The 57,065-nt window shown below is 59.0% G+C and carries 56 protein-coding genes and 1 tRNA gene (2 of these 57 running past the window's edge); 29 read left to right on the top strand and 28 right to left on the bottom strand.

Going from position 1 to position 57,065, the window contains the following annotated elements:
• Positions 1-136 carry the 3' portion of a YceH family protein gene (locus tag AC5S27_RS01140; protein WP_493932746.1) on the top strand. The gene continues 554 nt to the left of window position 1, outside the view, so 136 of the gene's 690 nt are visible here — the last part of the coding sequence; the start codon falls outside the window, past its left edge; the stop codon is at positions 134-136.
• Between the two features lie 190 nt (positions 137-326).
• Here AC5S27_RS01140 and miaA read toward each other — a convergent pair whose 3' ends face one another.
• Both miaA and AC5S27_RS01130 read right to left on the bottom strand, forming a co-directional pair.
• Positions 327-1,295, bottom strand: coding sequence for a tRNA (adenosine(37)-N6)-dimethylallyltransferase MiaA (gene miaA, locus AC5S27_RS01135; protein WP_493932745.1), 969 nt, complete (start codon positions 1,293-1,295; stop codon positions 327-329).
• On the bottom strand, positions 1,280-1,468 hold the full coding sequence (locus tag AC5S27_RS01130) for a hypothetical protein (protein ID WP_493932744.1): 189 nt from the start codon (positions 1,466-1,468) through the stop codon (positions 1,280-1,282). Before AC5S27_RS01130 ends, miaA begins: the two co-directional genes overlap by 16 nt.
• 125 nt (positions 1,469-1,593) lie before the next feature.
• Between AC5S27_RS01130 and purD the strand changes: the two genes are divergently transcribed.
• A complete protein-coding gene (purD, locus tag AC5S27_RS01125; protein ID WP_493932743.1) occupies positions 1,594-2,904 on the top strand; it encodes a phosphoribosylamine--glycine ligase in 1,311 nt (436 codons plus the stop codon).
• A gap of 4 nt (positions 2,905-2,908) precedes the next feature.
• On the opposite strand, the gene AC5S27_RS01120 is transcribed toward purD, so the two are convergent.
• The 6 genes from AC5S27_RS01120 to AC5S27_RS01095 all read right to left on the bottom strand — a co-directional run bounded on the left by AC5S27_RS01120 (position 2,909) and on the right by AC5S27_RS01095 (position 6,469).
• Positions 2,909-3,091: a hypothetical protein gene (locus tag AC5S27_RS01120; protein ID WP_493932742.1), complete on the bottom strand. Its 183-nt coding sequence runs from the start codon at positions 3,089-3,091 to the stop codon at positions 2,909-2,911.
• Between the two features lie 24 nt (positions 3,092-3,115).
• Positions 3,116-3,970 carry a LytR/AlgR family response regulator transcription factor gene (locus tag AC5S27_RS01115; protein WP_493937252.1) on the bottom strand — a complete coding sequence of 285 codons (855 nt, stop codon included), beginning with the start codon at positions 3,968-3,970 and terminating at the stop codon, positions 3,116-3,118.
• A gap of 129 nt (positions 3,971-4,099) precedes the next feature.
• Positions 4,100-4,627: a zinc ribbon domain-containing protein gene (locus AC5S27_RS01110; protein WP_493932741.1), complete on the bottom strand. Its 528-nt coding sequence runs from the start codon at positions 4,625-4,627 to the stop codon at positions 4,100-4,102.
• 148 nt (positions 4,628-4,775) lie between these two features.
• Positions 4,776-5,189 carry a hypothetical protein gene (locus AC5S27_RS01105; protein ID WP_493932740.1) on the bottom strand — a complete coding sequence of 138 codons (414 nt, stop codon included), beginning with the start codon at positions 5,187-5,189 and terminating at the stop codon, positions 4,776-4,778.
• 102 nt (positions 5,190-5,291) lie between these two features.
• Positions 5,292-5,936 carry an RNA polymerase sigma factor gene (locus AC5S27_RS01100; protein WP_493932739.1) on the bottom strand — a complete coding sequence of 215 codons (645 nt, stop codon included), beginning with the start codon at positions 5,934-5,936 and terminating at the stop codon, positions 5,292-5,294.
• A gap of 110 nt (positions 5,937-6,046) precedes the next feature.
• Positions 6,047-6,469, bottom strand: coding sequence for a VOC family protein (locus AC5S27_RS01095; protein ID WP_493932738.1), 423 nt, complete (start codon positions 6,467-6,469; stop codon positions 6,047-6,049).
• Between AC5S27_RS01095 and rlmB the strand changes: the two genes are divergently transcribed.
• Complete coding sequence (gene rlmB / locus AC5S27_RS01090; protein WP_493932737.1) at positions 6,464-7,270, top strand: 23S rRNA (guanosine(2251)-2'-O)-methyltransferase RlmB; 807 nt, start codon at positions 6,464-6,466, stop codon at positions 7,268-7,270. The genes AC5S27_RS01095 and rlmB overlap by 6 nt on opposite strands.
• A gap of 167 nt (positions 7,271-7,437) precedes the next feature.
• On the top strand, positions 7,438-9,399 hold the full coding sequence (locus tag AC5S27_RS01085) for a M1 aminopeptidase family protein (protein WP_493932736.1): 1,962 nt from the start codon (positions 7,438-7,440) through the stop codon (positions 9,397-9,399).
• Between the two features lie 85 nt (positions 9,400-9,484).
• On the opposite strand, the gene AC5S27_RS01080 is transcribed toward AC5S27_RS01085, so the two are convergent.
• The 4 genes from AC5S27_RS01080 to AC5S27_RS01065 form a co-directional block, all read right to left on the bottom strand.
• Complete coding sequence (locus tag AC5S27_RS01080) at positions 9,485-10,312, bottom strand: SGNH/GDSL hydrolase family protein (protein ID WP_493932735.1); 828 nt, start codon at positions 10,310-10,312, stop codon at positions 9,485-9,487.
• Between the two features lie 81 nt (positions 10,313-10,393).
• Positions 10,394-11,254, bottom strand: a complete 861-nt coding sequence (locus AC5S27_RS01075) for a ferredoxin--NADP reductase (protein ID WP_493932734.1) — start codon at positions 11,252-11,254, stop codon at positions 10,394-10,396.
• 203 nt (positions 11,255-11,457) lie between these two features.
• The gene (locus tag AC5S27_RS01070; protein WP_493932733.1) at positions 11,458-11,973 is read right to left on the bottom strand and encodes a Dps family protein; all 516 of its coding nucleotides are present in this window, start codon (positions 11,971-11,973) and stop codon (positions 11,458-11,460) included.
• A gap of 88 nt (positions 11,974-12,061) precedes the next feature.
• Positions 12,062-13,732, bottom strand: coding sequence for a M28 family metallopeptidase (locus tag AC5S27_RS01065; protein ID WP_493932732.1), 1,671 nt, complete (start codon positions 13,730-13,732; stop codon positions 12,062-12,064).
• Between the two features lie 156 nt (positions 13,733-13,888).
• On the opposite strand from AC5S27_RS01065, the gene lpdA reads away from it, so the two are divergent.
• On the top strand, positions 13,889-15,325 hold the full coding sequence (gene lpdA, locus AC5S27_RS01060) for a dihydrolipoyl dehydrogenase (RefSeq protein WP_493932731.1): 1,437 nt from the start codon (positions 13,889-13,891) through the stop codon (positions 15,323-15,325).
• A gap of 33 nt (positions 15,326-15,358) precedes the next feature.
• On the opposite strand, the gene AC5S27_RS01055 is transcribed toward lpdA, so the two are convergent.
• The 3 genes from AC5S27_RS01055 to AC5S27_RS01045 are packed head-to-tail and all read right to left on the bottom strand — an operon-like array spanning position 15,359 to position 17,078.
• Complete coding sequence (locus AC5S27_RS01055) at positions 15,359-15,784, bottom strand: putative toxin-antitoxin system toxin component, PIN family (RefSeq protein ID WP_493932730.1); 426 nt, start codon at positions 15,782-15,784, stop codon at positions 15,359-15,361.
• The gene (locus tag AC5S27_RS01050) at positions 15,781-16,071 is read right to left on the bottom strand and encodes a prevent-host-death protein (protein WP_493932729.1); all 291 of its coding nucleotides are present in this window, start codon (positions 16,069-16,071) and stop codon (positions 15,781-15,783) included. Before AC5S27_RS01050 ends, AC5S27_RS01055 begins: the two co-directional genes overlap by 4 nt.
• Before the next feature lie 50 nt (positions 16,072-16,121).
• Positions 16,122-17,078, bottom strand: a complete 957-nt coding sequence (locus tag AC5S27_RS01045) for a hypothetical protein (RefSeq protein ID WP_493932728.1) — start codon at positions 17,076-17,078, stop codon at positions 16,122-16,124.
• Between the two features lie 330 nt (positions 17,079-17,408).
• Here AC5S27_RS01045 and AC5S27_RS01040 point away from each other — a divergent pair, with 330 nt between their 5' ends.
• The 3 genes from AC5S27_RS01040 (at position 17,409) to AC5S27_RS01030 (ending at position 22,553) form a co-directional block, all read left to right on the top strand.
• Positions 17,409-19,511, top strand: a complete 2,103-nt coding sequence (locus AC5S27_RS01040; protein ID WP_493932727.1) for a sensor histidine kinase — start codon at positions 17,409-17,411, stop codon at positions 19,509-19,511.
• 203 nt (positions 19,512-19,714) lie between these two features.
• Entirely contained in the window at positions 19,715-21,985 is a 2,271-nt protein-coding gene (locus AC5S27_RS01035) for a dipeptidyl-peptidase 5 (RefSeq protein ID WP_493932726.1), read from the top strand.
• 1 nt (position 21,986) lies between these two features.
• Positions 21,987-22,553 carry a regulatory protein RecX gene (locus tag AC5S27_RS01030; protein WP_493932725.1) on the top strand — a complete coding sequence of 189 codons (567 nt, stop codon included), beginning with the start codon at positions 21,987-21,989 and terminating at the stop codon, positions 22,551-22,553.
• A gap of 3 nt (positions 22,554-22,556) precedes the next feature.
• Here the strand turns inward: AC5S27_RS01030 and AC5S27_RS01025 are convergent, their stop codons facing one another.
• The 3 genes from AC5S27_RS01025 to AC5S27_RS01015 form a co-directional block, all read right to left on the bottom strand.
• Positions 22,557-22,949, bottom strand: a complete 393-nt coding sequence (locus AC5S27_RS01025) for a type II toxin-antitoxin system VapC family toxin (RefSeq protein ID WP_493932724.1) — start codon at positions 22,947-22,949, stop codon at positions 22,557-22,559.
• An 11-nt stretch (positions 22,950-22,960) separates the two neighbouring features.
• Complete coding sequence (locus AC5S27_RS01020) at positions 22,961-23,242, bottom strand: hypothetical protein (protein WP_493932723.1); 282 nt, start codon at positions 23,240-23,242, stop codon at positions 22,961-22,963.
• Positions 23,243-23,304: 62 nt separating this feature from the next.
• Positions 23,305-23,883, bottom strand: a complete 579-nt coding sequence (locus AC5S27_RS01015) for a peroxiredoxin family protein (protein WP_493932722.1) — start codon at positions 23,881-23,883, stop codon at positions 23,305-23,307.
• Positions 23,884-23,997: 114 nt separating this feature from the next.
• Here AC5S27_RS01015 and alaS point away from each other — a divergent pair, with 114 nt between their 5' ends.
• The 3 genes from alaS to AC5S27_RS01000 all read left to right on the top strand — a co-directional run bounded on the left by alaS (position 23,998) and on the right by AC5S27_RS01000 (position 30,063).
• Positions 23,998-27,072 carry an alanine--tRNA ligase gene (gene alaS, locus AC5S27_RS01010; RefSeq protein ID WP_493932721.1) on the top strand — a complete coding sequence of 1,025 codons (3,075 nt, stop codon included), beginning with the start codon at positions 23,998-24,000 and terminating at the stop codon, positions 27,070-27,072.
• Positions 27,073-27,281: 209 nt separating this feature from the next.
• Entirely contained in the window at positions 27,282-27,815 is a 534-nt protein-coding gene (locus tag AC5S27_RS01005) for a DUF4142 domain-containing protein (RefSeq protein WP_493932720.1), read from the top strand.
• A gap of 115 nt (positions 27,816-27,930) precedes the next feature.
• Positions 27,931-30,063, top strand: a complete 2,133-nt coding sequence (locus AC5S27_RS01000; protein WP_493932719.1) for an N-acetylmuramoyl-L-alanine amidase — start codon at positions 27,931-27,933, stop codon at positions 30,061-30,063.
• 155 nt (positions 30,064-30,218) lie between these two features.
• On the opposite strand, the gene glgP is transcribed toward AC5S27_RS01000, so the two are convergent.
• The 5 genes from glgP to AC5S27_RS00975 all read right to left on the bottom strand — a co-directional run bounded on the left by glgP (position 30,219) and on the right by AC5S27_RS00975 (position 37,337).
• The gene (gene glgP / locus AC5S27_RS00995) at positions 30,219-31,988 is read right to left on the bottom strand and encodes an alpha-glucan family phosphorylase (protein ID WP_493932718.1); all 1,770 of its coding nucleotides are present in this window, start codon (positions 31,986-31,988) and stop codon (positions 30,219-30,221) included.
• A gap of 446 nt (positions 31,989-32,434) precedes the next feature.
• A complete protein-coding gene (galK, locus tag AC5S27_RS00990) occupies positions 32,435-33,589 on the bottom strand; it encodes a galactokinase (protein ID WP_493932717.1) in 1,155 nt (384 codons plus the stop codon).
• A 119-nt stretch (positions 33,590-33,708) separates the two neighbouring features.
• Positions 33,709-34,665 carry a hypothetical protein gene (locus tag AC5S27_RS00985; RefSeq protein WP_493932716.1) on the bottom strand — a complete coding sequence of 319 codons (957 nt, stop codon included), beginning with the start codon at positions 34,663-34,665 and terminating at the stop codon, positions 33,709-33,711.
• A gap of 51 nt (positions 34,666-34,716) precedes the next feature.
• Positions 34,717-36,102, bottom strand: coding sequence for a pyridoxal phosphate-dependent decarboxylase family protein (locus AC5S27_RS00980; protein WP_493932715.1), 1,386 nt, complete (start codon positions 36,100-36,102; stop codon positions 34,717-34,719).
• A gap of 344 nt (positions 36,103-36,446) precedes the next feature.
• Positions 36,447-37,337 carry an aldo/keto reductase family oxidoreductase gene (locus AC5S27_RS00975; protein ID WP_493932714.1) on the bottom strand — a complete coding sequence of 297 codons (891 nt, stop codon included), beginning with the start codon at positions 37,335-37,337 and terminating at the stop codon, positions 36,447-36,449.
• A 114-nt stretch (positions 37,338-37,451) separates the two neighbouring features.
• On the opposite strand from AC5S27_RS00975, the gene AC5S27_RS00970 reads away from it, so the two are divergent.
• Positions 37,452-38,042, top strand: coding sequence for a TetR/AcrR family transcriptional regulator (locus tag AC5S27_RS00970; RefSeq protein ID WP_493932713.1), 591 nt, complete (start codon positions 37,452-37,454; stop codon positions 38,040-38,042).
• A gap of 235 nt (positions 38,043-38,277) precedes the next feature.
• A complete protein-coding gene (locus AC5S27_RS00965; RefSeq protein WP_117300112.1) occupies positions 38,278-38,478 on the top strand; it encodes a cold-shock protein in 201 nt (66 codons plus the stop codon).
• Positions 38,479-38,734: 256 nt separating this feature from the next.
• Here AC5S27_RS00965 and AC5S27_RS00960 read toward each other — a convergent pair whose 3' ends face one another.
• From AC5S27_RS00960 to AC5S27_RS00950, 3 genes are all read right to left on the bottom strand, one after another.
• Positions 38,735-40,021, bottom strand: a complete 1,287-nt coding sequence (locus tag AC5S27_RS00960; RefSeq protein ID WP_493932712.1) for a glycosyltransferase — start codon at positions 40,019-40,021, stop codon at positions 38,735-38,737.
• 54 nt (positions 40,022-40,075) lie between these two features.
• The gene (locus AC5S27_RS00955) at positions 40,076-41,653 is read right to left on the bottom strand and encodes an adenosine deaminase family protein (protein ID WP_493932711.1); all 1,578 of its coding nucleotides are present in this window, start codon (positions 41,651-41,653) and stop codon (positions 40,076-40,078) included.
• A 69-nt stretch (positions 41,654-41,722) separates the two neighbouring features.
• Positions 41,723-42,658 carry a hypothetical protein gene (locus tag AC5S27_RS00950; RefSeq protein WP_493932710.1) on the bottom strand — a complete coding sequence of 312 codons (936 nt, stop codon included), beginning with the start codon at positions 42,656-42,658 and terminating at the stop codon, positions 41,723-41,725.
• A gap of 247 nt (positions 42,659-42,905) precedes the next feature.
• Between AC5S27_RS00950 and AC5S27_RS00945 the strand changes: the two genes are divergently transcribed.
• Positions 42,906-42,980, top strand: a tRNA-Phe gene (locus AC5S27_RS00945).
• A 70-nt stretch (positions 42,981-43,050) separates the two neighbouring features.
• On the opposite strand, the gene AC5S27_RS00940 is transcribed toward AC5S27_RS00945, so the two are convergent.
• The gene (locus AC5S27_RS00940; RefSeq protein ID WP_493932709.1) at positions 43,051-44,169 is read right to left on the bottom strand and encodes a tyrosine-type recombinase/integrase; all 1,119 of its coding nucleotides are present in this window, start codon (positions 44,167-44,169) and stop codon (positions 43,051-43,053) included.
• An 11-nt stretch (positions 44,170-44,180) separates the two neighbouring features.
• Positions 44,181-44,408 carry a helix-turn-helix domain-containing protein gene (locus tag AC5S27_RS00935; protein ID WP_493932708.1) on the bottom strand — a complete coding sequence of 76 codons (228 nt, stop codon included), beginning with the start codon at positions 44,406-44,408 and terminating at the stop codon, positions 44,181-44,183.
• 325 nt (positions 44,409-44,733) lie between these two features.
• Here AC5S27_RS00935 and AC5S27_RS00930 point away from each other — a divergent pair, with 325 nt between their 5' ends.
• From AC5S27_RS00930 to AC5S27_RS00860, 15 genes are all read left to right on the top strand, one after another.
• Complete coding sequence (locus AC5S27_RS00930) at positions 44,734-45,684, top strand: LysR family transcriptional regulator (RefSeq protein ID WP_493932707.1); 951 nt, start codon at positions 44,734-44,736, stop codon at positions 45,682-45,684.
• A 119-nt stretch (positions 45,685-45,803) separates the two neighbouring features.
• Complete coding sequence (locus tag AC5S27_RS00925; protein ID WP_114205617.1) at positions 45,804-46,148, top strand: hypothetical protein; 345 nt, start codon at positions 45,804-45,806, stop codon at positions 46,146-46,148.
• 15 nt (positions 46,149-46,163) lie between these two features.
• Positions 46,164-46,427: a VirB3 family type IV secretion system protein gene (locus AC5S27_RS00920; RefSeq protein ID WP_058188582.1), complete on the top strand. Its 264-nt coding sequence runs from the start codon at positions 46,164-46,166 to the stop codon at positions 46,425-46,427.
• Positions 46,408-48,777, top strand: coding sequence for a VirB4 family type IV secretion system protein (locus AC5S27_RS00915; protein WP_493932706.1), 2,370 nt, complete (start codon positions 46,408-46,410; stop codon positions 48,775-48,777). The genes AC5S27_RS00920 and AC5S27_RS00915 overlap by 20 nt, the downstream gene beginning before the upstream one ends.
• A 28-nt stretch (positions 48,778-48,805) precedes the next feature.
• Positions 48,806-49,636 (top strand): TrbG/VirB9 family P-type conjugative transfer protein, encoded by an 831-nt coding sequence (locus tag AC5S27_RS00910; RefSeq protein ID WP_493932705.1) that lies wholly within the window; start codon positions 48,806-48,808, stop codon positions 49,634-49,636.
• Between the two features lie 2 nt (positions 49,637-49,638).
• Positions 49,639-50,958, top strand: coding sequence for a TraB/TrbI/VirB10 family type IV secretion system protein (locus tag AC5S27_RS00905; protein ID WP_493932704.1), 1,320 nt, complete (start codon positions 49,639-49,641; stop codon positions 50,956-50,958).
• Between the two features lie 21 nt (positions 50,959-50,979).
• Positions 50,980-51,222, top strand: coding sequence for a hypothetical protein (locus tag AC5S27_RS00900; protein ID WP_493932703.1), 243 nt, complete (start codon positions 50,980-50,982; stop codon positions 51,220-51,222).
• 4 nt (positions 51,223-51,226) lie between these two features.
• Positions 51,227-51,433, top strand: coding sequence for a hypothetical protein (locus AC5S27_RS00895; protein WP_493932702.1), 207 nt, complete (start codon positions 51,227-51,229; stop codon positions 51,431-51,433).
• Positions 51,434-51,457: 24 nt separating this feature from the next.
• Complete coding sequence (locus AC5S27_RS00890) at positions 51,458-52,246, top strand: hypothetical protein (RefSeq protein ID WP_493932701.1); 789 nt, start codon at positions 51,458-51,460, stop codon at positions 52,244-52,246.
• A 12-nt stretch (positions 52,247-52,258) separates the two neighbouring features.
• Positions 52,259-52,528 (top strand): hypothetical protein, encoded by a 270-nt coding sequence (locus AC5S27_RS00885; protein WP_493932700.1) that lies wholly within the window; start codon positions 52,259-52,261, stop codon positions 52,526-52,528.
• 22 nt (positions 52,529-52,550) lie between these two features.
• Positions 52,551-53,471: a type IV secretion system protein gene (locus tag AC5S27_RS00880; RefSeq protein ID WP_493932699.1), complete on the top strand. Its 921-nt coding sequence runs from the start codon at positions 52,551-52,553 to the stop codon at positions 53,469-53,471.
• Positions 53,472-53,639: 168 nt separating this feature from the next.
• The gene (locus AC5S27_RS00875) at positions 53,640-54,446 is read left to right on the top strand and encodes a VirB8/TrbF family protein (protein ID WP_493932698.1); all 807 of its coding nucleotides are present in this window, start codon (positions 53,640-53,642) and stop codon (positions 54,444-54,446) included.
• Positions 54,443-55,411 carry a TadA family conjugal transfer-associated ATPase gene (locus AC5S27_RS00870; protein WP_493932697.1) on the top strand — a complete coding sequence of 323 codons (969 nt, stop codon included), beginning with the start codon at positions 54,443-54,445 and terminating at the stop codon, positions 55,409-55,411. Before AC5S27_RS00875 ends, AC5S27_RS00870 begins: the two co-directional genes overlap by 4 nt.
• Positions 55,412-55,943: 532 nt before the next feature.
• A complete protein-coding gene (locus AC5S27_RS00865) occupies positions 55,944-56,318 on the top strand; it encodes a single-stranded DNA-binding protein (protein ID WP_493932696.1) in 375 nt (124 codons plus the stop codon).
• A 104-nt stretch (positions 56,319-56,422) separates the two neighbouring features.
• Positions 56,423-57,065 carry the 5' portion of a DNA-primase RepB domain-containing protein gene (locus tag AC5S27_RS00860; protein ID WP_493932695.1) on the top strand. 302 nt of this gene lie beyond the right edge of the window, so the window shows 643 of its 945 coding nt (coding positions 1-643); it begins with the start codon at positions 56,423-56,425; its stop codon lies off the right edge, out of view.

The raw sequence follows: 57,065 nt of genomic DNA, 5'->3' as shown, positions 1-57,065 counted from the left end.
TAGCGCCACCAGCTCAGCCGACGACGAAGAGCTCAAAGAACGCATGGCCCAGCTCGAAGCCGAAGTAGCCATCCTAACCCGCGAACTCGGCGAACTCCGCGAAGAATTCAGCCGCCTCTCCAAACTCCTCGAGTAATCCACTTGCCGCAATGCCGTTACTCGAGCGTCGAACGATGAACTCGCTTCTCGCCGGCGTTGAATTTGCTTCTAAGGTAGGCCGGGGATTCATCCCCGGCACAAAACAGGAAATCTAGGGTGGCCTTTAGCCCCCGAGGTAAGTCTTTCGCTTCTCTGGCCGCACGTAATCGAATCGAATCTCACTCAACTCAGCCAACCTGCCGTTGAATCAGCGCCACACTAGCCGCCAACGTCCCGGGCGCATCCCCAAAGTCCTCGATCCACTCAACCTCAGGCTCCCGCCGAAACCAGGTCAACTGCCGCTTCGCATAATTCCGATGCCCCTGCTGCGCCTGCGCTACCGCGTCCTCAAGCGTCAGCAACCCATCCACCACCGCAACAGCCTGCCGGTACCCAAGAGCATCCAGCGCCTGCACCCGCCCGAAGCGCTCCACCAAACTACGCGCCTCCTCCACCAGCCCAGCCGCAAACATCCCCGCGGCCCGCGCATTCAAGCGCCCATAGAGATCAGCTCGAGCCGGATTCAGCCCAATCCGCAGCAACCGGAAGCCCGTAAGCGGATCACGCCCTGGAGTGGCCCCGGCCGCAAACGCCTCAGAAATCGGCAGCTTCCCTGCCAGGCAAACCTCTATCGCCCGGATCAGCTTCGGCACATCGTTGGCATGAATCCGCCCCGCCGCCACCGGGTCGAGCCGCCTAAGAATCCGGTGCAGCCATCCGACCCCGTGTTTCTCATGACTGGCATTCAGCCGAGCCCGCAGTTCATCCTGCCGCGCCGGCCCGGCAAACAAACCTTCCGTAAGCGCGCGCAGATACAGTCCCGTCCCGCCCGTAACAATCGGCAACCGACCACGCCTGGCAATCTCCCGCAGCGCCGCCCGCGCCAGCCTGCTGTATTCCCCGGCAGTCATCCGCTCATCCGGATCAACCACGTCAATCAAATGATGCCGCGCCCGCGCCTGTTCCTCGCACGTAGGCTTGGCCGACCCCAGGTCCATCCCGCGATAGACGGCCACAGAATCGCAGCTGATAATCTCCCCGCCAAATCGCTCCGCCAGCGCTAGCGAAAGCGCCGTCTTCCCGCTGCCCGTAGGCCCCAGAATCAAAACCGCCAGCGGATCAGACAAATCTGTACCAGCAACTACCAAAGCCGCCACCACCCCGCCGGAAACAGCGTCCCGGCCGACATCACGACCAGCCGGTATACAAGCACCCCTAGCGCCACCACCAGCAGCCCGATCGCCTGATTCCGCCCAAACAGCCGCTGCTGCCCCTCGCGCCGAGCGTCACGGTCCCGCCGAACTTCCAGCCTTTGAACTCGATTCTCCACTCGGACCTCCCTCGCTCAGCCCTCCGAAAGTATAGCGGAGCCTTCGATTGGCACTTCCTCCCCAGACTCAGCTAACCTGTAAGAAAGCTGCAACTCACTTGCAACGGCCCAGGCAGGGATAAACGATGAAAGTCTTGATTTTTGGTTCAGGCGGACGCGAGCATGCACTCGCCTGGGCAGTAGCAAAGAGCCCCAAGGTCACAGAAGTCGTCTGCGCCCCCGGTAACGGCGGTATGGCCTCCGTCGGCTCGTCGCAATGCAAGTCTCGCCTCGTCCCCGTGTCCCTCTCCGACCTCGACGCCATGGTGAAAGTAGCCATCCAGGAGCAGCCCGGCCTCACCATCGTCGGCCCGGAACTCCCGTTATCCCTCGGCCTCGTCGACGAGCTTCAGCTCCGCGGCCTCAAAGTCTTCGGCCCCAGCAAAGCCGCGGCCATGCTAGAAACCAGCAAGTCCTTCGCCAAGCGCTTCCTCCAGCGCCACCAGATCCCCACTGCCAACTACGCCGTCTGCACCTCGTCAGAAGAAGTCGAAAAAGCCATCGAGTTCTTCCACGCCCCGATCGTCGTCAAAGCCGATGGGCTCGCCGCCGGCAAAGGCGTCGTCATCTGCCAGTCCCGCCGCGCGGCGCTAGAAGCCGCCCACGGCCTCTTCAGTGGCAAGCTCATCGGCACACCCGAGCAGCAGCTCGTCATCGAAGAGTTCCTCATCGGCGAAGAAGTCAGCTTCCTCTGTCTCTGTGACGGCAAGCACGTGGCCCCACTCGCTCCCGCGCAAGACCATAAGCGCATCGGCGAAGGCGACACCGGCCCCAACACCGGCGGCATGGGCGTCTATTCGAACAACGCCATCCTTGAACCAGAAATGCAGGAGTGGGTCCTGAAGCACATCGCCCGCCCCACTCTCAAAGGCATGGCCGACGAAGACACCCCGTTCGTAGGCGTCCTCTACATCGGCCTCATGATGACCGCCCGCGGCCCACAGGTGCTCGAATACAACACCCGCTTCGGCGATCCAGAAACCCAGGCCATCCTCATGCGCCTCGACTACGAAGGCGGCTTCGATCTCGTCGAAGCCCTCGAAGCCTGCGTCGACGGCCGCCTCTCCGAAACCGAATTCAAGTGGAAGCCCGGCGCCAGCGCCTGCGTCATCGCTGCCTCCGGCGGATACCCCGGCACCTACCACACCGGCTACCCCATCAACGGCCTGGATGAAGTGACCAAGCTCCCCGGCGTCCAGGTCTTCCATTCCGGCACAGCTCTGGTCAACGGTGAAGTCCGTACCGCCGGTGGCCGCGTCCTCGGCGTCACTGCAGCCGCCCCCACGTTGCAGGAAGCCCTCAACGACGCCTACGCAGCCCTGAGCAAGATTAGCTTTCAAGACATGTACTTCCGCAAAGACATCGGCCACCGCGCACTCAATAAACCCGGCGCGTGACGAGTTAGTGGCCCTGACGTCCGAACGCAAAGACAATCGCCAGAAAGATGGCCGCAGCCGCAAGCAGGATCAGCGCCAGCATTCCGCATATAAACCAGGCCGCCCGCCGCTCCTGCTGTGGCGTAGGTTGTGTAATTCCAAAGAAATTAATAAATCCGTTCGTAATACCTCGAAAAAAGCTGATCATAACGTCCTGTCCGTCAAGTGCTCTTTATAGGTTGAATAGTTCCCGCAACCGGCGCGTCTGTGCCCGGCTCACAGGAATCTCCGTCTGCCTCTTGTCGTCCATGCGAAGCTGGTAGCTCGACTTGAACCACGGCACCACCTCGCGAATGTGATTGATATTCACCACAAAGCCGCGATGCGCCCGCCAGAACAGATTCGGGTCCAGCAACTCCAGAAGATCTTCGAGTGTCCGGCACTTCGACTGCCCCTCAACGGTTGGCGTAACCACCCGAATCGTCCCGTCCTCAATCGCCGCAAAGCATATGTCAGACTGGTCCACCAGCAGCAGTCTGCTCTGCACCTGCACGATGAGCTTGCTCGGCAGTTTTCCGGACTGCCGCTCCGGTTGCCGGTGCAACCGCTCCAGCATCGTGTTGATCCCGGCATCCACACCGCGCCCGCCATGGGAGGTTGAAGCCGACGGTAGCGCGGAATTCAGTCCATCCTGCCCAAGATCCTGCATACGTGAGCGAGTCCGCTCCACAGCTTGCACAATACGGCTGCGATCAAACGGCTTCAGAAGATAGTCAACTGCATTCACATCGAAGGCGCGAACCGCGTATTGGTCATACGCTGTGGCAAAGACAATCAGCGGCATACGCTGCGTAAGTGCGGGATCGGCATGATCCACCAAATGCTTGACCACTGCAAACCCGTCCAGCCCTGGCATCTGCACATCCAGAAACACCACGTCTGGCTGATGCTCCTCGATGAGTTCGAGAGCCTCAATCCCGTTCGACCCCTCAGCAAGTACATCTACGTTCCCAATCGAGTCGAGTAGGTACTTCAACTCTTCGCGGGCGAGTTGCTCGTCATCAATCACTAAAGCCGTGATAGGCATAGGGATTGGAGCATCGGAACCTGTGGAAGGTTGCAGGGAATCGTCCTTGAGATGACTGTTCGGCACGGCCAGCGGGTCCTTCCTATCCAGTCTTGCAGAATCCGCCTTGCAAAGCCTGACCTAGTGAGTCTAATCCACCAGCGCCCGGAGCCGCGCCGGCATATGATCCTCAGCCAGCTCGTGCCCGCACCGCGTGCAGAACTGATCCGTGATCCGCACCGACCGGAAGCAGTTCCCACAGCTTGCCGTCAATTGATAGCTGCACTGCGGGCAGAAATGAAACTCATTCTGCACATGCGTGCCGCATGCCGCGCATAGCGAAGTCACGGGCAGGCGCAGCAGGAAGTACAACACCGCACCTATACCGCCTGGCAGCACAAAGCAGAGGAGCATCCAGAATCGCGTGCTCATTGCCCGACGCGGAGCATCCCGGCTCACATATCCCACCATCAGGAAATAGAGCGCCGTCAGAATCCCCCACGACAGATTCAAATAGGCCCGCAATCCCAGCGGCGCCGGCGGATGATGCCGCTGCTCCGGCAAAATGTACCAGAAGTAATACTCGACGGCCACAAAGGCGATGCCCGCTACGATCATCGACCATACAGGGATCAGCTGTGCGTCTTCATTGACCGGAATGGATTGTGGATCGCGCATGGAAGTATCCCGGAAGCATAACTCAGATCGTCGTGCAAATCTACATCTTCAGACGCTGCCAATGAGAAAGAAGTTGCGACACAATCCGCGCTCAGGTGTCGAATCGAGAGTAAGTTCCCGCTGCGCGAGTGGCATTCCGATACTTCTGCTAGGAACGCTTACGCCACCAGCCAGCCACAACAGCGGCCGCAATCAGCGCCGGGCAAACGATACAAGCCCACAGCGCCAGCTGGTTACCCGGATCGCCAAGATGCTCCCCGGCAATCAGGCTATCGACCGCCTCCCACAGCAGGGGCGTAATCAACACCACGGAGACAAGTGCCAGCGCAATCGCCAGAGCCCGCGCGCGGCTCTTGACCTGATTCCGCTCCTTGATCACACCGAGAGAGCTCGCAACAACCCGCCGTGTCCGATGCGCCACCGCACGCTCGCGGTTCGCCTCCAGCCCGGAAAGCGCGGACAGCAAATCGGCCGAAAACCCCGAGGGCTGCCCTTCGCCTTCGCGGCGTGCGCCATTGTTCGAATCTTCGGCGGAATTTCCTGATTGTGCGGCTGCGGTCAAGCAGACTCCTACCTGATCCCGGCGTGCGGATAACGGAGATTTTTGGCGGCTAGCGGCCCGTTCTAAAAAATATCGCCCCACCTAAAATTCCGGACATTTCCATCAGGCGGAGGTGCCAGATTGAACTTCCATTTTCGGTTTCATGAAAGCCAATCCGCGATACAAGCGCGATTTTACCGTGGAAAGGGGTGCACGTGTTACGTTTGCAATCTCTTCCAGCGATAAATCTTCATGAAAACGCAAAACCAGAACTTCGCGATACAGCGGTTCCATTTGGAGAAGAGCGACCGACAGCCGGTCCCGGTCCTCGGAACTCGCGCACTGCTCAAATGGCGACGGGCTATCGGTTGCGATCTCGATCCCCATCGGGCGATCATCGTCCCCGGAAGCCTCAAACATCTCGTCCAGGCTTGACATGGTCCGCTTGCGCCGCAGGTCGATCACCAGGTTACGCGCCACCGTAAAAAGCCATGTATCGAACCGCGCCTTACCATTGAACTGCCCGCCACGGACCAAAACCCGCATCCACACTTCTTGGAAGAGGTCCTCAGCCTGCTCACGATTGCTCGTCAAATATAGTAAGTAACGCAAAAGCCGGTGCTGGTAGCGCTGAATCAAGGTATCGAGCAGCCCGGCATCCTGCCGCTTAAGCCCCTGCGCAATCTCCAGACTTTCCTGGCGAACAAGTTCCTGGGCTTCGCGGGCACTGACCGTATCGGCGGTGGTGGCAGAGGCGAACGATGTCATCACAAAAACTTAGACGCAACTTTCTGTTCCCAAGTCGACATTTCTCGAGAAAAATCGTGTAATCCGTCCCAGCACACGAAACTTGCACGATTCTTAGGGCAAGAGTCTAACTAGCTCTTCGACAACTCGCACCCGAACGTCAGCAGATTCCCATCCACATCCCGCAGCACAAAATCCCGCATCCCGTACTGCTGGTCCGCCGGAGCGGCCTCGATCTTCGCCCCCAACTGCGCGACCTGGGCATGATATTCGTCCACCTCGTCACAGAAAACCGACACAGCCCCGCCACCGACGGGCATCCTCCAAATCTGGTGCCCGCACAAATGCAAATAGAATTCCCCGCGATGCATCCCTGCGTAGTTCCCAAAATGAAAGTCTTGTTCGAAACCAAGCACATCGCGATAGAAAGCAATAGCCCGCTCCACATTCGCGACCTGAAACACCACCGCAGCGCAGGAAATCTTCATGCCCGCAGTATAGCCGCGCCAGATCACGCCAAACCGCAAAAAGCCATACACTAAATAGGTATGCAAACTCTCTACGGAATCCACCCGGTCGAAGAAGCTCTCAAGGCCGGCAAACGCCGCTTCGACCACGTTCTGGTAGCCCGCGAACGCCGCGACGACCGCCTCGAAGCCATCGTCTCCCTCTGCAAGGAGCTCAAAATCCGCGTTCGCACCGAGCCCCGCGACACCCTCACCGACATGGCCCGAACCCCCGCACACCAGGGCGTAGTCGCCATCGTCCGCGCCCAGCAATTCCTGACCATCGAAGACGTCCTCGAACCGACCGGCCACTCCCGCCTCGTCCTGGCCCTCGACGGCGTTGAAGACCCGCAAAATCTCGGCGCTCTCCTCCGCTCCGCTGACGGCGCCGGTGTCGATGCCGTCGTCATGACCGAACGCCGTGCCGCGCCCTTGAGCGCAGTTGCCGCCAAAGCCGCCGCAGGAGCCGCAGAACACCTCCGCATCGCCCGCGTCGTCAACCTCGTCCGCTCCCTCGAAGACCTCAAGCGCGAAAACATCTGGATCATCGGCCTCGACGAGCGCGGCTCAATGGACTATGACCAGTTCGACTTCACCGGCGACTGCTGCCTCGTCATGGGCCGAGAAGGCGAAGGCCTCCACGACCTCGTCCGCAAGACCTGCGACCACCTCCTGCGCATCCCCATGGCCGGTGGCGTCAGCTCCCTGAACGTCTCCGCCGCAGCGTCGGTCGTGCTCTTTGAAGCCTACCGCCAGCGCCGCAGCAAGCAACGCGCCAAGGACGGAGTCCCTGACCAATCTCCCACCTCCACGTCTAAGCCGAAGAAGCAGAAAGGTCTGGGATCATAGGAAGCCTTCCTAGCCAGCGCCAAAATCAGGGCCGATGGCCCGGCGCAATACCAGCCCAGGCCAACGGCCTGGGTCAAAGCCGAATCAACAGACAAAGGGCTTAAAGCCCGACCTACCGACGCGAATCGCCATCGAACCACATAGGCCCTGCGCTGGAGCACCAAATCATGAAATCCATCTTCATTACAGCCATCGCCTCAGCCGCTTTCCTCGCATCCGCGTCTGCCCAGACCCCCGGCGGCCCTCCGCCACCCTCGTCCGACACCCTCCAGCAGACCCAGAAAAATCAGACCAAAAAGAGCAAAGTCATCCTGTCCCGCTCCACCGATGAGGACGGCAAAACCACCGACGGCCCAACGACCATCCCTCCCCAGGCTCCTGCGCAGGCCCCCAAGATCGACGCCAAACCCACAGCCGAAGACACAGAGCGCTCCGCCGTCACCTACACCGATTTCGACTTCGACGTCCGCCTTCGCCCGTCCGAATCCCACATCGGCGTCCGCGCCCTCATCACTGTCCGCAACGACGGCAAGACACCTTTGGTCCACCTGCCCCTCCAGCTCTCCTCCACGCTCGACTGGCAGGACATCCGCATCAGCAGCCGCCCAGTCCCATTCACCGTCGCCGTCCTCAACTCCGACGCCGACCACTCCGGCCAGCTCCATGAAGCCGCCGTTACCCTCCCAACGCCGCTCGCTCCGGGAGCCACCCAGCAGCTCGACGTCACCTACTCCGGCGTCATAGCCCAGTCCGCCAAGCGACTCGTCTCGATCGGCACCCCGGCAGACATGGCCAATGACTCCGACTGGGACCGCATCGACACCAGCTTCACCGGCCTGCGCGGCTTCGGAAACGTGGTCTGGTACCCCGTCTCGTCTGTGCCAGTCATCCTCGGCGACGGTGCGAAGCTCTTCGACCAGATCGGCACCCACAAGCTCAAGCTCTCCGGAGCCCACTTCCGTCTCGCCCTCACGATCGAAACCCCACCCGGCGCCGAGCCCAAAGTTGCCCTCATCAACGGCCACCCCGTCCCTCTCTCCGTCACCAACGGCCTCGACGCAGCAGTAGCCACCGTCACCAACGGCCTCGACGCAGCAGTAGCCACCGTCACCACCGCCAAGGTCGAAGACGCCACCCTTGGCTTCGAGGCCCCAAGTATCTTCCTCGCCCAGCGTGCCAGCCACCCGGCCACAAACCTGACCCTCTGGACCCGCCCTGAATCCGAACCTAATGTCTCCGCGTGGGCCAACGCAGCCGTAGAAGTCACGCCATTCCTGCAGGGCTGGCTCGGCATGAAACCCCGCTCCCAGCTCACCATCCTCGAGCTCCCCGAAGACGGCGATTCGCCCTTTGAAACCGGCGCCATGCTCGCCACCCCCATTCGCGCCGCGTCCCCTGAAATCCTGGATGGCGTGATGGCCCACGCTCTCACCCACGCCTGGGTCATGTCTCCCCGCGCCTGGCTCAGCGAGGGCGTAGCCCACTTCATGGGCACTCTCTGGATGGAGAAACAGCAGGGCCGCGAACGTGCCCTCGCCTCGCTCGACTCCGGCCGCTCCGCCCTGGCCCTCGTCGAACCCGAAAGCCCGGGAGCCGGCGATGGACAGCCGCTGGTCGCCTGCATCTCGCCCGTCTACTACCGTACCAAGGCCGCCTACGTCTTCTGGATGCTCCGCGACCTGGTAAGCGACGCCACCCTGTCGGCAGCCCTCCGCGCCTACGATCCGGCTCACGACTCAGCGCCCGAATCCTTCGAAAACCTGCTCGAACAAGCTGGCCAGCGCCGCGACCTGAAATGGTTCTTCGCCGACTGGGTCTACGCCGACAAGGGCCTGCCCGACCTCTCCATCGAGAGCGTCTTCCCCACCGGAGCCTCGGTCCCAGGCTCCTACCTGGTCGCCGTCAACCTCGCCAACAACGGCTACGCCGCCGCCGAGGTTCCGGTGCAAGTCATCAGCGACCTCGCTTCATCCACCCAGCGCGTCGTCGTTCCAGGGCGTAGCAAGAGCGTCCAGCGCATTCTTATCCAGGGTACCCCCACCGAGGTCCGCGCCAACGACGGCACAATCCCGGAATCACAGGCCACCATTCACAGCAAGAAACTCGACATCTCCCCAGCTAAACCCTGACGAGACCCGGTTTCGCTTAAGAGCCGAAACAACAATGCCGCCCTCATGGCGGCATTCTTGTTTGTGCTATCAGCTGAAGGAACCTTTATTGACCAATCGCCTTGGCGATCCCCGCCTCCACCAGCGGGTTCATGATGTCATACCCAGCCTTCAGCGGATGCACCCCATCCTTGCTCAGATTCGGCGGCAAACCACCGCGCGCATCCACCATCGCCGAGTAAAAATCCACATACACATATCCATGCTCTGCCGCATATCCCTTGATCCAGGTGTTCAGCGCAACGATCTTCGGCCCCGGCTCCCGGCCACGGCGCCACGGAAAATCAAACGCCGGCAGAATCGAGCAAAGCACAACCTTGATCCCGTTCGAGTGAGCGATATCCGCCATGGAGGAGATGTTGTCCTCCGTCGCCTGCGCCGTCATCTCGCCCGTGTTTCCGGCAACATCATTCGTCCCGGCAAAAATGACGACGACCTTTGGCTTCAGCGCCACCACATCCTGGCGGAAGCGAACCAGCATCTGCGGCGTCGTCTGCCCGCTGATCCCGCGATTCACATACGGCTTCCCTGGAAAGAAGGCAGGACCGGGAGCGCCATTCTCTTCCCCGTTGTGCATCCAGGCCTCAGTAATCGAGTCGCCGATAAACACCACGCGATTCTCGCCCGCCGCCGGCGCAGGTAATGCCGCGTCCTCATCATGAAATCGCTTCAAGAATGGCCAGTCCTGGTTCATCTGGTTGACATGTTCAATCTGCCGCTTCTGTCCCTCAATCTGCTCCGGGGTCAGGCCCTTCGGCGCGTTCGCCGGCGTTGGCGGTACAGCGGGAGAAGCCGGTTGCTGAGCACTGGCAGCACCCCCAGCGACAAGCATTCCACTCACAACCGCCGCGCTCACACCCCGGCGGAAAGACATCAAACCATCCAACATGAAGACTCCTTAGCCCTGCGATTGTAAGAGATCACACCGGGCTATACCCAAGTTCGCAGCGGCCTCTTAGTCGTATCGTTCAAATACGATCTGCTTCTTATGCCAACCATAGCCCGACAGCTTATCCCGCACCGCCGAAACCATGTTGTTCAGTCCGCATATATAGGTATGAATGTCGAACGAGAGAGGCTCCGCAAGCACCCGTTCCTCAACAGCAACAACCGTATCGGCGATCGTCCCCACCACGGATCCCTCCGAACCCACGGCACTTAGCGAAAGCTTCGAAGCCTCATCCCCGATCCGCGCTTCCACGATCGAAGAGAGATGCTCCTGCACATAACCGCGCTTACCCAACCACTGCTCGCCAGCCCGGCTCAGGGTCGTAACGTAGTGAAAATTCGAATGCTCGGCAGCCACGCGCTCAAAGTAGTCGCGATAGTAGAGTTCGCTCTCATGCCGTGTCCCGTACACCAGCCAGATCTGCTTGCCTTCGCTTCGATCCTGACCCGCAGCCTCGCCCGTTTCGGGAAACAGCCACTGCGTAAACCCGCGCATCGGAGCAATCCCCGTCCCAGTCGCGACGAAGATAGAATCCGTAACCGGCGACTTCAGCGTAAAGTGTCCATGCGGTCCATGCACCTGCACGCTCCCGCCCTCAGGCAGATCGCATAGGTAGTTCGAAAAGAACCCGCCTTCAACACGGTTCACACACAGGTCGAACTGGTTCTCATGCGCTGCCGAGGCGATCGAGTATGCACGCGTTTGCACCTTTCCCTTAGGATCCGGCGCGACAGCAGAGATGAACTGCCCTGCAATCAAGTCGAACGACTCCAATTCGTCGATCTGGAATTCAAGGTGGTAGCACTGGGCTGACTCAGAAATGCAGGCTTTTTTGACGAGGCGGGCCGTATAGGTCGGTCGGGACAATTGGAATTCTCGCTTTGAACAGGAGTGAGGCCAAAGTACGACTGCGAGCCTGCCTGATTATATGACGGCCATAGGACGCATTAGTTGCCGAAATGCTCAGCTTGGCCGCACCTGATGTTTACCGCCGCAAACCCGCCCAAAACAAAACATCCCACCGTTCTCCCAAAATGGGAGAACGGTGGGACGCATCCCGCACGCGAAACCTACAGTCCGCGAATCGTCTCAAAGAGGAACCAGCCGCGGCGCTCCGCCTCGTCAATCCAGTTCTCTAGGAGGCTGGTCGTCGCCACATCGTTGTGGTCCGAAGTGATTTCATGCGTGTTGCGCATGTACTCCACAAGCTGCAGATTGTCGTTGTGCAGCTCCGCCAGCATCAGCTTCGGCTCCACGAAGCTCGCCGAATTATCCTTCAGCCGCTGATACTTCGAAATCTCGGAGATCGAATGCAGTGTCGTCTCGCCAATCTTGCGAGCCCGTTCCGCAATGTCGTCCGTGATCGCAAAAATCTGATCCGCCTGCTCATCCAGCAGCAGGTGATAGTCACGGAAGTGCGGCCCGCTCATATGCCAGTGAAAATTCTTCGTCTTCAGGTAAAGCACGAACGTGTCTGCCAGCAGATGGCGAAGCTCCTCCCCAATCTGTACAGTTGCCTTGCGATCCAGGTCGGTGGGGGTAAGCAGATTCTTGCTCTCTTTGGTCTCAGGTGTTGCAGTGGTCATCTTTGCTTCTCCTTATTTGTTCAGTTAGATGCCCGTCCGGGATTTCTGACGCACCCTTTGTGCGGGTTTTGGCACAATCTTCACGCTGCTAGGGCTTTTCGCTGGCCAGCCGCGCCGGCTCAAACTCGTCCCCCTTGTTCCACATAAACGGATCCTTGGAATGAATCACCTGCCAGCCCAGGTCCATCCCAAACCGCATTAGCTTCGCATTCCCCGCAAAATCCCAATCCGGCCGGAAGTTATCCGAGAAGTTGTGATAGTCGTGATCCTCAAAATCCTGAAACTTTGCAACAGCCCACGCTCGGTCATGCCCCTCGTACAGCGTTCCCGACTCCACGGAGAACGCCGGAATCCCCACCCGAGACAGCGAAAAGTGATCCGACCGGTAATAGCTTCCCGCCTCCGGACGCGGATCCGCCACAATCGTCAGCTTGAAATCCTTAGCCGTCTTCTCCACCGCCGGGTAGAAGCTCGTCCGTTGCGCGCCATTCACGTTCGTCTCGAGCGGCACCCCGATCGGCAAGACCATGTCGTAATTGATATCAAGCGCAATCTGCCCCGCCGGAATCGGCGGATTCTGCCCGAGATATTGCGATCCCAGCAGCCCCTGCTCCTCCGCCGTCACCGCCGAAAAGATCACCGAGTGCGGCAGCTTGCCCTTGTCCTCGCTCCAAACCCGCGCCATCTCCAGCAGCATCCCGACACCGGTCGCATTGTCGGCCGCTCCGTTATAAATGTTGTCGCCTTCCATTCCGGGCCGGAAACCAAGATGGTCATAATGCGCGGTATACAAGACTGCCTTATCCGGCTTTTCCGAGCCCTTCAGGATCCCAACAACATTCGGCGACTGGAACGGCCTGACCGTGCTCTCTACATGCGCCTTCAGCCGCACCGGCAGATCCACCGCATGAAACCCCGGCTTCCCCGCCGCCGCGAACTGCGCGTCGAAGTCCAAACCAGCCGCTGCAAACAGCTTCTTCGCCACATCCAGCTGTATCCAGCTCGCCGCCTCGAGCCGCGGATTCTTGTCATCCCGCAGGAACGTCTTCTCACTCGTATTCGAGTTCTGCACCACGGCCCAGCCGTAGCTCGCCAGCTCGGTCTTATGAATGATCAGCGCACCCACGGCACCCATTCGCGCCGCCTGCTCAAACTTATACGTCCACCGACCGTAGTACGTCAGCGCCCTTCCGCCAAAGAACTTGGGATCGTCTGAGGGAGGATCGCCCACAATACAGACAATCACCTTTCCCTTCACATCCACACCCTTGTAATCGTCCCAGTTGAACTCCGGCGCAGTAGCCCCATAGCCCACAAACACCAGCGGCGCATCAATATCCACCACCGGCGTCAGCGTAGCGTTCATCACCGTAAAGTCCTCGCCAAACTTCAGCGCCATCGGCGCGCCGGTCGACGGCACCAGCGTAAACGAAGTCTCCGCAGCCTTAGCCTTCATCCCTACAAAGTTAATGTTCTGGAAATAAGTCCCACCATCCCCCGCCGGCTCCAGCCCATCAATGGCAAACTGCGTAGCCACATACTTCGCCGCCAGTTCCCCACCTCGCAGCCCCGGATAGCGCCCTTCCAGCAAATCGTCAGAAAGAAACTGCACGTGCGCCTTAACCCGAGCCGGATCAATCTGCGCCTCGAGCGACTTGATGTCAGCTTGCGCAGACGACAAAACTGGTACAGCAAGAGCTCCAGCCACAACCGCCGCTGAAACAACCCCGCGAGAAAACAATCCGTGTAAACGATTCAATCGACTCTCCATTGCCAAAAGCATACCGCAGCGCGGGTTGAAAGGCCGCCCAATCGCCATATCGAACCCATACCCTGATGCGAAAAGGCCTCTTGCAGCATCCATTAGACTTGAGTGTGGACGGCAACCCCAGCCACCCCGGAAGGAAGCAACCCAGTGCCAGAGACAATCTACGACGTAGCCATCATCGGCGGAGGCCCAGCCGGATACACCGCTGCCATCCGCGCCGGCCAGTTCGGCCTCAAAGTCGCCCTCATTGAGCGCACCGACAAGCTCGGCGGCACCTGCCTTCACTGGGGCTGCATTCCCACCAAGGCCCTGCTCTTCAGCGCCGAAATCTGGGACCACCTCAAGCACGCCTCTGAACTGGGCATCGATGGCGTAACCGCCCCCACCGTCAACTGGGCTAACCTCCTCAAGCGAAAGAACGCCATCATCACCAAGCATGTCAAAGGCCTCGAGTTCCTCATGAAGAAGAACAAGGTCTACACCATCGAGGGCTACGGCCGCCTCACCGGCCCAGCCAAGGACGGCATCCACACCGTCAGCATCTACACCGAGGGCGGCGGCGGCGCAGCCGGCGAGCAGAGCTTCATCAAGGCGAAAAACGTAATCCTCGCCACCGGCTCTGACGCGAAGATGCTCCCCGGCCTCGAAGCCGACACGCGCATCCTGACCAACATCGAGATCCTCTCCATCAACGCCATTCCCAAGTCGCTCATCTGCATTGGCGCAGGCGCAGTCGGCGTGGAGTTCGCCTCCATCTTCCGCAGCTTCGGCTCTGAGGTCACCATCATCGAATACCTCCCGCGCCTCGTCCCCGTCGAGGATGAAGAAATCTCCAAGGAACTCAACCGCCAGTTCAAGAAGCGTGGTATCGACGTCAATACCGGCGCCAAGGTCGAAAAGGTCGAGAAGACCGCCGATGGCGTCAAAGTCACCTTCACCGACCAGAACGGCAAGACCGTCGTCAAGGAAGCCGACAAGGTCCTCGTCGCCGTAGGCCGCTCCCCACGCACCGACAACGTCGACATCGACAAGACCAAGGTCGAACTCGACCGCGGCTTCATCAAGGTCAATGGCTCCATGGAAACCGCCGAGCCCGGCGTCTTCGCCATTGGCGACATCGTGGCAGGTCTGCCGCAACTCGCCCATTCCGGCTCCATGGCCGGCATGATCGCCGTCGCCAAAATCGCCGGCCGCAGCTTCCGTCCCATCCAGCGCACGCGCATCCCCGGATGCACCTACACCGAGCCCCAGATCGGGTCGGTTGGATTGACAGAAGCCGCAGCCAAAGAAAAGGGCCTCGAAATCAAAGTCGGCAAATTCCCCTTCGCCGGCAACAGCAAGGCCACCATCGTCGACAGCCACGACGGCTTCGTCAAGATCGTAGCCGACGCCAAATACGGCGAAATCCTCGGCGTCCACATCATCGGCCCCTCAGCCACCGAACTCATTTCGGAAGCCGTAGTAGCCATGGACCTCGAAGCCACGGTAGACGAATTGATGTACACCATACACGCCCACCCCACCCTGGCCGAAGCAATGCTCGACGCCTACGGCGCAGTAGAAGGCATGGCCATCAACGCGTAATCCACTTCATGCAAGCCAACAGAAAGGCCAGCCTCAGGGCTGGCCTTCCTTCTTATCCAATAAGCTATCCAGATAGTCCGCAGGCGAAAGCACCGTCACCCCACCCCAAGCCTCCTCGGGAAAATGCTTCAAATTCCCCGTCACCAGCCAGGCTCCAGCAATATGAGCCAGCGCCAGAAAAGGCGCATCCTTCGGGTCTGGACAAGGAATTGGCCAAGGCTCAGGCTCCGGAAGCCCCAAGCTATTTTCGATGACGACCTCCAGCCAGGGCGGAGGAAATCCATAACGCTTGAACTTCTCTCTCCGTACAACCTCGCGGTACTCCGACAACACCGCCGGACTATAGACCAGTTGCACTCGCCGATCCAGAACCCAATCCAGGACAAGTCTCGCAGGTGCTCCGCCAGGCTGAATACCAGCCGAAACGATAACATTCGTATCGAAAACCACCAGCCTCATCGAGCCAGCGATGCGGTGTCCGATATGCGAGATTCGCGAATTTCCGCCTCAATCTCCTCATCGCTCATCTCGCCGATCTTCCGCGCAATCTCCCACCCTCGCCGAAGACTAGCCTTGGCCATCGCAAGCCGCAGCTCCCGCTCTTCCTGAATCACATCCCCAACAACAGGTACAAGGAAATAAGCAGGCCCATTCTGCCCGACCAGCAAAGTCGTTTCCCCTACAGGCACTTCCTTCAACGCCTTCGATCCCCGAGTCCGAAACTCGCGCAACGAAACATGCCGCATAAATTACCTCTATCCATACCGTAGCCGAAACGGCTACACCCGGCAAGTGATCAATTCGGCTTCTGCTCCGGCGCCTTGGGTGCATCCGGCTTCGTCCCATCAGGCTTTTTCTCCGGCGCACTGTCAATCTCCTTATCCCCCATCAGAATCTTGATCGAAGACCCATACTGCTTGTAGTCCGTATATTTAATCGTCTGCCGCACCCGCACATCCTGGCTCAAATACCCATTCCCGCCCGAGAAATGCAGCACGCCATCGCCCTTCGTATACGTAGGGAACCAGTTCTCCCCATCCACCTGCTCGCGATATGTAGTAAACGGCGTCGAAAGATCCTCATGCCCTTTGCGCAGGTCATCCGGGACATTCTTTCCGCTCGTCACCACGATCTGCAGCGCGTCCGCATCCACCCAGATCTTCCCCTGAAAATACCGCTTGTTCTTCTCCATCACCTTCGGCGCCACATCGAACACATAGCAGGCCACCTGGTCCACCGACTGCCGCCCGACATACTTGATGTCATACTGCCCGGCATCTTCCTTCGTCAGCACAAACGGCAGCCTCTGCTGAATATCCTGAAAATCCGCCGGACTCATCGAGATCCGCTGCAGAGAACTCGCCGGCGCAAACACCGTCTTCTCCGTCCGCCGCCCGTCCGCCGTAAAGATCACATCATCCACCTGGTAATACTCGCCATCCACCTTGCCGTCATCGTCAATCGTCTGCACCCGAACCGCCCGCCGGTACGTGTAGTGATTCAGCGCCGCGCGAAAAACGCTCTCCTTCGCCTCGAACTTCTGGATAATCTCCTCCGGCGGCGTAGGCGGCTCCGAAATATCCATCGGTCCATACCCCGAGTCCAGCGGCATCGGCGTATAAGAAACCGAAGCATTCGGATCCTTCTTTTTCTTGTCCCCCGGCGACCCTGCACCCGAGCCAACCCCTGCGGCGTGCGCCATCCCGGCACACAGCAAAGTCACCGTCGCCACGCTCAACCAAATCCGAAACATCCGCGTCTCACCCAACATACGTATCCACTCCAGGCACCCAGTACAACTTTAGACGCATGTAGCTCGTCCTCGGTACGCAGGATCATAGAAAGAACACTCAGGATCAGGCTTTCCTGAAAGTCAAAAACTCATCGCTTTTTCCGATCACGGTGGACGCTACAATCGCTCTCATGCCCGCCCATCCACATCGGTTCATCAACGCATCCATCGTGCGTTCTTGAGCCAGCGACTGGAACTTGTCGCCCGCCCCATGCGGATAACCGAAGTTGAATATTCTTCCGGTAAAGGAGCCTGCGCGTAATCTCTGTCATCCAATCCGTAGCTCTGGCCATGCCCAGCCCTGTGTTTGACGACTACCAGATCCCCGCCATGGCGCTCATCGCAGCCCTCATGCTCGCGTTCGGGTATCTGCATGTCCGCTTCCGCAGTGTCCGCACACTGCTCTGGTTTATCGCCCTCGGTTGCGCGGAAGTGCAGGCCGTCCTCGTCTGGCTCATCGCAAATTCTGCTAGCACCGCGCATCGCGGCCCATCCATCAGCATCGCCGCCGAAGTCGCCCGCCTTCTCAGCACCGCGCTCTTTCTCGGCTCACTCTCCCCGCGCACCTTCCGTATCGGCCGTCACGACATCCTCTACGTCATCCCTTACATCGTGCCCGTCCTCATCTACGGCTCGCTCTATTACGGCGTCTCCCGTAACCCAACCGGCCCACTGCTTCTGCTCTTCTGCGCCCTCGCTCTGTGGACCGCCATCGCCGCCTTCCTTTGGGGAATCCGCCCCGGTCCTGTCCCAATCTGGATCAATCTTGTCGTCATCCTCGGCGTAGCTTCCGCCTGTGTGCCCCTGCTATACCGCGGAGATGTCCACCTGCCCCTCCTCCTCGGCGAATCCAGCACCATGCTGATCACCGCCCTGCTTGTCCTCTATACCGTCAAGCGCATCTCACCCGGCGTCATCCTTGCCACCTGCGGATTCCTCGCCTGGGCCGTCCCGCCCTATCTCATCCCACAGACCCCGGCCACGCCCGTTCTCGTCGCCATCATCCTTGCCCGTACATTCGTTCTCGGCAAAGTCCTCGTCGCCATGGGTCTCATCCTTCTCGTCCTTGAAGACGAAGTCGAAAAAAATCAGAAAGCCCAGCAGCGCGAACGCGAAGTCCGCCTCGAACTCGAAGCCTACGCCCGGCAGTCCCTCACCGCCCGCAGCCTCGAAGACTTCGACCGCGATAGCTCCCAGCTCTGCTACATGATCACCGAGCACAGCCACTTCGCCAGCGCTTCCATGATCGTCCGCGGCGCCACCGGCAGCTACACACTCGTCGGCTATGCCGGCATGGACGGTGCCACTGCCGGCGCTCTTGATGCGATGGTTCAGCGCCTCCCCGCAGCCAGCCTGACCACCGGCGGCACTCCCTTCGTCGCGGAAGTCTCGGCCCCAGGCGTTTCAACCCAGGCAAGATCAACGCAGGCAGGATCAGCCCAGGAAGTCCCCTCCCCTGAGGGCTCGTCAATCGACCTCGACTTCACCCCCTGGCTCACCCCGGGCGACGACCTCGAGCGTCTCCACCTCACCCGCGTCCTCGCCGTCCCCATGCTCGGCCCCGACAACTCCACCGAAGGCGCACTGCTGCTCAGTGGCCCCCGCGTTCCTCTTGAAAGCCTCCGCGCCGACGATCTTCTGCCTCTCGAAATCCTCGCCGGCCGCCTCCAGTCCGCCCGCGCCCAGGCCCTCATGCTCGGCAAGTTGATCGAATCCGAACGCTTTGCCGGTGTCGGCCAGCTCGCCACCAACGTCGCCCAGCAGCTCAACAACCCCCTCACCGTCATCCTTGGCTACTCTGCCCTCCTCGAAGATTCGGTTCCCGCCAGCGCCGACCGCCGCGCCGCCGAAGCCATTGCCGCCGAAGCCCGCCGCATGAAAAGCATCCTCGACCGGCTCTCCCGCTTCTCGCGCCTCTCCAACGACCGCTTCAGCTCCTTCTCCCTCGCCGATCTCATCCTCGACATCGAGCAGCTCCACCGCACCGACTTCCTCCGCCACTCCATCGAGTTCCGCAGCGCCGTCGCCTTCGACCTAACTGAAATCTTCGGCAACCCGCATCAAATCCGCCAGGCTCTCCTCCACGCCACACAGTTTGCTATCGACACCGTCCTGCGCGTCGCCCCCTCCCAGGAAAAGTCCATCCGGATCGAGGTCTCCCGGCCCAGCACTGACGAAGGCCACATCGAAATCCTGATCGCCCACTCCGGCCAGGGCTTCCCCCACCCCGAACGCGCCTTCGACTCCCTCGCCTCCGGCTTCTCCAACACCGAAGCCACAGGCATCGGCCTAAGCCTCTGCGCCGCCATCGTCCGCGAACACCGCGGCACCATCCGCGCCATCAACTACCAACCCACCGGCGCAGCCATCCAGATCGACCTCCCCATCAGCTAATCCAGCACCGCTCCAGCAAATACAAACGATTCGCGTGCCCCATTCTCGCGACGCTTTTCTTTTTTGTCGCTAGGGTGAGAGAAGCGAATCTACTGATGCATTGCTTTTGTTCTCGTCTTTCCAGTTGTCATTTCCAAACGAATCTGCATCGACTGTCCGCTGTTCTCTGTCCACTCTTTCCCGCTCCTAGTACACTTCCAACCATGCGCCCAGCCTCATCCCTTACCGCCATCCTCCTCGCTTTGGCTATCCTTCCGTCGACCGCGCAAAACAAGCGCCCCATGACCTTCGCCGACATGATGGCCATGCACCGCCTCGGCGATACCGACGTCTCCCCAGACGGCAAATGGCTCCTCTACTCCGTCACCGACGTAGACCTCGCCAAAAACACCAAAACCCCTAAACTCTGGCTCCAACCGATCAATCCCGAACAGGCAGGCGGCGACCCCAAACAAGTCCCAGGCACCCAGCCCGGCGACAGCAACGCCCGCTTCTCCCACGACGGCAAGCACATCCTCTATCTTTCGAGCGGGCTGGGAACCCAACTCATCTTTGTTGCCGACTTCGACCCCGCCACCGGGGAGACGTCGCACGCCATCAACCCAACATTGGATCGCATATTCCACAAGAGCGAGCTGAATCAGCAGGTCAGTTTGCTGGATGAAGACAACGCCCTCTGGTCGCCCGACGGCAATTCCATCGTCTTCACAGCCGGGGTCTACCCCGACTGCCCAGCCATCACACCTGAACACCCCGAAGCGGCCAAATGCACCATCGATCGCGACGCCGAGCAGGCCCAGAGCAAGGTCAAAGCCCGCATTTTCGACCACCTCCTCTACAAGCACTGGAACGCCTTCACCGGCGACAAGCGCAGCCATCTTTTCCTGCTCACACTCGACTCAGGCACCATCCGCGACCTGACCCCGAACGATCCTCGCGACGTCCCGCCCTTCAACCTCTCCGGAGGCTGCGGCTGCGCCTTCTCCCCAGACTCCAAAGAACTAGCCTTCACCGAAAACCTCGACGAAGAACCCGCCATCAGCACCAACGCCGACATCTTCACCCTTGACCTGACCAACCCGGCAGCCAAGCCGGTGAAAATCTCCACCAGCCCCGGCGGAGATTTCAACCCAGCTTACTCGCCGGATGGCAAATATTTGGCCTGGCGTTCGCAGGCGCGAGCGGGTTATGAGAGCGATAAGTTTCGTCTCCTTCTCTACGACCGAACTACAAAGCAAACGAAAGACCTGCTCCCCAACCTCGACCGCTGGGTAAACGAGTTCGTATGGGGAACTGATTCGAAAAGTCTCTACATTACTGCCGGTGACGAAGGCGGGGAACCCATCTTCGAAGTCGCGTTTGAAGGGCCTCTGTCCCGACTCACTGAGTCTGGTGAGTACAGCACTTTGCGGCTGGCCAACGGCGGAAAAATCTTGACGGCTACCCGAATGACCCTAATCTCACCAGCAGAAGGCTTCGCTCTGTGGTTGGATCAAGAATTACACCCAGGGATGATTGTAGATTTTGGCAAGTCACACAAAACTAAAGCCATCAAAGGGGACTCGACACCCATCTACAACCTACCTCCAAGGACCACCACCGAAGTGAGGCAAACCCAAGTCACGCACTTTAACGACGACCTGCTAAATCAATTAGATCTTGGCACTATGGTGCCCTATAAATTTCAAAGCGCGGACAAGGTCACGATCCAGGGCTTCCTTATCCGCCCACCTGCTTTCGACCCCACCAGGAAATACCCCGTAAAATTCCTCATCCACGGCGGCCCCCAGGGTGCCTGGGGCGACGCATGGAGCTACCGCTGGAACGCCGAACTCCTCGCCGCCAGCGGTTACGTTGTGATTATGATCAACCCCCGCGGGTCAACCGGCTACGGCCAGGCCTTCATTGATGGAGTGAATGGCGACTGGGGCGGCAAACCCTTCACCGACCTCATGCTCGGTCTCGACTACGCCGAAAAAACCTACCCCTTCATCGACAAGAACCGCGAATGCGCCCTCGGCGCCAGCTACGGCGGCTACATGGCCAACTGGATCCTCGGCCACACCAACCGCTTCAAGTGCATCGTCACCCACGACGGCATGTTCAACCCCGAATCCGCCTACGGCAGCACAGAAGAACTCTGGTTCAACGAGTGGGAATTCCAAGGCAAACCCTGGGACTACGACGGTAAACCGGATAGCGAAAACCCGTTCCGCAAATGGTCCCCAGCCCTATCCGCAAAGAACTTCAAAACGCCAACCCTGGTCATTCACAGCCAGCTCGACTACCGCCTCGACGTCTCCGAAGGCTACCAGCTCTTCACCACGCTCCAGCGCCTCAAAGTCCCCAGCAAAATGCTCTACTTCCCCGACGAAGGCCACTGGGTCCAAAAACCCCAAAACTCAGAACTCTGGTACAAAACCGTAAACGCCTGGGTAGACCAATGGATCGGCGATGCAGCGGAGAAAAGATAAAATGCCCTTCGGCCGCCCCAAAAAACCAGCTCAACCCCTCGACGAAAGAGCCCTTCTCGAATACGGCGTAAAGTCCCTGGGCGCCCGCATGCGCTCAGAGGCCGACCTGCGCCGTCTCATGCAAGCCAAAGTAGAACGCCCCGAAACGCATGGTGACACCGGCCAGGCCAAAATCGACAAAGTCATAGCCCGCCTCAAAGAATACGGCTACCTTGACGACACCAAATTCGCAGAAAACTACACCCAGCTCCGCCAGCAAAACGAGAAATTCGGCGCGCGCCGTGTCAGCCAGGAGCTCAACCGCAAAGGCATCGCCCAGCAAACCATCACCGAAACCATCGACGCCAAGTACGCAGAAATCAGCGAAGAAGCCCTCGCCCGTCAGCACCTAGAACGCAAGCGCCTCCGCAAACCAGAAAATGAAAAAGAAACCGCCCGCATCATGCGACGCCTGGTCACCGCCGGCTTCTCAGTAGGCGTAATCTACAAAATTCTCCGCCAATGGCGAGTCCCCGACGAAACCCTCGCCTCGCTCGAAGGCGCAGATCTCGGGACAAACGAGGATTAGGGATTAAGGCAGCGGATATAGCATCAACCCTGTAATTTGAAAATCCTTCGAATTATCCGTAGCAACGGAAAATCCGAGTTCCAAGGCTGTTGCTGCCACGATCATGTCCGTCGTGCTGCGTGTCTGCCCCTGCCGCCGAAGACCAGCCCTCAGTTCTCCAGAGCGCTCGGCGATCGCTGCAGAAACAGGCAGCCATTCCAAATCGGATAACAAAGTACGAGTAACCGATTCTTCACCCGGACGCAGTCCTCCGTATACCTCGGCAATCGTGATCGTAGAGATGGCAATTCTTTCTCGAGCATGAATCAGGGATGCGAGAAATTTCCGCCGCTGATTGCGATTCCGAAGCGCGTCGATGATGACAGTGGTGTCGAGCAGTATCCCAGGTTTGCTCATACCAGGTTTACTCATAGTGGATCGAGATTCTCGTCGCGCCCCGCTAGCCGGACACTAGGCTCATTCCGAAGCGAACGTACCCACTCAGCCGTCCCCATCTGCGCAAGATCGGGATGATCTTCATCGCGCCACGCAGGCTCATCGCTCTCCAAAAAAGCAAGCAACCGCCGGCGCTTCAGCTCATTCTCCGCAGTCTCCACCAAAAACGCACTCCGCCCGCGGACCCCCACCAACTCGTCAATCTCCTTGACCAGCTTCGCAGGCAAAACAACGTGTGCTCTCACAGTGGCCATAACAAAGCCCACTCCCAATGGGCCTAGAGGAAGTATAGCCCCAAAAGAGATTTCAGGGCCGCTTAGCGCCCCTTCCCCAGCTCCGCCAGCACCTGCTCCGAAGTCGTCCGGTCGCCGTGGCTCTTCACCACCTTCTCCCAGAACACCAAGCCCTTCCGGTCAATCAAAAACGTCGCAGGATACGCCGTCTCCTGCGGAGCATCCCATCGCAACGCATAAAGATTGGTGAACTTGTAATCCGGATCGAGCACCATATGCAGATTCGCCGGCAGCGCATCCCCTTGGCTCAAAAACTCCTTCGCATGCTCATCCAGATTCGCCCCCGGCCCCGGATACACAAACACCACCTGCACCCCGCGGTCCGCAAACACCTTCGCATGCACTACAAAGTCATGCACCTGCTTCTGGCAGAACGGGCACTGGTACCCCGGATACCCGCGCAGCACCACCAGCACCACATCGCCATGTCCCACCAGTTTCGACAACTGCACCGGCTTCCCCTCGGGCGTCGAAAGCGAAAAATCCGGAGCCTTCACCCCCACCTGCGGGGTCTCCGCACGCATTTTCCCCACACCAGCCATGGCCACCAGCCCCAGCAGCACTCCAGCGCACCAGTTCCATCTCAGTCCAATCTTCCGCATCGCCTCACCTCTCCCGCAGCACCACGCTGCTCGCCATTCGATACTGTTCGTGCTTCAAGAGTTACAGCCCACCGCCAGCGCGATCAAGCCTCCGCCAATTACACTAATGAAGCCATGCAAGACGTATCCGGAAACCACATCCGCGCAACATTTTTGCGCTTTTTTGAAGAGAAAGGCCACCGCCCGGTAGCATCCTCTTCCCTCGTCCCCGCCAACGACCCCACGCTGCTCTTCACCAACGCGGGCATGAACCAGTTCAAAGACCTCTTCACCGGCACGGAGAAGCGCGCCTACACCCGCGCGACCTCGTCCCAGAAGTGCGTCCGCGCCGGCGGCAAGCACAACGACCTCGAAAACGTCGGCTTCACCCGCCGCCACCACACCTTCTTCGAGATGCTCGGCAACTTCAGCTTCGGTGACTATTTCAAGCAGCAGGCCATCGCCTACGCCTGGGAACTCGTCACCAGCCCCGACTGGTTCGCCCTGCCCAAAGACAAGCTCTACGTCACCATCTTCGAGGGCGATGCCAACGTCACCCGCGACGACGAAGCCGAAGACTTCTGGGTCAACGTCGGCGTGCCCAAAGACCGCATCCGCGCCTTCGGAGCCAAGGACAATTTCTGGCAAATGGGCGAAACCGGCCCCTGCGGCCCCTGCTCCGAAATCTTCTATGACATGGGCCTGGAAGCCTCCGAAACGGTAGGCCCCGACGGCCATAAGCTCGACCTGCCCTTCGGCGAAGACGACGCCCGCTACGTGGAAATCTGGAACCTCGTATTCATGCAGTTCGACCGCTCCGCCGTCGCCGACGAAGACGGCAAAATCAGCTACCAGCTCTCCCCACTACCCAAGCCCAGTATCGACACCGGCATGGGCCTCGAACGCGTAGCCACCGTCCTGCAAGGCAAGCTCTCCAACTTCGAAACTGACCTCTTCACGCCTCTGATCCTGAGGGCGGCAGAGCTAACTCAATTCAAGTTTCCAGATTTCGGATTGAAGCGACGCTCTGCGACTCTTCTCTCTCCTTTGACAGAGGATCAATTAGAAGTATTTCGAACCTCTGAGGCTGTCGCGAATGCCAGCCTGCGCATCATCGCGGACCATGCTCGTGCAGCGACATTCTTAATCAATGACGGAGTTTTGCCATCGAATGAAGGCCGCGGATACGTCTTGCGTAAAATCCTCCGCCGCGGTATTCGTCATGGACGCCTTCTTGGCCAAGAACAACCCTTCCTCTTTGAGATGGCCTATGCAGTCCGCGACCTTATGGGTACGGGCTACCCTGAATTGCGTGACTCTGCCGATCGTGTTGCCAAAGTCATCAAAGCTGAAGAGCTGCAATTCGCAAGAGTCATCGGTATTGGAAGCTCCAAACTAGAGACTTACTTCAACGACACGAATCTTCTCTCGCCATTGGATCTGATCAACGATAACTTGATCAACGATTTTGTAAATTCTCTCCCAGACAGTTTTCCAAGAACCTTTAATAAGAAACTGGTTAGCGATTTTGTTGAATTCCGGAAGGACAACAATCAACCTACGACCAGCGCGGATAGATCGGATGTAGAAGCCTTCATCGCGCAATTGCCACCTTCGATAGATGATCCAAACAGACTTGAAAAACAAACCCGCTTAAACCAGTTCGTGGATTTCTTAGCGACTACAAAACCAAGAGCGACCAAGGTGCTCTCAGGCGACGCAGCATTTCGTTACTACGAAACATTCGGCTTGCCAGAGGATTTCTTAGAGGACGCTTCTCGCGATGCAGGTTTTGAGTTTGATCGATCTGGTTTTGATCGTGCCCGCGCCGAAGAACAAGCCCGCGCCCGCGCCAGCTGGAAAGGCGGCAGCACCAAGACCGCCAGCCCAGCCTTCCGCGAACTCCCCAAAACCGACTTCCTCGGCTACACCGAAACCACCGCCCACAACGCCGAAGTCCTCGCCATCGTCAAAGACGGCCAAGGCGTCCCCGCAGCCAAAGCCGGCGATCAGGTCGACATCGTCCTCGATCGGACCAGCTTCTACGGCGACTCCGGCGGACAAATTGGCGACACCGGCCGCTTTACCACCCCCGACGGCAACCAGACCGTCGCCGAAATCACCGGCTGCGTCCTCCCCGTCCAGGGCGTCCGCGCCCACAAGGCCATCCTCAAGCAGGACCTCGCCGTCGGCGACCGCGTCAACACCCGCGTCGACACCACCCGCCGCGACGCCATCCGCCGCAACCACACCGGCACCCACCTGCTCCACGCCGCCCTCCGCGAAGTCCTCGGCACCCACGTCAAACAGGCCGGCTCCCTCGTCGACCCCACCCGCCTGCGCTTCGACTTCTCCCACTTCACCCAGGTCGCCGATGAAGAACTCGAAGAAATCGAGTCCATCGTCAACCGCCAGGTTCTAGCCAACACCGCCGTCCAGACCTTCGTCGACGTGCCCATCGACGTCGCCGTGAACGAATACCACGCCATGGCCCTCTTCGGCGAAAAGTACGGCGACCGCGTCCGCGTTGTGAAAATCGGCGACTTCTCCACCGAACTCTGCGGCGGCATCCACACTGGCGCCACCGGCGAAATCGGGTTAATCAAACTGGTAGGCGAAGGCTCCGTATCCTCCGGCGTCCGCCGCGTAGAAGCCATCAGCGGCACCGGCGCCCTCGACGAATTCCGCCGCGATTTCTCGGTAGCCCAGCTAGCCACCCAGCTGGCCCCATCCCCCGAAACCACCCCCGCCGAAGCCCTGCGCCTCAAGCTGGCCTCGAACGAAGACGAGCTCAAATGGCTCCGCCGCGAGCTCGAAGACCTGCGCATGAAGTCCGCCTCCAGCACTCTGGACGCAGCCCTCGCCGCAGCCGTAGAAGCCAGCGGCGTCAAAGTCGCCACCCTCCGCGCCGACCAGTTAGACCGCGGCCAGCTCCGCACCCTGGTCGACAACCTGAAGCAGCGCCTCGGCGAGGGCGTAGTCGTCCTCGGCTCAGCCCAGCCCGAAGGCAAAGTGGCCATCATCGCCGGCGTAACCCCAGGCCTGACCAAGCGCATCCAGGCCGGCAAGCTCGTCGGCGCAGTGGCCAAGCTGGTAGGCGGCTCAGGCGGCGGCAAACCAGAAATAGCAGAGGCCGGCGGAAAAGACCAGACTCAACTCGGCAACGCCCTCGCCGCAGTCCCCGGCATCGTAGCGGAGTTACTTGGCTAGCTAACTGACTTATATCAGATAAGTTAGCGTGAATAACTCACCCTGCATAGGTCCATAAACCGTCCCGAATTGAACACCAGGAAAGCCTTCCCGGCGCAATCCACCGCCCGGGAAGGCAACTCCATCCCTACTTAAGCCCCTCTCATGGAATAGCGAAGACGTTGCCCGCCTATATTCTCAAGCCGGCAACTCCGCGAAGGAGCGATTCCATGAAGCGCATGCAAATGAAACACCTCGTATCCCTTTCGGCCTCGGCCATCCTGCTCGCCTCTTCTCTGGCAGCCGTAGCGCAAGCCTCGGCCTCGGACGACGATAAGAAATTCGTCGAAACAGCCTTGAAGGGCGGCATGTCGGAAGTCGATCTCGGCCAGCTCGCAGCCAAATCCGGCAAGAGCGCGGACGTCAAGCAATTCGGCCAGATGATGGTCACTGACCATACTCGCCTCGGCAACAAGATGAAGGTCGTAGCAGGCCAAATCGGCGTAACCCCGCCATCCATGCAGAGCGCCTCGGGCATGGCCACCGAAGCCAAGCTGAAAGTCCTGAGCGGCGACTCCTTCGACAAGGCCTACATCAGCGCCATGCTCAAGGATCACGAAGAAGACCTCGCAGACTTCAAGAAGGAAGAAGCCAACGCCACCTCACCCGCAGTTAAAGCCGCCGCGAAGCAAGGCGAAGCCGTCATCAGCCGCCACCTCGCCGCGATTAAGAAGATCGCCGCCGCTCACAACGTCACCGAATAACCCACACCACAACGCAGCCAGCAGAAAGACGGGTTGAGCCAACTGGTTCCCCGTCTTTCGCACGCCTGGGGAAACACCCACAATCCAGCCTAGAATCAAGGGGAGACCGACTCTTATGGCTCCCCTCTCATCGCCGCCGCGCACCCGAAAAGAAGCCGTCATCGCCGTCGTTATGGCTTGCGCGATGGCCGCTCTCATGCCGTTGAGTGCGTCGGCAAAAGGCAAAACCCCGGTGCCAGACCCTTACGAGCAAGCCGTAGCCCTTCGCGCCAAGCTTGAGGCCACCCCCGCAGAGCAGCGTACCAAAGCCCAATACGAAGAAGTCCTCGACGCCTTTCGCGCCGTTTATCACGCACATCCAGACGCATCGAAAGCCCCGGCAGCCGTAGCCGCAGTCGCCGACCTCCTCGCCGAAAAAGGCCGCATCCTCCACGACCAGCACGCCCTCCGCTCCGCCCTCGGCCAGTACGAATTCCTCCGCCAGCAATACCCCAAAAGCCCCCAGGTCGACAATGCCCTCCTCCTCGAAGGCGAACTCTGCCGCCAGGACCTCAAAGACACCGCCTGCGCCACAGAAAAGTTCAACGCGGTCATGGCAGCCCAACCCGGCACCTCCTTCGCCGAACAAGCCCAGCTCGAACTGAAGGAAATGAAATCCGGCACGACTGAACCCAGAGTCGCAAAAGCTAGCCCTGTAAAACCCGCACAGCCTTCAAACAGGACCGCCGACCCCGACGCCACAGCCACGCCTCCACCCACGCCCGTATCCCAGCCAATCACTCCGGCAACCCCGGGCAAGACCGTCCGCATCACCGGCATGCGCCACTGGTCCAACCCCACCTCCACCCGCATCGCCATCGACCTCGGCGGCAAAGTCGAATACGAAGCCGCCCGCGTCCCCAACCCCGACCGCATCTTCTTCGACCTCCACAACACCCACCTCGCCACCTCCCTCAACGGCCACCAGGTCGAAGTCGTAGACGACGGCTTCCTCAAGCGCATTCGAGTAGCTCAGTTCCAATCCGACGTCACCCGCATCGTCCTCGACGTAACCCAGGTCAGCCAATACTCAGCCTTCCTCCTGCCCAACCCCTGGCGCCTAATCATCGACATCCACGGCGACAAGCAAGACGCGAAATCCAGCAATAGGGCTGAAAACAAACCCACGCAGCCGGAACCAAAGCAGCCAGCAACAAAGCCCCAAAGCACCGACAGCGCCCTCAGCGAAGTAGCCAGCATCAGCAACGAACCCGCCAAAGTCACCGCCACCCCCCACCCCACCAGCGAACCAGTCTCCGCCAACGTCCCCCCACAACCCACAGCTCAAATCGGGCCAACCCCAGCCTTCACCGTCTCCCCAACCCCGGCACCTAACACCAAATCCCGCAAAAAGGGCAGCATCACCCCCGCGGCCCCACAGCCAGAAACACCCCACGCCGCCACCCCAGACTCCAGCGGCCAGCGCTCCCTCCTCCGCGCCCTCGGCCTAAAAGTAGGCCGCATCGTCATCGACGCCGGCCACGGCGGTCACGACTCCGGCACCCTCGGCCCCGGCGGCCTCATGGAAAAAGATGTCGTCCTCGACGTAGCCCTCCGCACCGGTAAGCTCCTCCACGACCGCCTCGGCGCGGAAATCGTCTACACCCGCGACGACGACACCTTCATCCCTCTCGAAACCCGCACCGCCATCGCCAACAAGGCCCAGGCCGACCTCTTCCTCTCCATCCACGGCAACTCCAGCCCCGAACCCTCCGCCCGAGGCGTCGAAACCTACTACCTCAACTTCACCTCCGACCCCAACGCCCTCGACGTAGCGGCCCGCGAAAACGCCCTCTCCACCCACGGCGTCCACCAGCTCTCCGACCTGGTCCGCAAAATCACCCTCAAAGACAAAATCGACGAGTCCCGCGAGTTCGCCTCCGACGTAGACGCAGCCCTCTACAACGGCCTCAAATCCGGCAACCCCGGCCTCCGCGACCGAGGCATCAAGAAAGCCCCCTTCGTCGTCCTGATCGGCGCTCAGATGCCCTCCATCCTCGCTGAAATCAGCTTCGTCACCAACCCCGACGCCGCCCGCCAGCTCCGCGAAGAAGCCTACAAACAGCGCATCGCCGAATCCCTGGCCTCCGGCGTAGAACGCTATCTGCAAGGCCTAAGCGGCACCCGCCCCACAGAAGACCACCCCAAGCGCGCCACCAAATCCCCGCGCAGACCGCAAGACGAAGCAGACTCCGGCGCTGGCAACTAGTTCTGCCTCCGAAAGGGTCTGGCCTTTGCTGTGCCCTTGCTTTGCTTGTTGTCCTTCCCGAAGGAATCTGCTTCTCCATCGCACCCCATAAAAGCAAAACGCCCCGCAAGCCAAAAGGCCTGCGGGGCGTTTGATTGTCCAACGACAAACCAACCCTACTGACTAACTTCCTCACGCTCTTCCACCGCCGCCGGCGTCAACAGCGAAACCGGATAATACGCATTGCGAATATACTGCTTCACCATGCGATTGGTGTTGAAGAACGACCCGTTATAAGCAATCGTAGTTCGCATCAGATGCCCCCATGCCTCTGGCGACTTCAGATACAGCGGCACAACAGACTTTTCAAGCTTGGCATAGAGATTATCCGCCTCAACCGTATCGTCCGCGCCATCCTCAATCGCCCATCCGGTGTAGCCTTCGAGGCAACCCTCAATCCACCAGCCATCCAGAATCGACAGGCTGGGCACACCGTTCAGCGCCGCCTTCATGCCGCTCGTCCCGGAAGCCTCATAAGGACGCTTCGGCGTGTTCACCCAGACGTCAGCTCCAGCCGTCAGCATCGCGCCCAGTTCCCAGTCGTAGTTCTCTAGATACACCACCCGCAGATCCACACCCGAATACTTCTTCGCCTTCTCAATCACCGAGTGAATCAACGCCTTGCCCGGCTCATCCTGCGGATGCGCCTTGCCCGCGTACAGAATCTGCAAACCACCTGCAGCATGCGCAATTTCCAGCAACCGCTCCGGCTCCGTAAACAGCAGATCCGCGCGCTTGTAAGTAGCCGCCCGCCGCGCAAAGCCCAGTGTCAGCACCCTCGGATTCAGCACCAGCCCGGTCCGCGCAGCAACCTCGGCCAGCAGCGTTTCCTTGGCCTGCGCATGAGCCGAAATAATCTCCGGCAGAGGAATCTCAATCGCATTCCGCAGATAAAGATTGTCGCGACGCCAAGTCGGAATATTCTTGTCCAGCAGTTCCTGGAAAGGCTCCGAAAGCCAAGTCGGCGCATGCACACCGTTGGTGATTGCGTCGATCTGGTACTCCGGGAACATCTCCCGCGAAACATTGCCATGCTGTAGCGCGACGCCGTTCACATAGCGCGAAAAACGCAGCGCAACATAGGTCATGTTCAGCATGTTCTCGTGACAACAGCCCAGCGACTGCAACCGCGCCGTCCGCTCCCCGCCCAAAATCCGGATCGACTGCTCAATCGAGAACCGGTCATGGCCCGCTGGCACCGGCGTATGCGTCGTAAACACGCACTTCTGCCGCACTGCATTCACATCCACTTCGGTCACGCGGTTCAGCGGTCCGCCGCCCAACTGCGCCTCGAGCAGCGCGAGCGTTAGCAGCGCGGCATGCCCCTCGTTCATGTGATACACATTCACGCGATGGCCCAGCGCATTCAGCATGCGCACGCCACCCATACCCAGAATGATTTCCTGCTGCAAACGGTAGTTCGAATCGCCGCCATAGAGATGATCTGTCAGGCTGCGATCCCACGGCGAATTCTCCGGCACGTCGGTATCCAGCAGGTAGATCGGGATCACGTGTCCCGCGCGGCCCACCATGTCATAGCGCCAGGCCCGCACTGAAACCGTTCGATCCTCGACGGTCACTGTGATTCGCGGCGCCTCTTCCGTGCAGAAATCAGAAGGCGTCCACGGCTGAATATCCTCGGTCTGCTTTCCGTTTTCGTCCAGATGCTGGCGGAAGTATCCCTTGCGGTGCAGCAGCGTAAACGCCACCAGCGGGGTGCCCAGGTCAGCGGTCGACCGGAGCGTGTCACCAGCCAATACTCCCAGGCCGCCCGAGTACGTCGGCATGCCAGTATTGATCGCGATTTCCATGGAGAAGTAAGCAACAACGCCGGCCTGAGGAAAGGCCTCATAGGAATATTGCTTGAGAGATGATTGATTCGGCATGGTGGGTTGGTCTCCGTATCCTTCTGGAGGCGTTGCTCAGGGCAATCTTGCGTTGCGCTGGCCCGGCCTTCTACCCGATTTGCGCGTGCCTGAAAATGCTTACAAGTTTCCCCGATCGGCAAGACAATCTCTGAGCCCAGTAATCTTGCGAGCGGGAAGCCAGCCTTCATCTTACCAAGGCGTCGATTTCAGGAGTAGGGAAATCTGTTCTGTATTGAGACTACGGTAACCGCACGCGGACGCCAATCCCACCATGGTGCGGGGCGCCGGTCCCCCGTAAGTGCCGGCATTTGCAGGGTTACCGAAGCACCATAGCCGTAGCCCATGCGTCAAAAACGCACAGGTGGAAAAGATCCCTTCTCAATGGATTCTTTATAAAAGTGCTCAGAATTGACAGCTTTTACCTTTGAAATGTCTATACATTTGAAAGAGTTTTCCACAGTAAATCAGGAAATCCGGTGCGCTCCCGATGAAGCATGGCAGATATGAATCTCCGGATCGATCCCCGTAGCCGCGTCATACCGCTCCTTCAGGGCAGCCGAAAACGCATCCGCCTGCTCCTTCTCCACCAGGTTGATCGTGCACCCGCCAAACCCGCCGCCCGTCAGCCGCGCGCCGATCAGTCCCGGCAAATCCTGCGCCAGGTCGACCATCGTATCCGCTTCCACGCAGCTCGCCTCAAAATCCTTGCTGTAGCTCACATGCGCCTCATGCATCAAGCGCCCCAGCGTCGGCAGATCCTGCTTCATCAGCGCATCCGCCGCCGCAACCGTCCGGGTGTTCTCGGTAATCACATGCCGCGCCCGCTTCAGCGCCAGCGGCGGCATCTCGTGACCCCACTTCTCCAGATCCTCGACGGTTGCATCACGCAGAAACTTCACCTCGGGCCGATGCGTAGCAATGATCCGGCAAGCCTCTTCCACCTGCGCCCGCCGCGACGTGTACCCCTCGCCCGCAACAGAGTGCTTCACCATCGTGTTCGCAATCACCAGCGCCACATCCGCCGGTATCGGCGCCAGCTTGAAACTCAAGTCCCGGCAATCCAGCAGCAGCGCATGATCCACGGCGCCATTCGCCGAGATGAACTGATCCATAATCCCGCAGTTCGCCCCCACAAACTCGTTCTCCGAACGCTGGCATAGCCGCGCCAGCTTCGGTCCCGGAATCGAGACCCCCATCAGCCCGGTCACCGCCGTCGCCGTAGCCACTTCCACCGCCGCCGAACTGCTCAACCCCGACCCCAGCGGCACATCGCCCCAAAGGCTCAAACTGAACGCAGGAATCGTCAACCCCTCACCCGCCAGAACTGCCAGCACCCCCAGCGGATAGTCGCTCCAGTGCCCCGTCGCCTTCGCCGGCAACGCCGCCGCATCATACGACCGCTCCTCGGCAAAGTTCTCCGCAAAAATCACCACCTTGCCATCCGTCCGCGGAGAGATCGCCGCCAGCGTAGCAAAGTCGATCGCCGCCGGCATCACAAAGCCCTCGGCATAATCCGTATGTTCGCCAATCAGGTTCACGCGTCCCGGCGCGGCATAGATCTGGGGCGTGACATGGTACCGGTGCTCGTGCAAATGGCTAAGTGTCTGGGGGTCTTTCATAATGAAACGTTCCTCGATGTAACCGTAATCATTTGCAACAATACATCAACTTCTTCTGCGGCCTGACGGTGAAGTCAATCCTTCAAAAACACCCGTTGACACCGCTCTATCGAACACTATCAGACCTGCCCAAATCCAGACTCAATCTCCAGCGTCATCGGCCATGTAAACGTCTCGCCCGCCTCGAGCGCCAGTGACCATTTTCCGCCAATTGCAAGCGAGTCCACCGGCGCCGTCGTCGGCTCCATCGCCACACAAACCTGTTTCAGCCCATCGCCCTCCGGCCACCCGCCGTAGCAGATCCAAAGCCCCAGATAAGGCGTCAGCTTCGGATCAAACTTCACCGTCAGCTTCAATCCCGCAGAAGGCCGCTCCAGCACACACCAACCGTCATTCGCATCCGTCAGCGGCCCGGCGAACAGCTTATCCCCGATTCCCGTCTCCGCTCCGAGCGCCACGCTCAGATCAGCAGTGGATCCATTCGCGAGCTTCGCCACCGGCCAGCTCACGCTATCGCCGCCAATCCCAAGCCGGTTCCCACCCGAGCCCTCCAGCCGCAGCTCATGCACACTCGCTGGCAACATGATCCGGTCGCCCGCCAACGCCGTAAACAACGGATGCGCAGCCCAGGACCACGGCACGGTATAAGCGCCGAGGTTCGTTAACGAGTACAGCAATTCCAGCTTGTATCCAGATGTGGTCTTGGTAAGAATTGAAGATCGCGTCAACTGCAGCGGCAGCGAGAAGCAATTCGCCCGCAGCGTCGCCGAGTCCTCATTCGCCCCCAGCACCTGCCACTTCACGCGCCAGAGGTCGCCGTGATCCGGCACTTGCGCCGTTCCCGCGGCCGTCTCCACCGGGCACTCCGCCACCGAAGGCAGACACTCATCCCAACCAGAGGCATCGCCCTCGGCAAAGCCCATGGACTGCGTCCGCGGCCCATACGGGTTCAGCAGCCCCTGCAAAAGCTCCTCAGCCCCCACGCGAATCGAGGCGATCTTGCCGCCAAGCGCAGGGATCAGCGTCACGACGCAATCCCCTGCTCGAATGACAACGTTTTCTTCCACTCCCGCCAATTCCCCGCCTCCAATCATCCGTAGACCACTGTCTTTGCCTTCAAATCGGTGTCAGTTCAGAACCGCTGCAGAAGCAACCAGAAGCCGATCCCAGATTGCATCCAGCCAGACTTCGTGCTCCGGCTTCATCAGCACAGACCGCAAACACGTTTGAGATGTTCCCGGCTTGATGCCAGATTCATCGCTGAAAAAGACTTCGGGCAATTGTACAAGCGCCAGATGCAGATCCGCCTCAGCACAACGGTCGAAGATCTCCTGCGCCCTCGCCGACCCTTCCTCCCGCGTCTCCGCGTTCACCTGCCAGACCACAATGTCCAGCTCCGGCCGCCCGGCAAACCCCGTAAATCGCCCTGCGGGTCCAGAAAACGCCCGCAGCCGTCGATCCAGCTCTAGGGCCGCCCGCCGGCTGGCAGCCAGCCCTTGGGCAAACTCACCACCAGCTGTCAGAGGCAGCAGCTTCTGCGTAGCCCAAAGCGCAACCGCCGCCGCTCCAGCCCGCGAACACTCCAGCGAAATTTCCCCCAGATGCAGCTCATTCGAAGTGAAGTACGTATATGGCGAATCATGCTTGTAGAACCGCCCCACCGAAGGATCGCGAAACAGCACACACCCGCACCCATAAGGCTGCAACCCATGCTTATGCGGATCCACCACAATCGAGTCCGCCCGGTCCATCGCAAGATAAGCAGATCGCGCAGCCTCATCAAGATCATCCGCAATCAGCCGGAAATACCCGCCATAAGCAGCATCCACATGCACCCGGAACCCATACCGCTCCCGCAGCTCCAGAATCTCCGCCAGCGGATCCACCGACCCCAGCGCTGTAGTCCCCAGCGTCGCCACGACAGTCCCAACATCGCCCCGGCGCAGCTCATCTTCCAGCGCATCCAAATCCATCCGCCCAAACCGGTCCGAAGCCACAACTCCAAACGGAATCTTCAGCACAGAAGTGATGCGTTTATGCGTGTAATGCGCCTGCTCCTGTGCCAGCACTCGCTTCCCCGGCGCCAGCAGCCCAGCCACCCAAAGCGCCTCAAGATTAGCGAAAGTTCCACCCGAAGTCAGATGCCCCAGATGGTTCCTAAACCCGAACATCCGCGCAATCTCACCAACCGCCTCAATCTCCATCTCGGAGCTCGCCCGCCCGCCATCCCGCGCATGATTGTTCGGATTCACAGCCATCGCCAGCGCATACGCCGCCCGAGCCACGGGATGCGGCGGCTTCAACATCTGCCCGGCATAGAGAGGATGAAAATACGGATAGTTATCCCCCATCCGCCCCGCAACCTGCTCCAGCACCTCAATCATCCGTTCCCGACCGGTGGCGTCGTCGAGCGTAGAAGCGTACGGAGGAAGTTCGGAAAACTCATTCGCCAGTCGAGTCAGAGGTGATTCGAGCAAGTCTAAGAACGGGTCGCGTTGCGATTCAGTAGCCATGACGAAAGTCCACCGTAACATACCGCAGTTCCATCGCCCGACGGCGATCGCTCGGGCTGAAATGCAGCTCGGTCTGGCGAAAGCCTCGTTCGCCAGGCCGTGAGCAGGGAACGCGCTGGACCACATGTTTTTCCGCAGGTTTATTGCGCATCGTGCCACGCCGATTGCGCAACGTCGTCATGCGGATTGCGCAAACTGCGAGATCGATTGCGCATTGACACACTCTGATTGCGCGTAGGCGCACAAGATTACAAGGAGCAGAACCAAGCCCCAACTCAAAACCCCGGACAGGCGCGTCCCATCCAGGGTGAGTAACAGCACAGGCCCTGTAATCTAGGCTTTGGTTAACTCCCCAAAGCCCCAATCCCATCCAGCTTCGCCAGCACTTCCGCCGAAAGCTCCAGCTCAGCCGCCGCCAGATTCTCCCGCAAATGCGCCACCGAAGAAGTCCCAGGAATCAGCATTACATTCGGCGACCGGTGCAGCAGCCACGCCAGCGCCACCTGCATCGGCGTCTTCCCCAGCTCAGCCGCAACCTCCGACAAAGTATCCGACTGCAGCGGCGTAAACCCGCCCAGCGGGAAGTACGGAACATATGCTATCCCCTTTGCCTTCAACGCTTCGATGAACGCGTCATCGCCGCGATGCGCCAGGTTGTACTCGTTCTGCACGCACACCACCGGCGCAATCTTCTCCGCTTCTTCCACGCGCGCCAAAGTCACCGTGCTCAACCCCAGGTGCCGGATCAGCCCCTTCTGCTGCAGCTCCGCCAGCGTCTCAAACTGCTCCGTAACCGGAGCGTCGCTCGGCCCTTCTCTGCTCCAGGCGCGAAAGTTCACCACATCCAGAACATCCAGCCCCAGATTGCGCAGATTATCCTCAACCGCGCTCACCAGCTCCGCCGGACTGTTCGCCTTGTTCCACGAGCCGTCATCCCCGCGTACCGCGCCCACCTTGGTCACAATCGTCAGGTCTTTCGGGTACGGATGCAGCGCCTCTTTGATGATCTGGTTGGTCACATGCGGCCCATAAAAGTCACTCGTGTCGATGTGGTTCACACCAGCCGCGATTGCCTCGTGCAAGACCGCGATCGCAGCCGCGCGATCCTTCGGCGGGCCAAACACGTGCGGTCCGGCCAACTGCATCGCGCCGTAGCCCATGCGGTTCAGGGTGATCTCGGTTCCCGGCAGGGTAAACGTACCTGCGGAATTCACTTGCTGGGCTTCATTTGTCACTGCTGTCTCCATCCGCTCAGTTGAGCACATGTGATTAGATGAAGCTATCTTCAGTTTCGGAGTTCGCATTTGCCAGTAGCCCCAGCTCCCGCCTTGCAGCCGCGAAAGACGCCCATGCAAGCACGCTCCGCCGCCAGCGTGGACGCCATTCTCCAGGCCACCATTCAGGTTCTGGTCTCTGTCGGCAAAGAGCGCCTCACCACCACCCGCGTCGCCGCCCGCGCCGGAGTCTCCGTCGGAACCCTCTATCAGTACTTCCCCAACAAGAGCTCCTTGCTTAAGGCCGCCCTCCAGCAGCACATGGGCCGCATCCGCCAGACCATCGATGAAGCCTGCCGCCAGTACAGCCATGCCCCGCTGCTCGAAATGGCCTCAGGCCTGATCGCCGCCTACCTCACCTCCAAAATGGAAAACGTCCAGGAGAGCGCAGCCCTCTACGCCGTAAGCTCCGACGTCGACGGCGCCGCCATCAGCAAAGCGTCGTTCCAACACGTTCTCCACCAGGTCTCCGCCATGTTCGCCACGGCCAAGGAAGGCCTCAGCAAAGATCCCGACCTGGTCGCCGGCGTGGTCCTCGCCGCTCTCAACGGCGTAGCCCGCCGCATCCTCGAAGCAAAATCCCCGGAAAAAGAAGCAGAGCACCTGCGCCATGAACTCATAGCTCTCGTCCATGGCTACCTGCACAGCTGCGCGGGGCATGCGTAACCTACGCCTTTCCGTCGAAAATCCCGTCTTCAACATGGTCAAACCTGCTCACGAAATCCGCCCTTCCGAGTCCCGCCGCAAGATTTTGTACCCGTTTTTCCAGTTCGGTGCTAACATGAACGTAGCGTTAGAACCGAACCGGGCGTGAGCAGTACTCGCCCAACCAAGCAAGATCTGCCAGTGGTCGCTCCGTTTCACTCAAGCGCAATTCAAAGTTTAGGAAATACGACTCAAAATGGAACAAGGCACTGTGAAATGGTTTAACGACGCGAAGGGCTTCGGCTTCATCTCGCGTCAGAACGGCGAAGATGTATTCGTACACTACTCCGCCATCAACTCGAACGGCTTCAAGAGCTTGCAAGAAGGTCAGGCCGTTCAGTTCAACGTAGTGAAGGGCCCCAAGGGCTGGCAAGCGGCTGACGTACAGCCTCTCTAAGCCTCCAGGGACTCCGAGGATTCTGGCAGAATCCGCATTGAATCAACAGGGCGAGGATGACAATCCTCGCCCTGTTGCTGCGAGCAAGGGCCAATGTTTTAGTGTAACTCATTGATTATAAAGGTAGGCCAAGACTCTAAGGTGCCGTTAGGCCCGCACAGTGAAATCAAATCGCCAACGAAGCGTCCGTAAATTTCATAGATCTCACAGTCTTTCCCCGGATAGAACCCGCAAATCGATCGCGCACCCCGAAAATTCAATCTCCCTGCTTTCTCCGCTCCGCCAGATCCACAAGCGCGTTGCAAACCACAGCAACCCCATCCTCTGCTTTTAGCCGTGCCGCCGCCGCTTGCGCTCTCCGCGCATAAATCGGATTCTCCAAGAGCTGCTTCAACTTGGCCGCCACCCGCATCGGCGTAAAGTTCTTCTTTTGCAGCGTCCGCGCCACCTTCAGCCGCCGCATCCGCCGCGCATTATCGGGCTGGTCATGGCTGTAGGGCATGATCAGCATCGGCTTCCCTGCCCGCAGACACTGGGCCGTAGTACCCACGCCGCCCTGGTGGATGATCACTGACGCTCTTGAAAACAAAGCCGAATACGGCGCATACTCCGCCACGCAAATCGTCTCCGGCAATTTGTGTCGAGGCAAATTCCGATGATCGGAACCAATCAGCAGCACCGCGCGCATCCCCAGCCGCTCCGCCGCTCGAGCCCCATATTCGTAAAACCGCCCAGCCGCCATTACCGCCGCCGAACCCAGCGTAAACACCAGCGGCGCAGGCCCGGCATCCAGAAACTTTTCGAGATGCTCGGGCAATTTGGCATTCCCAGCATCCGAATCATAGAAGCAAAATCCGGAAAGCAGCGTGTTAGCAGGCCAATCCGGCTGTGGCTCGCCCAGCACCCGCGAGAACATCGCCAGCACCAGGTCCGGCGAATTCTTGGCATCAAACAGCGGATTTCGGCCCCGCTCCAACCCAAGTTCATCGCGCAGATCATAGATCGGCTGCGGCCATTTCCGGCTTACAAGTCGCGCCAAACGTTTGATGGCAAAGCCCATTCCCGGCACAGCCTTATCCGCCCTCGCCAGCCGCGGATACATCGGCAAGACCGGCGGATCGTACGCCGAAAAGAAGGAAAGCGGCGCCAGCACATAGCTGGCCCAGGGTATCCCAGCCACCTCAGCCACGATCGGCCCGGCATAGTTCAGCTCGCCCAACAGAAGTAGATCTGCCCACGCCGGGACCATTGCGGCATCCATCAGATCCTCATAGGTCTGGCGCAAAACCGGAAAGAGAAACTCTCGCAGCCCGCGCTCCGTGCCCTTGCGCACGTCGTAGATCATCTCCGCCAGCAGCGTGTTCTTCGGATCAATATCCGGCCTGACGGGACGAAATTCCAGCCCAAGCGGAACAATCTTCGGCCCGTAGACAGCCGGAACCGCCATCACCGGCTGATGCCCGCGCCGCTTCAACTCCAGCGCCACTGCAATCAGCGGATTGATATCCCCAAACGTCCCAATATTCGAAAGAACGATACGCACGCGCGGAAATGCTCCCCCGCTCATGCTATCCCACCGGACCGAGCCTATTCGTTACTAGAACTTTGCTTCGAACGCTTTCAAGCGGCGCTCCTGCTCCCACTGGGCGGTGGCTTTTTCGCTGCCGTCGAGGAAGGCTTTGCAGCTGGCGGAGGGCTTGTCGCCTCCGAGAGACTCGCCACGGCATGGCTCAGCGGCTCCCGTAAATTTATCTGCTTCCGCCCAGAGGCTTTTGCCGGGTAGGAAGTTGTGCTCCATGCCGGTGCGGGCCATTTGTTTGAGATCGGCGTAGCTGAGGTTGAATTCAAGCGCGGCGCGCACATACTCATGCGTCAGGTCGATGCGGGAGACGCCTTCATCGTCGGTCGAGAGCGCGACGGGCACGCCCGCCTTGCGGTAGAACGGCAGCGGATGGTCAGCGCCCTTGATGCCGAGGATGCCGTCGTTCGAAGTGAGGTTGATCTCGATCATGACGTGCTTCGCCGCCAGTTCCTTGAGCAGAGCCGGGGCGTCGTCCTCGTACATCACGTCGACTCCGTGGCCGATGCGCTCGGCGTGGCCAAGTTCGACAGCCTCGCGGATATGGAACTTGAGACCGGCCGGTGGGACCAGGCCGGGAGCAAGTTCACCGGCGTGGAGGGAGATGTGTACGTTGGGATAGACGGAGTGCAGGTAGTCGATCATTTGCATTTGGAGGGTGTAGTCGGACATGCCGAGCGGTCCATCCTCGGGCTGCACGAAGTTGATACCGACGAACTCCGGCAATTTCGAGATGGCTTCGAATCCCAACAGAGTCTGCGCAAAGACCACCTCTTTCGGCAGGTTGCGCAGGATCTGATAGATGAAGCGAATCTGGACCTGGCAGTCCGGTGTAGCAGCGGCCGCTCCAGTTCCGGATGCTCCATCGCAGTGCTCAAGCTTGTTGCGCAGGGCGAGGGCTGACTGGATATGCTCTCTTGCGGCGTCGACTTCCTGATCGAGTCCAGCGTCCAGCAGCTTCTGGCGGAACTCGGGGAGATTTGCATCCCAACCGATCTGATGAGCAAGGGCGATGGCGTGGCTGAAGGGCGGCGTCTCCATCAGCTCGACATATTGCTCGTTCTGCGCGGCGGCTCGGGTGGCGACTTCGTCGACCCATTCGCCTGTATGACGTTTGTCGGTCCCGCTGAACCGGTCGAAGGTAGCGAAGAACTGGTCATGTCCGCTCCACTCGGCATAGGGCACAAAGCCACGCATGGAAAAGGCGTCGACGAGTTTGTCATAGAGCTGCTGGTTGTTGCTTTGGGTGTGGGAGAGGAGCTCAGCGGCTGTGATCTCGTCCTTCGCGCAGCCCTTCTCCGTGGGTTTCGCGAATTTCAATGCGATCGCATCGACACATAGGCCATCTTCTGCGGCAGCGCGAATGAAGCTCTCTGCGTACACCGCGCCGGTCAAGTGAACGTGGAGATCGGCGCCTTTGGGCATATCGACGAGGAAGCCGCGCAGGGCGAGCGGCCCCTGCTTCTTTGCCGTTTCGAAGGCGCGGGTTGCGCGCAGTTCGTGAGCATCCCCGACCTTCGCTGCCTGTGCGCTGGAGGTTGCGAATGTGGTGAGGGCAAAAACAGCAACCAGACAAGCGGAAGAGAACGGACGCATAGGGCCTCGCGGGAGTTCGTTTGGATTGATACCCAGTGTAATGGAGTGCCTGCGTTTGCGGTCATTGCGTTAAGACAGCGAAAGGCCAGAAGGATCGGCAGGAGCTTCACTTCCAAACAAGAGCCAGGCCGCGCCCGCAGCCATGAGCAACAGGCCCAGGATCATCCGTGGCTCAACCGCGGGCCGCACCAGGGCTACTCCGATGAGAAGCGCAACCACAGGAGCGATGACGAAGCGCGTCGTCATTCGCACGGCGGAAGTCCTGGACAGGAGCCAGAAGAGCAGGAGCAATCCGGGTACATCGATGCATAGAGACCAGAGCAACTCCAATCGCCAGCTTTCCCAGTTCCAGACCGGATGCTCGGTCAAAACACTGAAAAGAGCAAAGCCCAGCGTAGCTGAGATTCCGGCGATCGCGGCAAACGATGCTGCTGGGGGCGGCCCAGCGGTTCGAGCGTGACTGGGCGAGCTCGTTGCCGCTTGCACAGCTGCCGTGTTCGCAGCCGCGATGGAGGCGGCTGCTGCCACGACAGCGCAGAAGGCCAGACCAGAGGGCAAGGAGGACGGAATGCTTACGGGAAAGACGATGGCCGCGCCGACAACGGCGGCCAGTGCCGCGGCCAGCCGGCCCTGACTCTGCAGTCCGATGCCGGCCTGAACTCGACCGTCCAGAGTAGATTCACCACTGAGGTGTGGCTCGAAAACAAGCGCAAACAGCGGGACAAGCGAAAGTAGAGCTGTCCGCGCAAAGCCATCGATGCCTCTGCTGGAAAGGGAAAGCAGCAGCGCCGGGAGGACGAAAAGCCCCAACGCGATCAACACGCTCTGAACAGTTTTCCTGACAGGCCTGAATTCTTTCTTCCTGAGGCTGACGATCACGGTAACGATAGCGAACGTGAGCGCCTGACGCTGCATTGGAGGCACAGGCGCGCTTGCCGGAGTTGGAAGCAGATCAGGGCGGAGAATGTCGAGTGCTAAGAGCAGGCTCAGCAGAAGAATTGCCACCGCTGGGCCTGAAAACGCTCTGGCTGGCTGCAGCGGCTTCGAGATCATATTCCTGATCTAAACACAGCTTAGGCCTATTCCAGGCAGTCATCTCAGTATGAAGGAGGCCTGGAATTGGACCGGGTGCGGGAGCCGGGTTTGGCGCAGGGCGCGGGTCTTGCTATACTTGGGAAGTTGTTGCAGAAGCGCAGTATTCCCGCCTGTCGGTTGAACCCCGCGCCTGAAATTTAAGAATGCACGCAACTGAGGCCAGATAGCTCAGTGGTAGAGCGCGGCCCTGAAAAGGCCGGCGTCGGCGGTTCGATCCCGTCTCTGGCCACCACATTCTAAAGAACTTAGCGGCAACCAAAGAGTTAGTGTTTTAGTCGCGCGAACAATACGCGAACATTCGCTCAGGCGATGTTCGCTTCGTCGCCTTTTTCCTGCTTTGCTTGCTTCTTGTCCATCATGTTCCAGATCACCTTGGCTGTGGTTCCAGTCTTAGTGATGTGAGAACGTCCCAGTTTGGCGTACCGTTCAGTCATTTTGATGTTGGCGTGTCCCATGAGCTTTGCGAGTTCATAGAGGTCGCCGCCGTTCATCATGTACCAGGACGCGAAGGTGTGACGCAGATCGTGGAATCGAAAGTCGCGAATTCGAGCTCTTTCGAGCAGGTTCTCGAAACTCCCTTCCAATCGCTGACGCTTGCTCTTCTCCCCTCCCTTGGGTGGGAAGATCCGGTCGACATTGATCACTGCCGGGTATCGCTTTATTTCTGCTGCCAACTCAGGAGCCATCGGAACAAAACGTACTTTGCCGCCCTTAAGCTTCGCTCGAACCGCCAGTAGCCCTTCGCTATAGAGAACGTCGGACCACAGGAGCCGATGAATCTCGGCAGAGCGCATACCCGTTGAAACAGCGATCAGCACGATCAGTCTCATCCTGGCGTTCGTCTGATTCAGGTCGTTGGTTCCCTTTCGCAGGATTCGATCATCCAGGGCGATCTTCAGCCGTTGGAGTTCATCCTCCGAAAGATAGCGTTCCCGAGAATCGTCCGGTCGCCTCACTTCGATTAGACTCGCCGGGTTTCGGTCGAGACCAGTTTCCGCAGACCAGATGGTGGAAGCCTTCTCCATCATGTGGTGCATGACATTGAAGTGACGCACTGCGGTGTTATCCGCGAGACCTCGCTTGCCGGTCAAATTTTCGTACCAATGTTGAATGGCTACGCCATCCACCTCGCGTACAAACTTGCGGCCTAGCTCGGATCGAATTCCTTCCACAATGCTCTTTTCGCGATCTGCCGAAGCTTTCCTGCTTCCGTACTGTCTCCAGTAGCGATCAATCAAGTCGGACATCTTGTAGTTGATCTCCTTCTTAACGTCGAGGTGCCTGTTCTCATCCCGATTGGTGAGCTTCTTGTGTTGTACCTTCTTCGCGACATCGAAGCCGCGTACTCTTACGCTTTTCTGCCGACCTCCTTCTCTCCAACGAACTTCGAATAGACCGTCTGCTTTCTTGTGAACTGACATAATGCGTCTCCTTAGTAGTCAATGGTTTTGGTTGAGTGTTGTTCGATGAATTGATCGAGTACATTCACATCGAACCGCAACGCCCCACCAAGCTTGACCTTGGAAAGCACCCCCATCCTGGACCACTTGTAGACGGTGTCTACCTTGACTCCCAGATATAAGGCTGTCTCTCCGACGTTCAGGAGCCGCCGGACAATAGCTCTATTTGACACCAATTCATTGGGCTTTTGGTAGAGCATTGTGCCTCCAATCGGTTGCTTGAGACCGCATACGAAATCCTTCAGCCCCGTGAGTGCCTGGGCAATCGTCGAAGTTAGCGATCAGCTTCGAGCGTGAAGTCAAAGCGAGCTTCCGTCCAACACTTTTTGTCGATTTCGCCACAGTTTTTGTCTATGGCTCTCGCGAAGTTGTATCTGCAGACGGTTACCTGGAGGAGTCCGGTCGCCGCGCGGAGCCTAATTGACATTTTTGATTTGCCATCAACAATGGGTTTAAGCGCAGGTTTTCCACAGCCGATGCTTGGGCCTGTGGGATCGACGAAAGCCAAGTGGAGTATCAAGGCCGATGTCAGATTCCCTAACATTCCGTCTCCTCCGATACATCAAGGCGGCCGCTGAGACGCTTAACTTTACCCGCGCTGCCGAGCAAGTTTTCGTTGCACAGTCGTCACTCAGTTCTCAAATCGGAAAGTTCGAAGACACCGTTGAGCTTCTGCTGTTCGCCCGTTTGCAGAATGGTCTTAAGCTCACCTCGGCGGGCCGCATCGTTGCGACCTTTGCAGAGAACACTCTGAAAGAGTGGGACCAAACTCTGGCAATGGCCCTCGCTGTTCAACGCAACGAGGTGCCACCCCTGCGCCTCGGCTTCTCCTCCTTCATCAACGCGAAGCTCCTTGAAAGATTTCGAGAGAACTATGAAGGGATGTTCCCCGGATGCGCCATTCAACTGTGGAGCGGCGATCCTCTGCTGTGCCTGCAACGACTCGATGCCAGGACGCTCGACTGTGCGATTCTTCCCCTGCCAGTGGATGCGACTCTCTACAACGTTCAGCAGATCGCTCAGTCTCCCTTAGTGGTTTGCATGCGGTCCGATGATGTACTCGCTGATCGCGCGCAACTCGACATTCATGAAGTAGCGGAACGCATCACAATATTCCGCGACCCAGAGCTGCATCCCTCGGCACATACACGACTGGTAGAAATGTTCAAGGAAGTAGGCATCCCGATTCATTTAGCCTGCGCCGCTCGCACTCCCTCAGAGATTCAATGGATGGTTAAAGAGCGCTACGGTCTTGCGCTGATCGACCAGCTAACGCCTCTTGATCCTGGCTTAATTACGCGACCGATTGCGGGTGTCAATTGGACGGCAGATACCGCCTTTGTTCATGCGAGCCACATGGATCATGTTGCGCTCCCATTCATCGAACGATTCTTTCAGCAGACTTGGTCGGCTTCGAGGAGAAGCAAGCGTCCGCCGAAGACGCGGTATCCCGAGCAATTAGAGTTGCTCGGTTGATCCCCGCCGTAGCCATAGACAAAATGTGTGGCGAAATAGATAGGAACTGTTGGACGAGGAGATGAAGCGGCTTTAGGTTTCACTCATGGCGAAGCGAATACGCCATCAGGAGAATGCCAATGCCACTTCGTTCATGCTTCCGAACACACAATCTTCATCGAAAACTACTCCACGCAGCGCGTGTGATGGGGCCAACGCTTGTCGCGTTCGCCTTCGCAGGTGTTGCTCACGCCCAGGGAACGATGGACTTCTCAGGAGCGCAAACGCTCATGGGAACGTTTAAGACCTTCGCAATATATGCGGGTGCCGTTATCTGTTTCGGCGGTCTGATTTTCGCCGGAATCCGCATGATGAGCGGTCGGTTTCAGGATGCCATTCCAGGGCTCTTCGGCGCATTGTTCGGTGCCGGAGTTCTCGGTTGGGGAGCTGGCTGGATCGGATCCTTAACCGGGCAGTCGATGTAGGAGGTGACATCGACCATGACCAAGCGGGGAGAGCCGTTACCAATCAATCAAGCGCTGAATCGACCGAGAGCCAAGCTTGGTCTCGATCTTACAGCATGGATGGCGATCGTATTCGTCTGCGTAACGGTTTTCCTCGTTGGTTTTCGCTTGTTGGCGATGTTGGCCTTCCCGACGCTTGCGGTCGGCGCGTGGTTGATCGTCCGCAAACACCCAAAGATGTTCCAGCTATGGGGCCTGAGCCTCAACCAGAAGAGCTACTATGACCCGCGTAAACACTGAGCAGCTCAAACATACTCCGTGGTTCGCCAAGGCAGGAGCCGCGTGCAGCATCGTTCCGATCGCGCGCTTTGTCGGGCCAGATATCTTCGCCCTCAAGGGCGGCGGCTACGGATGCCTGTTCGCTCTTACCGGCATCGACGAAGAGGGCTTGACCGACCAGGAGCTTGAATCGCGAATGAGATCCATCGAAGGCTCGTTGCGCGGCTTGCCCGAGGGGTCGTGCCTTTACCAGTACACGCGCGTGATGTCTGGTTTCGACCTTCCGCGTCAGGCGAAGTACGCGAATCCGGCCACCGAGGTATTCGCCACCGACCGCATTACGTTTCTGGAGAAAACGGCGGGCTTCCGGCGCATCGACCTACATTGGTGCCTCACGCTGGAGCCGTCGAAGGTGAAAGCCTTCGAGCGCAAACCGCAAGAGAACGCTGCCGATACATCGCGGATGCTAGCGGACCTTGAGAAGACCGCAACCATTCTTCAGAGCCATCTTGGCAGCGCCATTGGATTGCGGCTTCTTGATAAAGCTCAAACCTTTCAGTTCTTCAGCTATCTGTTCAATCTTGAAGAATGGGCAGAGCGTGACCAACTGCGCAGCGATACTGGCGTGGACCGGCAGATCGTTAAGACTCCGATTGCGTGGCATAGCGACTACCTCCAGGTCGGCAAGCGCCATGTACAGATGTTTTCGCTGAAGACCACACCGGAGGCTTCGAGGCCGTGCCTCTTCTCCGGTCTGCTGAGGCTCGATTGCGATAGTGTTCTGTGCTCGACATGGAGGGTGAAATCCACCTCATCTGCCCGTAGCGAGATCGACGCGCAAGAGAAGTTCATCTCGTTTTTCAAAGTCGGCGTACTGACGCGCGTGATGAGCGGGCGCGACACCGCTTCGCTTGAAACCGGCGCGGGCGCGAAGGCCGCTAACAACAATGTCGATGACCTGAGCGAAGTTATCCGGTCGCTCGATAAGAAGGCCCAGGGCGAATACTCGCTGCGGCTGCTGCTGGCAGCGCGCACCCAGGAGCAGTTGCGTAACACCGTCCCCGCCGTGCATCGCATCTTCGTCGATGCCCGAGCGCAGGTGATGGAAGAGACGTTGGGCAATCTCTCAGCCTTCTACGCGATGTTCCCCGGCAATCACAAGTTCAATGTCTTTCCGTTATGGCTCGCAGAAGACCATCACGCGCGGCTCTCCTCTGTGTTCGCTCCGCACATCGGTCATCCGCATTCGGAAGACCTCGACAACGAGTACCTGAACATCTTCGAGACCCGTACCCGGACGCCATTCTTTCAGGATGTGTATGTGGACGGCGTGAGGGTCATGCTCATCATCGGTCCCACGGGGTCGGGCAAAAGCGTGGTGGGTAACGCCACCGTCGCCCTGGAGCAGAAATACGGAGGTTTTACCTACATCTTCGACATCGGCGGCAGCTACGAAAGCGTTGTGGAGCTGTATGGCGGCAAGGTTGATCGTGTGGGCAAAGATGGCCCACGAGTGAATCCCTTTGCTCTGGAGCCGACCGAAAGCAACATCAAGTTCCTCTACTCGTTTATCAAACTCCTCCTCACCAATGGCGGCGCAGAGCTGGAGCCGGAAGACGATGACGTGATCCACAAGGCGGTGCAGGATATGTACCTGCTCGATCCTGAGAACCGCCGCCTGTCCAATCTGTTTCTGCCGAAGAAACTCGACCGCTATCTGTCGAAGTGGGTTGGGAAAGGCATCTACAACGCTGTCTTCGACAACGTCGAAGACAGCCTCTCGCTCTCGCGCCTGCAATGCTTCGACTTCCAGGGCGTGAACAACGAGCAGTACGCCGACCTGATCGAGCCGCTGATGGTATGGCTTCTCCGGCGCATCAATGACGTTCTCTACAACCCCGCCAATCTAGGCGTCCCCAAGCACATCCTCATCGAAGAGATCTTCTCTTCGATGAAGAACAAGCAATTGCTTGACGGCGCTCTCGCTTCCATCAAGACCGTTCGCAAGAACCTTGGCGGCGTGACCATGATCGGCCAGTCCGCCGACGACCTTGGTGCCAACGCCGACAGCATCGTGAACTCCTGCACATCGTTCCTGTTCCTGAAGGACGCGACCTTCAATCGGAAGCGTTATGCAGAGCTGTTCAAGATGAACGAGCAGCAGATCGCGCTATTCGAGAGTTTGCAGGACCGCGAAGCGCTGTACATGCGACGCGACGGCATCACCAAAGTCGTCACGTTAAACCTCGACAAGCGCAGCTACGCCACGTTCTCCACCAAGCCGAAGGACCGAGTGAGGCGGTCGAAGCTGATTGAAAAGTATGGACTCACCGAGGGCATCGATCGCTTTGCCCAGGGAGAGACCGTGTAACCAACCCAACAGAAGAAAGGCCAGTGCCATGAAACTACACATCCCCATCGTCGTCTCCGCCGGACTCGCGCTGGCCTCTGCCCAGTGCCATGCCGCCGATCCCCATCCTCTCCAACCGAATGCGCCGCGCACCGTCACCGTGTCCGAGACGGACACGCCTCCTGTGATCCGTGCCGGCTTGCTGCAATCGACACTGATCGTCCTTCCCGCAGAGGAGAAGGTCGCCAATGTCTTTGCCGGTGACACTGTCGATTGGGTCTTTGACGGCGGCCATGTCGCCAGCCGGTTCATCAGCGTCAAGCCCAAGGTGGCGAACGGATCGACGGACACTCACATCGTCTCCGACCACGGAAACGAGTACACCTTGCAGCTTCATGAAATCTCCAGTGAGCCGGATGCCCACTTCGATTCCAAGGTCTTCATCGCTCCCGGCGACCAGGCGGCAAAAGACCGGCTGACGCAGCTTCCTGTCTTCGTCCCCGCAGCCGAACTGGATAAGGCCAAGCAGGAGGCGGCAACCGCAAAAGCTGCCCAGGCAGCGGAGCTGATAGCCGAAGAGACGAAAGCCGAGCAGTACCGCAGCCAATATCCCGGCAACCTCCACTTCGACTACGCATGGGATCAATCGAAGGGTAAGGCTCTTGGCCTTCAGCAGATCTGGCGCGATGACAAGTTCACCTACCTGCGTGGACAGTTCCAGGAAACGCCTGCTTTGTATGAAGTCAAGGACAAGAAGGGCTCGCTCATCAACTTTGACTTCAGCAATGGCCTTTACACCGTGCCCAAGCAGTTGGACAACGGCTATCTCGCCATCGGCAAACAGAAGGTCGAGTTTCACCGCGCGGGAGGGGCGAACTAACCATGACCGAGCCAATTCAGAATGTCCCTGCAACTGTCCCCGAGCAGCCGGAGGCGAAGCCGCCCCTCAAGAAGGGTATGCCGGTAGTCATTGCCCTGGTTGCAATCGTCGCCGTGATCGGAATCGCCAACGTATCAAGCCTGCTGAGTGGGAACAAGAAGTCGGCCCCCGCGAGTGCTCTACCGATGCGCCCCGCAGCTCCGAACGCTCAGCAAGTCAATAGTTTTGAGAGCCAGCAGCAGATGCAGGCCCGCCGTGATGCCGAGGAACGCCAGCATCAGCAGGAGTTGGCCGCTGCGATGCAGCAGCTACAGGCCGAACAGAGTATCCCTGGCCCAGAGGCAGCCGGAACCCAACCCATGACAGCGGCGCAGCGCGATGAGATGTATGGCAATAGCCCCAACGCACCGCAACACACCTCGAATATCTCGCAAGCCCAAGCAGAAGCCAAGCAAAAGCAGCTTGCGAAGGAAAAGCAGGCGCAGGACGCCATCAATAGCGACACCGTCGCCATCGACTTTGCCCATACGGGCGCAGCCTCCGGCTCCGCCGTCCCCTTGCAGGCCACAACTGCTGTCATGGGGGAGCGCGACGAGGCACACCCGACAGCATCGGAAACGACCCTCGGGACAACTTCGACCGACAGAGCCAAAGTTGAGCAAGCTGCCTCTACTCAGCCGCCGAAACCAGATGCCAAAGCCAACGCAATGGCTGGATACGACTTCGATAGCTACCAGGGTCGCCTCTATCGCATCTTCGAGGGCACGGTCTTTGAGGGCGTCGTCACCAATCATATCGACGGCGGCTTCAGTGGGCCGATTCTTGTCATGCTGACGACCGACTACTACTCGCATGACCATCAGCAGCTTCTCATGCCGCAGGGTACTCGCCTGATTGGCACGGTACAAAGTGTCGGCAATGCCCAGCAGCGAAAGATGTTTGTCACCTTCCATCGTGCCGTATGCCCCGATGGATTTTCGCTCGACTTCGACAAATACATCGGCCTCGATCCTCTGGGGACTACCGGCCTTGCGACCAAGGTAGACCACGGCTACCTCATGGCGTTCGGCGCAGCCGCCGCCATCGGCGGCCTCGGTGGACTCGCGCAGATCGGCAACAACGGCAGTGTCTTCACACCTTCGACCGAGATTCGCAACGGAATCTCGGAGCAGTCCGCCGCAGAGGGTGAGCAGGTGTTAAACCACTTCCTGAACCGGCTTCCGATCATCACGCTCAAGGAGGGCTCCCGCGCCCGCGTTTACGTCGGGCGCGACATCCTCATCCCGTCCTACGCAGAGCATCGCGTCGATCCGACCATGTAAGCGTCCTTGCGAGGCAGCCTCATGAATGCGAGCAATCCAAGATACGACCATTTGTTCCGCAAAGCGCAGGATGCCGAGCGCGGCGGTCACGATGCCTGGGCCGTGCAGTCCACCGGCGAGAAAGCCGCGGTTGCCCTTGTCCTCAATCGTGCCGATTGGCTTGCGGAACACGGATACACCATCGCCGAAGCGATCGAGCGGACGGGACCAGAGTGGGTCGCGATCATTCCGCAGGTTGCTCGCCAGCTTGCAGAGGAGGAGTAAGGCAATGCAGACGATTCCCGCCCATCGCTTTTATCAGTTCTCTGGAATGATCGCCGCTATTGTGCTCGCTCTGCTCCTCGTTGGGACGAACACCGGGCGGAACGCGCTCGCATGGATTTATCTCACGGCAACGGACGCGGTTGCCAACGCGACTCACTTCCACGGCTTTCCCCTGGACAGGCTCGATCCGACCTGCCCGCAATGCATGTAGTTCAACCCAACCGCAGGAGGCTTTATGAAAATCACGCTGACTAACCGCCGCAAGTGGCTCATTGGTGCAGGCGCGGCAATGTTGCTCACGGCAACGCCGAGCTTTGCTCTCTTTGGCATCGGGGATATTGTCTTCGACCCGACCAGCTACGCCAGCCTCGTCTCGCAACTCACCACTCTTCAGTCGCAATACAACATGCTGAAGAACAACATCACACATTTTTCGGCCAAGCAGCAGTGGCAGACGACGCTTCATGCTCTTGAAAACGTCAACGTGGCCAATATGTTCGGTGAGACGGCGGGAATGAGCATCGCGCTCAACACCAACTCGCCAAGTGCGTCGAGCACGGCATGGAAAGCAGCTACGGTCACGATGAACGGTGGTGCGCCTACTTACCTCGCCGGTCAGTCCCTCGGTAGCTCGCGCACGTCGCAACTGGCGATGATCGAGACGGCCGACTCCGTCTCTCCCGACTGCCTTACCGCTGTGGGCCAGTACCGTGCGGCGAGAACCCAGAACACCTCAGCGAACAACTCGCTCCTCTCGCAGCAGTTCGACGGCGGCGATGGCACCAACAGCGAAGTGCAGCAGCTCAATCTCCTCAATGCAGCCGAAGCACAGCGATTGGCGGAGATGCAATCCCAGGGCACGCTTCACGCCTGCCTTGCTTCGCAGATGACGGTAGCCAATATGGAGCGTCGGAATGCCGCTGTTGAAGACCTCAATACCGCCGCCTTCGTACAACAGCAGCGGGCTACGAATGACGTAAGCGCGGCGAATGAGAGTAGCACCTGGCAGACCTACCTTCCCTAAAACGGAGACACGATGCTGAAACTCATCAACACGAAGATCCTTCTTGCGATCCTTGCGGCGCTGGTCGCCATCGGCAGCGCCGCGATTTATCAAAGCCATGAAGCGCATAAAGCCGCCGAGGCCGCAGCCAAGGCAGCAGCATTCCTTCAGCAGCAACAGCACGACGCGGACGAGCAGAGGAAGCGGGATGAGGCATTCCGTAAACAGGTAGAGCAGGACAAGAAGCGGCACACCTCCGCCGCAGCCAATGAAGGCAAGACCTGGAAGACATACATCCCTTAGACCCCATCAGGAGAGTGCCGTTATGGTTGCCACAGTTGTTCTAGCCCAAGCCCTACCGTCCGCGAGTTCCGGTGTCGATTGGCTCTACCAATTCACCAACAATCTGACCAATCTCACGACGCAGAATGGTGGGGCGCTGACGCAGCTTGGATTGACGGAATTGAGCTGCATCTCGCTCTTCACGCTCATCAGCACGGTCATCAACTGGAATACGTCGGGGATGACGCTGCGTTTCCACACCCATCCTGTTCGGGCCGGCGATCTGACGAACTTCCTACTGCGACTCATTATCTGCTGCCTGTTGGAGAACTACTGGGTGAACCCGTTCCCCGGTGCCAGCTTCGGCATCAATCACTTCTTCTCGTATATCTCGCAGGCGATGGTAGCGGCGTTTGATCAACACTCGCTCGACCAGTTTCTTCAGTTGCTCAAGACAGCTGGGGACAACACGCCCACACCGTCCTTTACCGCGCCCATTCAGATCCTCTGCTACGTGCTCGTGCAGCTCATGCTAGGACTGGCATCCGCGATCTTGTTCGTCATCAATTGCAGTGCTTTCATCCTGTATGGCGTCACAGCTCTGTTCGGACCGATCTTCGTTCCACTGCTGATGACGCAGACCTTCCGTGCCAAGTTCTTTCAGTTTCTCGATGTCCTCATCAGCTTTGCGATGATTCGTGCTGTTGCTGCCGCCTTCATCTTTGTATGGGCTGGGTTCATGAACGGCTTTCTCCAGCAGACCTTCAATGGCAATTATTCGATGGATATGTGGATCGCCAATCTGATCCCTTGCTTAATGGTCTTCGTCGCTTTCATCATTAATATGCTGTTCATTCCGAGCATGACCCAGGCCATCTTCGGAGGTGCTGCTGGGCTCACATCGGCGGCGGGCAAGACTATTGGTGGAACGGCATTACTCTTTGCGAAGGGAGGCGGAGCGTAAGTTTTATGGGCGATCTTTGGGGATATCTTCTACTCAGTCGAGTACGGGTGCGCCGTCCTCGTTGGTTTGTGCCATTCGTAATGATCTTCCTAGTCGGAGTGATCGTTGCCGGCTTGATCTATACCTATGTCGTTTTGAACGCAGTCCGTGAAAGGAGCGAGAACCGTCATGTCCACGCACACCGCACCCATTGAAAGCACGCTGACGCCGGAGCAAGCGCTGCTCACCGACCACATCGGAAATGAGGTCTATGCCTCCCATTATGCCGAGCGGAAAGCCTATCGTCTTGTCATCGGTTGCGGCACGGTATTGCTGCTTGGTTCCATGTGGCTAAACTTCTCATTGGCACACCGTCCGATTGCGAACCGGTACATCCGGATCGACGAGATGGGCCGCGCCCAGGCAATCCAATACACCGACCTTAATTACAGCCCGCGCGAGGGTGAAGTACGGACATACCTTACAGATTGGGCCAACTATCGCTACACCATTGGCCGGGACACCATCGCGAAGAAGTACCCGCTCAACTATTACTTCCTATCGCAGACGCTGGCCTCGCAATTGATGACGGCTGACAATGCGAATCATCTTGTCTCACAGGTGGTGGCAGGGCAGATCGAGACGAGCGATGTGCAGGTAAAGAACGTCACCATCACTTCGATGTCAGACGAGACCGTCCAGGGTACCCGCATCGCCCGCGGAACGGCCCTCGTAGCCATCGACAGGTTCTACTCTGCGCAGAACTCCCGTGAGCCCCGCACGGAGCATTGGATGCTCAGTATTACCTATTATCTGAACCCCAAACAGGTGAGCGACCAGGCCCGCATCTTCCCGCAGTTCGAGACGATCAACCCGCTCGGATTGACCATCACGGAGTTCCACGAAAACCGGCTCTCCGTCGATCCTATCGCTCCCGGAACCAATGCAGCGTTGCCGGCACTGCGAGCAACGCCAGCTACAGGAGCGTCGCGATGAGCTACCACCTGATCCTTCCGTTCTTTCCTGAAGAGCTACGGGCGCTGTTGCTTGACCCGTCGATCTCGGACTTGATGATTAACGGCACCACCGGCGTCTACGCGGATCGGAATGGTGTCATTGAGCACATCCCGTTGGCAACGCCGTACACGAACGACCGTCTTCAGGCAGCGATTGAGCGCGTCGCTCGCATCCTTGGACAGGACCTCACGACGCAGAATCCGATACTGAATACACGCTTACCGGACGGCTCTCGTGTCGCGGTTGTGGGTGCTCCATCCTCCCTCAATGGGCCTACCCTTACCATTCGCAAATTCAACCGCTGGTACACCTCCGATGAGCTGATCGCCGCTGGCAGCTTGCCGGAGCCGGTTCGCGACAAAGTAATCGGCTTCATCAATGAACGAAAGAACGGCATCATCAGCGGCGGCACCAGTTCGGGGAAGACGACCTTAATGAAGGCACTACTTGACCACGTTCCCCAGCATGAACGTCTGGTAGTCATCGAGCAGCCCGCAGAGTTGAAGGTGAATCACGCCAACGCTGTCCGCTGGGAGGCTGTTGAAGCGATTCCGGGCCAGGTTGCCATCACGCCGAGCCAGCTTCTCGCCGCCGCTCTGCGTCATCGTCCCGATCGCATCATCATGGGTGAGATCCGCGATGAGTGCGGCTACGACCTGCTGCAAGCGATGAACACTGGGCATGGTGGAACGCTCTCCACCATCCATGCGAAGTCCGCATGGGACGCCTTGAATCGTCTCTCTGATTTGGCCCTGAGTGCGCGTGCCAATCTCAATCACGCATTCATTCGCTCCGAAACAGCAGAGGCCATCGATTTTGTTCTGTACTGCGAGCGCGACGCCACGGGCCGTCGCCGGGTGCGCGAGCTGATTACAGTGTCCGGATACACCCATGCGGACCAGAGCTTCCAGACGGAGGACATCTATCGTGCTTCCGCCGCCTGAGCATCAGGTATACAGCTAGAGAACCGAACTCAGAATCGAGGTCACTCCGATGTACCGTCATGCTGCCAAATCGGCTGCACAGCCCAACTCGTCTCGAAAAGCGCCCAGCGTGGCATTCCGGCATCGCCGAGAGCGCAACGGAGGGTGGTCTACGCCGCCCTTCGATGCAGCCTTTGTAGCGATGAGATGGGCTGCCGTTCGGGCGAACATCCACCGCCGAGATCGAGAGTTTGACTTCGGTGCATCGGGGAGCCTTCCGCCTCGTATCCCGTCCTCTGCTCGGGGTCACGCTTCGGGGCCAATCCGGCGCCCTGCGGCTCGGCGTCGTTCTGCTTCGACTGCGTCGCCCCTGCGGGGTCTCGGTTCCTCCCAAAAGAAGTTTGAGAGCCGCGGCAAAGAACACCGCGCAAACTTCTTTCGGGCCCCGCCAAGAAAGCACTCCTTGGCACTTGGGAGCCGGGCCCACTCGCTTGGCTTCGCCTGTGTGACCCGAGCAGGATACGGGAAATTCAACGAAACGGAGATCACCACCATGTACTCAAACAAAGTCACCCTCATCGGATTCACCGGCGCTGATGCAGAAGTTCGCACCAACAACGACCGCAGCCTCACCACTCTCTCGCTGGCAACCAAGTCCTCCTACAAGAAGGACGGCAAGTACATCGAGCACACCGAATGGCACCGTTGCGTGGTCTTCGGCAAGCTCGGAGAGTTCGCCGCCACGCTCAAGAAAGGCGCTCATATTCAGGTCGAGGGCGAGCTGCGCAGCCGGAAGTATGACAGCAAGAAGACGAACTCGGAGCAGACCATCTGGGAGATCCGGGTGAACTCGATTCTCAAGCTGGATCGGGCTCAGAAGGCAGCGGCGGAAGACGAAGAAGAATCCACCGAGGAAGAGGCCGCATAGGCCCTTCCTCCTCCCCGAAGAGTCCGGCATCCAGCCGGGCTTCTTCGGCTGCTAAAGGCCCGCCTCATCGGGCACGCAGTGCAGGTCGGATCGGAGGTATCGAGATGAATAGAACAGCCCAGGACTTTCTTACCCGTTGCTTCACTCCGGGTGACACGATCGCTCTCTTGCTTCGCAACGAGAGCACAGCAAAGACACAGCAACGCATCATTCCTTTGGAACGCGCGCTCGCGCCCCGTTACCGGGGCTGGCTCGCTCATGAAAACCACAATGGAGCAAACATCTATGTGGCTGCCAATCCGCTGCTATCCGGAAGCCGGAAGCGCACCAAGGATTGCATCGCTTCTATTCGCCACCTCTATATCGACATTGACGTGAACGGAGAGGCCCGGCTCGCTGAACTTCGGGCTTCCGAGCTTGTGCCGGAGCCGAATGTGATCGTCTCCACATCGGCAGGCAAATACCAGGTGTTGTGGCGCGTGGAGGACTTCGACTTCTACACGCAGGAGATGACGCTCAAGCTCCTCGCGATGGCCTTCCACGGTGACATCTCCTGTACGGACTGCAACCGGGTTCTTCGCATCCCCGGATTCAAGAATTGCAAGTACGATCCAGCGCAGCTCGTCACCGTCGAGTACCTCTCCGATGCGACCTACCAGCCCGATGATTTTCATCTGTATGTCCTGCGCGAAGCCTGCATGATCCCACCTATCCCGCAGCAGCCGATTCGCCGGGATATGCAGACCA

The organism is Acidicapsa borealis (assembly GCF_059115245.1).
The sequence above is the reverse complement of the archived record's forward strand: the minus strand, read 5'-3'. Positions and strand labels throughout refer to the sequence as shown.

Excerpts from the sequence above, each read along its gene's own strand:
- AC5S27_RS00970 (WP_493932713.1), top strand. The coding sequence starts at position 37,452 with ATGCAAGCACGCTCCGCCGCCAGCGTGGACGCCATTCTCCAGGCCACC.
- AC5S27_RS01110 (WP_493932741.1), bottom strand. The coding sequence starts at position 4,627 with ATGCGCGATCCACAATCCATTCCGGTCAATGAAGACGCACAGCTGATC.
- AC5S27_RS01070 (WP_493932733.1), bottom strand. The coding sequence starts at position 11,973 with ATGACCACTGCAACACCTGAGACCAAAGAGAGCAAGAATCTGCTTACC.
- AC5S27_RS01100 (WP_493932739.1), bottom strand. The coding sequence starts at position 5,936 with ATGACATCGTTCGCCTCTGCCACCACCGCCGATACGGTCAGTGCCCGC.
- AC5S27_RS00915 (WP_493932706.1), top strand. The coding sequence starts at position 46,408 with ATGACCCGCGTAAACACTGAGCAGCTCAAACATACTCCGTGGTTCGCC.
- AC5S27_RS01055 (WP_493932730.1), bottom strand. The coding sequence starts at position 15,784 with ATGAGGCTGGTGGTTTTCGATACGAATGTTATCGTTTCGGCTGGTATT.
- AC5S27_RS00910 (WP_493932705.1), top strand. The coding sequence starts at position 48,806 with ATGAAACTACACATCCCCATCGTCGTCTCCGCCGGACTCGCGCTGGCC.
- AC5S27_RS00880 (WP_493932699.1), top strand. The coding sequence starts at position 52,551 with ATGGTTGCCACAGTTGTTCTAGCCCAAGCCCTACCGTCCGCGAGTTCC.
- AC5S27_RS00865 (WP_493932696.1), top strand. The coding sequence starts at position 55,944 with ATGTACTCAAACAAAGTCACCCTCATCGGATTCACCGGCGCTGATGCA.
- AC5S27_RS01120 (WP_493932742.1), bottom strand. The coding sequence starts at position 3,091 with ATGATCAGCTTTTTTCGAGGTATTACGAACGGATTTATTAATTTCTTT.
- rlmB (WP_493932737.1), top strand. The coding sequence starts at position 6,464 with ATGCAAACTCTCTACGGAATCCACCCGGTCGAAGAAGCTCTCAAGGCC.
- AC5S27_RS00870 (WP_493932697.1), top strand. The coding sequence starts at position 54,443 with ATGAGCTACCACCTGATCCTTCCGTTCTTTCCTGAAGAGCTACGGGCG.
- AC5S27_RS00895 (WP_493932702.1), top strand. The coding sequence starts at position 51,227 with ATGCAGACGATTCCCGCCCATCGCTTTTATCAGTTCTCTGGAATGATC.
- AC5S27_RS00875 (WP_493932698.1), top strand. The coding sequence starts at position 53,640 with ATGTCCACGCACACCGCACCCATTGAAAGCACGCTGACGCCGGAGCAA.
- AC5S27_RS00940 (WP_493932709.1), bottom strand. The coding sequence starts at position 44,169 with ATGTCAGTTCACAAGAAAGCAGACGGTCTATTCGAAGTTCGTTGGAGA.
- glgP (WP_493932718.1), bottom strand. The coding sequence starts at position 31,988 with ATGCCGAATCAATCATCTCTCAAGCAATATTCCTATGAGGCCTTTCCT.
- purD (WP_493932743.1), top strand. The coding sequence starts at position 1,594 with ATGAAAGTCTTGATTTTTGGTTCAGGCGGACGCGAGCATGCACTCGCC.
- AC5S27_RS01040 (WP_493932727.1), top strand. The coding sequence starts at position 17,409 with ATGCCCAGCCCTGTGTTTGACGACTACCAGATCCCCGCCATGGCGCTC.
- AC5S27_RS00905 (WP_493932704.1), top strand. The coding sequence starts at position 49,639 with ATGACCGAGCCAATTCAGAATGTCCCTGCAACTGTCCCCGAGCAGCCG.
- AC5S27_RS01015 (WP_493932722.1), bottom strand. The coding sequence starts at position 23,883 with ATGCGGAAGATTGGACTGAGATGGAACTGGTGCGCTGGAGTGCTGCTG.
- AC5S27_RS01045 (WP_493932728.1), bottom strand. The coding sequence starts at position 17,078 with ATGTTTCGGATTTGGTTGAGCGTGGCGACGGTGACTTTGCTGTGTGCC.
- AC5S27_RS01000 (WP_493932719.1), top strand. The coding sequence starts at position 27,931 with ATGGCTCCCCTCTCATCGCCGCCGCGCACCCGAAAAGAAGCCGTCATC.
- AC5S27_RS00935 (WP_493932708.1), bottom strand. The coding sequence starts at position 44,408 with ATGCTCTACCAAAAGCCCAATGAATTGGTGTCAAATAGAGCTATTGTC.
- AC5S27_RS00920 (WP_058188582.1), top strand. The coding sequence starts at position 46,164 with ATGACCAAGCGGGGAGAGCCGTTACCAATCAATCAAGCGCTGAATCGA.
- AC5S27_RS01020 (WP_493932723.1), bottom strand. The coding sequence starts at position 23,242 with ATGGCCACTGTGAGAGCACACGTTGTTTTGCCTGCGAAGCTGGTCAAG.
- AC5S27_RS01115 (WP_493937252.1), bottom strand. The coding sequence starts at position 3,970 with ATGCCTATCACGGCTTTAGTGATTGATGACGAGCAACTCGCCCGCGAA.
- AC5S27_RS01005 (WP_493932720.1), top strand. The coding sequence starts at position 27,282 with ATGAAGCGCATGCAAATGAAACACCTCGTATCCCTTTCGGCCTCGGCC.
- AC5S27_RS01035 (WP_493932726.1), top strand. The coding sequence starts at position 19,715 with ATGCGCCCAGCCTCATCCCTTACCGCCATCCTCCTCGCTTTGGCTATC.
- AC5S27_RS01080 (WP_493932735.1), bottom strand. The coding sequence starts at position 10,312 with ATGTCTTTCCGCCGGGGTGTGAGCGCGGCGGTTGTGAGTGGAATGCTT.
- galK (WP_493932717.1), bottom strand. The coding sequence starts at position 33,589 with ATGAAAGACCCCCAGACACTTAGCCATTTGCACGAGCACCGGTACCAT.
- AC5S27_RS01085 (WP_493932736.1), top strand. The coding sequence starts at position 7,438 with ATGAAATCCATCTTCATTACAGCCATCGCCTCAGCCGCTTTCCTCGCA.
- AC5S27_RS00925 (WP_114205617.1), top strand. The coding sequence starts at position 45,804 with ATGCCACTTCGTTCATGCTTCCGAACACACAATCTTCATCGAAAACTA.
- AC5S27_RS00885 (WP_493932700.1), top strand. The coding sequence starts at position 52,259 with ATGCTGAAACTCATCAACACGAAGATCCTTCTTGCGATCCTTGCGGCG.
- AC5S27_RS00965 (WP_117300112.1), top strand. The coding sequence starts at position 38,278 with ATGGAACAAGGCACTGTGAAATGGTTTAACGACGCGAAGGGCTTCGGC.
- AC5S27_RS01050 (WP_493932729.1), bottom strand. The coding sequence starts at position 16,071 with ATGCGGCATGTTTCGTTGCGCGAGTTTCGGACTCGGGGATCGAAGGCG.
- alaS (WP_493932721.1), top strand. The coding sequence starts at position 23,998 with ATGCAAGACGTATCCGGAAACCACATCCGCGCAACATTTTTGCGCTTT.
- AC5S27_RS01030 (WP_493932725.1), top strand. The coding sequence starts at position 21,987 with ATGCCCTTCGGCCGCCCCAAAAAACCAGCTCAACCCCTCGACGAAAGA.
- AC5S27_RS00900 (WP_493932703.1), top strand. The coding sequence starts at position 50,980 with ATGAATGCGAGCAATCCAAGATACGACCATTTGTTCCGCAAAGCGCAG.
- AC5S27_RS00890 (WP_493932701.1), top strand. The coding sequence starts at position 51,458 with ATGAAAATCACGCTGACTAACCGCCGCAAGTGGCTCATTGGTGCAGGC.
- AC5S27_RS00955 (WP_493932711.1), bottom strand. The coding sequence starts at position 41,653 with ATGCGTCCGTTCTCTTCCGCTTGTCTGGTTGCTGTTTTTGCCCTCACC.
- AC5S27_RS01025 (WP_493932724.1), bottom strand. The coding sequence starts at position 22,949 with ATGAGCAAACCTGGGATACTGCTCGACACCACTGTCATCATCGACGCG.
- AC5S27_RS00930 (WP_493932707.1), top strand. The coding sequence starts at position 44,734 with ATGTCAGATTCCCTAACATTCCGTCTCCTCCGATACATCAAGGCGGCC.
- AC5S27_RS00980 (WP_493932715.1), bottom strand. The coding sequence starts at position 36,102 with ATGGCTACTGAATCGCAACGCGACCCGTTCTTAGACTTGCTCGAATCA.